This is a genomic window from Acinetobacter sp. GW821-FHT09D10 (genome assembly GCF_059416285.1).
On sequence record NZ_JBWKOW010000003.1, the window covers coordinates 230,686 to 288,356 of the forward strand.

Below are 57,671 nucleotides of genomic sequence, written 5' to 3' on the forward strand. Positions count from 1 at the left end.
TACCTTGTTGTTTGAACCATTGTTGGAAGCATTCCGTGAATCATTCCCGAAAGGTGTGATCAATACCATCTATGCACCAGGCTCACTGGTGGTGCCGCATCTGTTGGCATCTGGAAAAATCAACGTATTGGCGCTGATTGGTTCTAGCAAAGTGGCCGATTACTTGAAAAAGCAACATCCTAAATCTCACCGTCTACGTGCGATTTTGGGGCTGGATGCGAAGAATGCTGCCATTATTCTGCCGGATGCCGACTTGGATCTGACAGTGAAAGAGTGTCTGCTGGGTGCATTGTCGTTTAATGGTCAGCGTTGTACTGCGCTCAAGATGCTGATGGTACATCGCTCGATAGCCGATGAATTTGTTAACCGCTTAACGGCTGAACTGGCCAAGCTGAAAGTGGGTATGCCGTGGGAAAAAGGTGTATTTATTACTCCGCTGCCAGGTATGCACCGTACGGCCTACATGACTGAAGTCATTGAAGATGCCGTGGCTAAAGGGGCAAAAGTGGTTAATGTAGAAGGTGGTGAGTTCTGCAAGACTATGTTCTATCCAGCCGTAGTTTATCCAGTGACTGAAGGCATGAGACTGTATCGTGAAGAACAGTTTGGTCCAGTGGTACCTGTCTCTGTTTATGATGACATTGAAACTGTGCTGGAATATGTCACTACTTCTGATCATGGTCAGCAGGTAAGTATTTTTGGTAGCGACCCTGAGCAAATTGGTCATTTGGTTGATCCGCTGGTCAATCAGGTTTGTCGTGTGAACATTAATTGTCAGTGCCAACGTGGTCCAGATGTGTTTCCATTCGGTGGTCGTAAAGATTCTGCGGAAGGTACACTGTCTGTGCATGATGCGCTGCGTGCATTCTCTATCCGTTCTATGATTGCTGCTAAACAGACTGATGACAGCAAAGGTATGCTGGCCTCTATGGTGTCTGAGCACTATTCTAAATTTGTGAATACCGACTTTATTTTCTAAGTGGCATGTAGTTAAAAAAAACCAGTCATCGGGCTGGTTTTTTAATGTTTGTAGAATTTGAATAATAAAATAAACAAAAACGCCTGATTAATATCAGGCGTTTTTGTTTGGAATAGTAGATCGATTATTGACGAATCTGACCGTCACCTAACACAATCCATTTTTGAGAAGTTAAACCTTCTAAACCAACCGGACCACGTGCATGGATTTTATCTGTAGAGATACCAATTTCTGCACCTAAGCCATATTCAAAACCATCAGCAAAACGAGTCGAAGCATTGACAACCACTGAACTCGAATCTACACGAGCCAAGAATTGACGCGCCAAACTATAATTTTCGGTCACAATCGCATCGGTGTGATGTGAACCATATTTGTTGATATGGTCAATTGCTTCGTCTAAACCACTAACAACCTTAATTGCAAGAATTGGCCCTAAATATTCGGTATACCAGTCTTCTTCTGTTGCAGGTTTTACAGATGCGCCCAAAATACGGCGTGTTTCTGGACACCCGCGTAGCTCAACTTGTTTTTCAGCATAAAGTTCAGCAATGCGTGGTAGGAAAACTTCTGCAATTTTTTCATCAACAAGCAGAGTTTCCATCGCATTACAAACACCATAGCGATGAGTTTTAGCATTCAATGTAATAGGTAAGGCTTTGTGAAGATCTGCTTGCGCTTCGACAAATACATGACAGTTACCATCAAGATGCTTAATAACAGGAATACGTGCTTCATTCGTCACACGCTCAATTAAGCTTTTACCACCACGTGGAACAATGACATCCACATATTCAGCCATAGTAATAAGGTGGCCGACTGCCGCACGATCAGGCGTATCAATTACTTGTACTGAATGTTCAGGTAAGCCTGCTACTTTTAAGCCATGCTTAATTGCTTCTGCAATTGCTTTATTTGACTCAAGCGCTTCTGAACCACCACGCAAAATAATGGCATTGCCCGATTTGATGGCTAAAGATGCTGCTTCTAGCGTGACATTTGGGCGCGATTCGTAAATCATCCCAACGACCCCTAGAGGTACGCGCATTTTGCCAATTTGAATACCTGTTGGGCGGTATGCAAGATCAGTAATTTCCCCAATAGGATCGACAAGCGCGATCACATCTTTTAAACCTTGCAACATTCCTTTAAAACGTGCGGGCGTAAGTTCAAGACGATCAAGCAATGCGCTATCGAGCTGATTGCTACGACCTTTATCCATGTCCACTTGATTTGCTGCCAAGATTGCTGCCTGATTATTTTCCAAAGCAGTATAAATAGCAGAGAGTGCATGATTTTTAAGCGAGGTAGAAGCACTTGTTAAGACGCGTGAGGCGTCACGTGCTTGTTGCCCGACTTTTTGCATATATTGTTCAATTGAATCTTGCATAGCCGTTTTTAATCGTTTACCAATGACTACGATAGTAGCAGTCAAATGCGGAACAATGAATGGCTTTTTTTGAAAAATGTGACCGCCATAAAAAAACATTTAAATATTTTGCAAACTATTAGCGACTTAAACAAGATGAGCGGTCATTTGAGCGATTGCGTATATTTCACACAATTGTTTAGAATGTTATTGTGCAATACAAACTAATACAAAATTTAAAGTTTTGTGCATAAAAGATTACGTGTTCAAGAAGGAACTCTTGCAGCATAAAAAAATTACAGCAAGGAGGAAGCAAGGATATGAATTCCATTATTCAAATGGATTCGGAGATCAACCAAGCTTATGCCGGTTTTGGCTTTTTCGATATCTACCATAGAGATAGTTTTAAACAACCTGCTCGTACAACCTGGATTGACGGCTGGAAGATTGAATATATGGCGATTGCCGATCCAAAAACGATTCACAATACGCCAATTGTGATTGTGGGCGGTGCTTTCCAGAATTTTAATTCTTATAAATATTGTGTTGAACAATTGTTTGAAAGCGGTCCGGTCATTTTAATTGATTTACCTTCTATGGGCGCAAATCAGCAAATTACCAATCGGGACACAGGAGTATCTGCGGGTACTTTAGAATTACCTGATTTATCTAAAATGTTGGGACGCTGGCTGGATATTGTTGGACTACAAAAAGTTTCTGTTATGGGAATGTCTTTGGGGTCAGTAATAGCATCTTGCTTTGCTTACCATCGTCCAGAATTAATGGATCGCATGATTTTGATGGGTGTCATGCAAAAGACCCGAAAAAGTTGGCGAATGATTTTGGAAGAGTCTCTTAAGCTCATGCAAGAAAACCGCATGGAAGAGTTTGGTCAAGCTGTGATTTTGTATTTGGTTAATCATGCCAAATTAGATAAAACTCGCATGTCACCTACAGCTAAAAAATTATTTTTTAGGCAAATGGCTGAGTTTACGGGCACAGAGCGAGAGCGTTATGAAATTAACTGTAATCGTCTTTTGCGTTTAACTGACGTGCCAATTCCAGCGTGTAAAACTCTCGTTGCTGCAGGGCAGTATGACAGTTTCACTTTGCCACATGAAAATGCAAATTTTGCTTTGCAATGTCCAGATATGGAATTTGCACTTATTGCAAATGCTGACCATGTACCTCAGTTGCAACGCCGTAAAGAAACTATGAGTTTGTTCACCACTTTCTTGAAGGGGGAATCTATCCAAAATCTGGATGGTATTATTCCCATGACACGTGAACAAATGCAAAAGATGGAACGCCGTGGTGAAGAACGGGTTCGGGTTTTACAGCCAAAAACTCAAATTACTCACCGAGAGTTTGATGTACGGGTACCGGTGACGATCGTTGATGTCACATTCTTTGGTATGTATTTAAAAATGGATGATGTTTCGAAGCTTGATTTTGTAAATGAACATCCACGCGATTTGGCACTGCATTTAAAAGATGAAGAAGGTACTTTTTCAATTGAATGTTTAATTTTTGAAAGTACAGAGCAGGGGATTCGAGCTTTATTTAAGCATGGTAGTTTTGAACTTGCTGATCGTTTAAGTCGTTTTATTGCTCGTCAAAAACAAACTGTTTAATCTATTCCTTATAGTTGGAAGCTCGTAATTTTCGAGCTTCCAATTTTTTATGCTTATTATTTTGTTTGGCTATGGATTATCCAGACCAGATCACCTAAATGTTGCTCATGATCATTGGAAGGAACTTGCCCAAAAAATATTTGTGGCTGTTCAACTGTGGCATGTTGAAACCCCGCATCTTTAAAAAAATCCTGCACTTCTTGAGGACTTTTAAAATGAAAACTAAAGGAACTGCGGGACATTAATTTAAGTAGCTTACTACTGTTCCAGATCAGGGTCGCCAGTTTGTTTTTAATTGGTTCAGGGTACAGATCCGTTAAATAGTGGAACGTTTTAAAAGCAGCTCCGTAGTGTGCGATCGATTGAATGAGTTGTTTTAATAAATCTTTATCAAAATAGTTAATTAAACCTTCACTAATCACAACTAGCGGACGTTTAGGATCAAATACCTCAAATGCTTGTGCAAAAGCTTCTGTAAATAAATCGACTGAGAGAATTTCGGGCGCATTTTGTTCAATTTGCTGAAGTGCATTTTGTTTGGTTTGTGCCATATCGGGTAAATCAAGCTCCCGATAGGTAATCGAAGGATAATGTTGTCTAAACCACCAGCCACGTGGAGATAATCCACATGCTATTTCAAGGACTTGTAGATCAGGATTTTCTTGAATTAACTTCTCTAAATGATGATCAAGCATGGTATGGCGTTGTTTGAGTGTGGTGCGCATGCTACCACCCACATATTTCTCTGCCCAAGATTCTATTGGGTGAACCAAGTACGCCAGTGATTTTCCTTTAGCTGTAGCAAGTGCTTCGTGAGAGATCCCCATTTGGTACCAGATATAGCCGGTATAGTGTGCAGTAAAAGAAATATGGCGGTGTTTAGAAAGTTGTTGTGTCATTCGTCCTGAACTCGGTTTATTGTTTTTCTGTGATCTTAATTGCCTGACTATAAGATCTTGTATTGAAATTATGTCATTTAAGCTTACTAGTACATCACGGCGGAGTTTTACTGTGTAAATGTTTCATTTCGGGAGTAACCTTCGGTTTTGCCTACTTTTGTTTTGGCAAAAGTAGGCAAAACCATTGTCATCTGCAAAACCTGTTAGATGCATCCATCTGTCTTATATATTGCAAATACAATACTTATTTAAGAACTACGCAGGTTGCAGATGACGCTTCCACGTATCCATAATTTAGAATGAATTTTTAAACTCTTCAATGGCTGTTTTGACAGCTTGCCACTCATCTCCTAGCGATAAGGTTTCACCAATCTGAATTTGTGGAATTTGACCGCGCATACGTTCTAAGCGTTCTTGGTTTGGCAGAGCAAGTTTTTCGATACCTTCTAGTGCTGTGCATGCCGCATCACGGTCGTTACACACAAGTCCCATATCACAACCCGCAGAAAGCGCGGCTTGAATACGTGCATCTGCATCACCTGCTACACATGCGGCCTGCATACTTAAATCGTCAGAGAAAAGTACACCATCAAACTTCAAACGATTGCGTAGAACTTCTTGAATCCAGAAAGGTGAGAAACCTGCCGGATTTGGGTCAATCTGATCATAAATCACATGTGCTGGCATGAGTGCATCAAGCTGAGGCATGAGCTTGATAAAGCTTTGCATATCATGATTATAGATTTCGTCATAGCTACGGCTGTCAATTGCGGCTGCAACATGTGAATCTGCTTTCACTGAACCGTGGCCAGGGAAGTGCTTGCCCGTATTTGCCATTCCTGCTTTTTTCATGCCTTGCATAAATGCGCCAGCAAGAGGTGCGATATCCTCAATATTTTTAGAGAAACCTCGGTCACCAATGACGTCGCTAATTGCATTAAGGTCTAAAACTGGTGCAAAACTGAAATCAATCCCTACAGCAAGGACCTCGGTTGCCATGAGCCAGCCACACTGTTCAGCTAGCTCAAGTGCTTTTTGAGGCTGGGTAATATAGAGTTCACCGAAACGGCCCATGGCCGGTAATAAGGTAAAACCAGATCTTAGGCGCTGAACTCGACCACCTTCTTGGTCGACAGCAATTAAAATATCTGGACGAATTTGACGCATGTGATCTGTTAAAGCACGCACTTGTTGCGGAGATTCAATATTTCGTGCAAATAAAATCATGCCACCGACTTGCGGAGCGCGTAATAGTTCAATATCTTCTTGAGTAAGTTCTGTGCCGGCGATATCCAGCATCAATGCGCCAATCATATTGGTTCCATTTGAATTTTGATTGAAAAACAATAAGCGAATTTTGCAATGTTTTGCTACATTTTGTCAGTACAGAATATGATAAAACTACACGGTATAAACAATTTAGTTGGTTAAGATTTTGAATCTGCTTAGTTCATATCGAAAACAGAGCATGTAAGATAGGAACACCCAAGGAAGTATTAAAAATTTATGAAACTTCAAACTATAGCTTGTGCAGTAGCGATCGCGACTGGCGGTTTATTCTTCTCTCATACGATGAATGAAGCGAGAGCAGCAACGAATACTGCTGTGGTTTCTCAATCGATCCAGCCAACGCAAGAGCAGGCTTTGGTAGCCCGCCAACTGGCAACTTTAGTTGATCGCCAACATTATTTGAATATGCGTCTGGATGCGACGACATCAAATCGTATTCTCGATATGTATTTAGATAACCTTGATCCAGATCACTCACTATTTTTAGACGCTGAAGTTCAAAATTATAAAAAACTATATGGTTCAAATTTTGGTGCTTCATTAAAAGCGGGGAACTTAACTGGACCATTTGCAATTCATCAGCAATATCGTGAACGCTTAAAACAATTTTATGAGTTCATGTTGGCTGAGTTAAAACAACAGCAAAATTTAAAACAGCCAAATAGCTATATTGAAGTTGATCGTGAAAAAGCACCGTATTTTAAAACGACGGCTGAGCAACAAAATCACTGGCGTAAAATGCTGGTTTCGCAGTTAATCAACTTAACCATTAGTCGTGAAGAAGAGCAGGCTAAACAAAAAGCGCTTAAAGAAAACCCTTCACTTGCTGATGGTCAAGACTTAACTGGCCCAGAAGATTTAACGCCAGCTCAGACCTTAACTAAACGTTATACACGTCAGCTTGAAAGAATTAGTCGTGTGAAAAGCGATGATGTGTTGGACAAAACATTAAACGCAATGTTGGCGACCTATGATCCCCATAGTAACTATTACCCGCCAATTGATGCGATAGAACTTAATCGCCAAACGACCTTGCAACTAGAAGGCATTGGGGTATCGATTCGTCCAGAGCGTGGCAATGAAGATTACACCAAGATTGAAACTATTGTAGAAGGCGGTCCTGCTAGTAAGTCTGGCCAAGTGAAATCAGGAGATCGAATCGTTGGTGTCGCCCAAGAAGGCGAGAAAATGATTGATGTGGTTGGTTGGTCAAGTTCTGAAATTGTTGGACTCATCCGTGGTAAACGCGGAACGAAAGTAACATTAAAACTTCTTGGTGCTGGTGCATCAATGAGTCAGGCGCGTAATGTGACCTTAGTGCGTGATGTGATTCAAGAAGAAGATGCTGGTGTTCGTTCACGCACAGTTGAAGTGACACGTGATGGTAAAAAGCACGTATTGGGCGTAATCGAAATTCCATCATTCTATTTTGACTATCGTTCACGTCGTGCTGGTCAACAGTATCGTTCAGTTTCGGAAGATACTGCAAATGCTTTTGAAGCCTTAAAAGCGAAGAAAGTAGAAGGTATTATCATTGACTTACGTAATGACCCAGGTGGTTCATTAGAAGAAGTTGCACGTATGTTGGGTCAAGTGATTAAGTCTGGTCCAGTGGTACAAATTCGTGATGGCAATGGCAACGTAAGTGTTTTTGAAGACAACGACGGTGGTCAACAAATTTACACTGGCCCTCTTGCTGTAATGGTGAACTTAGCTTCAGCGTCAGCTAGTGAGATTTACTCTGCTGCAATTCAAGATTATGAGCGCGGTATTATTATTGGTAGCACAACAACTGGTAAGGGTACTGCTCAGGTACAACTTGATACTCTGGCATACGGTCAAGCGACTTTAACTCAGCGTAAGTTCTACCGTATTACGGGTGGTAGTACACAAAATAAAGGTGTAGTGCCAGACATTAAACTCGTCGATATCTATAACGAAGAGTTTGGTGAACGTAAATCGAAGAATGCGTTGAAGTGGGATACGATTCCGACTGCACCGTTTAAGCGTGAAGGTTCTGTTCAGCCATATGTCGCGAAGTTGTCTCAGTCTTCTGAACAACGTGTTGCTGTCGATCCTCAGTTTAAATATTTAAATAAACGTACTGCGATTGCTAAGGTTACAAGTGAGCAAAAGCAAGTCGTACTTGATATTGATAAACGCCGTGCAGAATTGCTTGGTTTAGAGAAACAGACTCTAGATGCAGAAAATGAACGCCGTGCAGCAAGTGGCCAAAAGCCTTTTGCAAATTGGGAAAGCTATCAAGCTTCATTAGATGCTCTAGCTGAATCTCGCGCTAAAATGAAAGCATCGCAACGTCCTGCATTGCCAGAAGAAGAAACTTTTGTGACTGAAGCTGCAAATGTACTCATGGACTATGCAAAATTGCAAAATCGCTAAGTGTTATTAAGTTTTAAGAGAAAAGCATACTGTCATCAGTGTGCTTTTTTTATTTTTCATGTCAGTAAACTGTCATGCATTTATCATCAAAGTGTCAAAAAAACTGCTTAATCTTTAAGCATGAAAATAAATACATTGATGGATGGCGCTATGCAAAGCTCATACGCGACAGCACTATTAAAACAACAGCAACTTCCTGAAAGCTTCCAATTCTATTTTAAACAAAAGCAGCAGTTGTCTAATACTCACTCACTACATGAGTTGGTTCGCCCGCGTTTAAAAATTGCGATTGTTACCGAAACATGGCCACCTGAAATTAATGGTGTGGCACTTTCATTATTACAGTTATGCCAAGGCTTACAAAAGCAGGGGCATAAGATTTTACTGATTCGCCCAGAACAAAAAGCAAAATGTCATGACTTTACACCAGAGCAAGAATGTCTGGTCATGTCGCAAGCGATTCCAAAATATCCGACTTTACAGTTTGGCTGGCCACAATATTTAAAAGTATCGAAAGCTTTTGAAAAGTTTGTGCCAGATGTAGTCCACATTGTGACAGAAGGTCCTTTAGGTTTAACTGCCATGCAGGCCGCAAAAGCAAAAGCTATTCCGGTTTCTAGCGGCTTTCATTCACCCTTTCAAGATTTTAGCCGATTCTTTGATTTGGCTTTTTTAGTCAAACCGATTCAAAAATACCTGTGCTGGTTTCACAACAATACTCAAGTGACCTGTGTGCCGAGTAAAGATACACAAGAAGCATTACGAGGTTTCGGTATTACGTGTCCACTGGTTGTTGTTGGGCGCGGCGTAGATACGACAAGGTTTTCACCAAAGCACCGTTCTGAAAGTTTGCGAAAGCAATGGGACGCCGATGAGAATACTCGCGTTATGCTTTATGTGGGACGTTTGTCGCCTGAAAAAGAAGTGCAAGTGCTGATTGAAAGTTATGCCAACTTACAAACTGTTCAGCCACATAAAACTAAGTTAGTTATTGTGGGAGATGGCCCAGATTTTGCTCGCTTAAAGTCATTGCCTGAAGCGAAGGGCGTTATCTTTACCGGAAGTCTGAGAGGTCAAGATTTGGCGGCTGCCTATGCGAGTGCAGATGTATTCGTATTTGCGAGTCAAGTTGAAACGTTTGGTAACGTAGTTTTAGAGGCAATGGCAAGCGGTTTGCCAGTTATCGCGTATGATTATGCATGTGCACATCAATACTTAACCCATGGTGTGAATGGCTGGTTAAGCCCACTTGGACAAAAAAGCCACTTTATACAACAAATTTATCAGCTTCCTTCAGTACAACAACTTAGAGAAATGGGCGTACAAGCCTGTCATAAAGTACAGCAAAGCGGTTGGCAACTTCCGGTTCAGCAATTGGAGCAGGCATTTTATCAGGTAGTGAAGGAGCCCTCTGTGGACTTCACCTAAGTATCCTAAAATAGGAGAATGACCATGAAATTTAAGAATGCAAAAATAAAAATACTCGATTTAGATTTGAGAGGCTGTTTATATCTTAACAATTTCTCTCATTCACAACGTGTTGCCCTTTTTTTCAAAATCATCAGTCGTGTAGGTGATGGACCATTTTGGTATCTCATGCTGGCAATCGTATGGGGGATGCAAGGTATAACCTATAGCCTGCAAATCATCTATTTATTACTGGGTGGTTCTTTTGGGACGGCAATCTATAAATTCTTAAAACATAAAACAACGCGACCTCGCCCTTATCAGGTGCATCAGGTGATTGTGCTCGGTGAAAGACCACTCGATCATTTCAGCTTTCCATCTGGCCATACGCTTCATGCCGTGATGGTCACGATTGTCTTGGGCTATATCCAGCCAGTCCTGCTTGCTGCGATGTTTCCTTTTATGGTGCTCGTAGCATTGTCTCGAATGGTGCTTGGTCTTCACTACCCAAGCGATGTGATTGTAGGGGCTTTAATTGGCGCTGCTGTGGCAAGTTTGATTATTTTTATTGCTCCACTATTAAACATCGCTTTATAAGCATCGGTAATTTTTATCAGCTTAAGCTAACGATTAGGTTTGTGGATTTGCTAAAGTACACAGTTCTTGATTTAGCAGATTAAACAGATAGGAGCCGCTATGGGCTTACGTTGGACAGATACGATTGATATTGCCATTGAATTGTCAGAAGCACATCCAGAAGTTGATCCGCAATGGATTCGTTTTACCGATTTACATGCATGGGTATGTGCTTTACCAGATTTTAATGATGACCCAAATAAATCGACAGAAGGATTGCTAGAAGGGATCCAAATGGCCTGGATAGACGAAGTTCGCTAAAAACAGTAGAAAAAATCGCAACTTTTACACATACAAAGCTGATTATTGCCTATGACATCGGTATAATGCGGCAAATTTTTTAAAGTTTAAATCTTAAAATAAAGGAGCCACTCATGGCTATTGAACGTACTTTGTCTATCGTAAAACCTGATGCAGTGTCTAAAAACCACATCGGTGATATTTTTGCTCGTTTTGAAAAAGCGGGTTTAAAAATTGTTGCGACTAAAATGAAACACCTTTCTCAAGCTGATGCTGAAGGTTTCTATGCTGAGCATAAAGAACGTGGTTTCTTTGGTGACTTAGTTGCATTCATGACTTCTGGTCCAGTTGTTGTATCTGTTCTTGAAGGCGAAAATGCAGTTCTTGCACACCGTGAAATCTTAGGCGCTACAAACCCTAAAGAAGCAGCTCCTGGCACTATCCGTGCTGACTTTGCTGTAAGCATCGACGAAAACGCTGCTCACGGTTCTGACTCAGTTGCTTCTGCAGAGCGTGAAATTGCTTACTTCTTTGCTGACAACGAGATCTGCCCACGCACTCGTTAATCGAAAGCATTCAAACCAGATAAGTGGTATACTACTTATCTGGTTTTTTTATTCTCTTAAGAGAATATTGTTTGATTCTTGAACAATATCTTCAGTTTTTTGACATGGTTTAGGTAAATACACATGAGTTCTGCAGAGGTCGTTTCATCTGAAAATTTTGATGGACAGCAGCAATCTTCGTCCACGCTGGTAATCCCTGCTGCCGAAAATAAAGTGAATTTACTCGGCATGTCTCGTACTGAATTAGAAAAATTCTTTGAAGATATTGGTGAGAAAAAGTTTCGTGCCGGACAAGTCATGAAATGGATGCATCAATACTTCATTACTGATTTTGCTGAAATGACCAATATTTCAGGCAAATTACGTGAGAAGCTTGAACAGATTTGTGAAATTAAGGCACCTGAAGTTGTTCACCGTCATTATTCAAAAGATGGCACACGTAAGTGGGTTTTTCGCGTGGGTGATGGTGCAGGATCTTTGGTTGAAACTGTATTAATTCCTGCCGAAGATAAAACAGGCTTGCGCAAAACTTTGTGTATTTCGTCACAAGTAGGTTGTGCATTGGACTGTTCATTTTGTTCAACAGGTAAACAAGGTTTCCAACGTGATTTAACGCCAGATGAAATCATTGGACAACTTTGGATGGCAAACTATTCTTATATGGAAGAAGTGCCTGTTGCCGAGCGCGAGCGTTCAGTGACTAATGTCGTGATGATGGGTATGGGTGAGCCATTGCTCAACTATGATGCCGTATTAAGCTCAATGCAGATTATGCTTGATGACTTTGCCTATGGCATGTCAAAACGTCGTGTGACTTTATCAACGTCAGGTGTTGTACCAAAAATTGACCAACTTGCAAAAGACATTGATGTTGCTTTAGCAATTTCTTTACATGCGCCAAACGATGAATTACGTAACGAATTAGTGCCAATTAATAAAAAATATCCATTGGCTCAGTTAATTGCAGCATGTCAGCGTTATATTGCCAAAGATGGTAATGAAAGTTCGCGTAAACATGTGACTATTGAATATGTGATGTTAGAGGGCGTAAATGATCATCTTGAACATGCACAGCAAATGATTAAATTATTAAAAAACTTACCAAGTAAAATTAATTTAATTCCATTTAATCCGTTCCCGCATGCACCATATGGTCGTTCAAGCCGAAATCGAATTATCTCGTTCCAAAAAACTTTGTCTGATGCTGGATTTGTGTGTACGATTCGTCAAACACGTGGTGATGATATTGATGCTGCTTGTGGACAGTTAGTCGGTCAGGTGGCTGATAGAACTCGTCGTGCAGAACAGTGGCAGAAGAAAGTCACACAGCGTCAAGAGATTTTGCGGACACAAGGATAAATTGAGGGCAGGCTTTGAGTACTCCAAAGTTAAAAACGGTATTTTGTATGGGGGTTGCAGTTGCGCTTTTGGCAAGTGGTTGCCAGACAACGCATACGCAAAAAAAAGACCCAGAAAAAGCGGTAAAGGTGCGTACACAACTTGCTGCTGAACATATCCGTTCAGGTGACTTGGATTCGGCAAAGCGAGCTCTTGATCAAGCTTTAAGTGTAGATAGCCGTGATGCAACGGCAAATATGATGATGGGTATTTTACTACAGCAAGAAGGTAGTAAGCCGAACTTAGAAAAAGCAGAACATTATTTTAAACGAGCAATTTCATCTGAACCAGATAATGCTCAAGCACATAATAATTATGGTACTTATTTATACCAAATGGAACGCTATAATGATGCGATCGAGCAATTTCGTATTGCTGGCACAACATTAGGTTATGACCAACGCTATCAGGCGTTAGAAAATTTGGGGCGTATTTATTTAAAATTGGGTGATGTTGCGAATGCTGAAAAAACATTCAAGCAATCACTCCTTGCTAACCGCGACTCTTATATTTCAATGTTAGAGTTAGCGGAAATTTTTTATTTGCAGCAGCAGATTCCGGCTGCTACACAAATGTATGAGCAATATGTTCGTACAGTGGGGCAGAAAAATCAGGGTGCAAGAGCACTTTGGATTGGTGTAAGAGTGGCTCGAGCCAATGCGGATAAAATGGGAATGCAAGTGTTAGTAAACCAATTACGTGCCTTGTTCCCAGAAAGTCCAGAATATCAACGTTATTTGCAATTACAGTATAGTACTGAGGCCGTATGGAAATAAATCCTAATTCACAGCAGCCAACTGGCTCAAGCTTACCGACTTCTGCTTTAGGAAATATTCAACGTCCTGGTGAGTATTTACGTCAAATTCGAGTTGCTCAGAATAAAGAGTTAGGGCAAGTTTCTTCAGATTTAAACATGCCGGTCAAAACTCTAACCGCTTTAGAGCAAGATGATTATAAGTCATTGCCAGAAGCGACTTTTATCAAGGGTTATTACCGTTCATATGCAAAATATCTAAATACAGATGCGACGGCAATTATTCAGCGCTTTGATGAAATTTATGCAAATGATACCGGGCTTTTACCAAATCATGCCTTAAATAACTCACCGATTAAAATCATGGGTAAACTCCCTGGTTCTAATAGTGATCGTAATAAGAAATGGTTAAAGCGCGCACTGCTTGCAATTTTGGTTATTGCTTTTGTGTCATTGATTGTTATGGGTATTCAAAAGTGGACTTCAAAGAAAGAAGATGTTGATTTACCTAAAGTAAATCAATCTAATGTTGAAGTTTTACCTATGAAAGGAAATGCCACCTCAACAGTGGGTGATCAATTGGTGCTAAACTTTAACCGACCAACTTCTGTTCATATTGTTGATGCAACAGGTAAAGTTTTGGCGACAGGTCGTCAGTCATCAACTTTAAATTTAAATGGTGAGTCTCCATTTCAGATTCGTCTTGATGATGCAACTGCTGTGTCATTAAGTTTAAACCAAGAACAGATTTCATTGTCTCCATATACGGTAAACGGTAAAGCTGAATTCCGTTTATCCCGCTAATACCATGAGTTGAGCGATACAATGATAGAGAACCCAATTAAACGTCGACCAACACGTAAAATCCGTGTTGGGTCGGTGTATGTCGGTGGCGATGCACCTATTAGCGTGCAAAGTATGACAAACACTGAAACTTGCGATGTTGATGCAACCGTTGCTCAGATTGAACGTTGCGCTGAAGCAGGTGCTGATATTATGCGTGTTTCGGTCCCATCTATGGAGGCTGCTGAAGCATTTGGCGCAATTCGTAAGCGCGTTTCAGTACCATTAGTTGCCGATATTCATTTTGACCATAGAATTGCCTTAGCAGTTGCAGATTATGGTGCAGACTGTTTGCGTATTAATCCGGGGAATATCGGGTCCGACCAGAAAGTTCGTGAAGTCGTTGCTGCTGCACGTCATCATGGCATTTCAATGCGTATTGGCGTCAATGGTGGTTCTCTAGAAAAAGATTTACAAAAAAAGTATGGCGAACCTACAGGTGAAGCACTGCTTGAGTCTGCATTACGCCATATAGATATTTTAGATCGACTCAATTTCCATGAATTTAAAGTCAGTGTAAAAGCATCTAATGTATTTTTAACAATGGATGCTTATCGTTTACTTTCAAAACAAATTGATAATCCATTACATCTTGGTGTAACTGAAGCGGGTATTTACCGTACCGGTACTGTGAAATCCGCTATTGCGCTTGGTGGTTTGCTGATGGAAGGTATTGGCGATACGATGCGTATTTCGCTTGCTGCCGAACCAGAAGATGAAATCAAGATTGGTTTTGATATCTTAAAATCATTGGGACTTCGCTCTAACGGGATTAACTTTATTGCTTGTCCGAGTTGTTCGCGCCAAGAATTTAACGTTATTCAAGTGATGCAAGCTTTGGAAGAGCGTTTAGAAGATATTCGTACTCCAATGGATGTGTCAGTGATTGGTTGTAAGGTAAATGGCCCGGGTGAAGCAAAAGAAGCAGATATCGGGGTTGTCGGGGCTGCGCCTCGTTCACTGGTTTATCGTAATGGTGAGAAAAGCCATTTAATCGATACCGATCAATTGGTTGATGAAATCGAAACAATGGTTCGTCAACGTGTCCAAGAGCTTGAAGAAGCTAAATCTAAAGAAATTATTCGTAGTTCATCATGAGTTCAATTGTCGCAATCAAAGGTTTTAATGACATCTTACCAACGCAAACAGTAGCGTGGAGACGTCTCGAGCAACATTTAGCATCTTTAATGGATGCTTATGGTTATCAACAAATTCGTTTGCCGATCGTTGAACAAACGGGCTTGTTTAAACGTGCTATTGGTGATGCAACCGATATTGTTGAAAAAGAAATGTATACCTTTTTCGACAAAGGCAATCCACCAGAGTCATTAACCTTACGTCCTGAAGGTACAGCAGGTTGTGTTCGCGCGATGCTTGAACATAACTTGTTGCGCGGTGCTACACCGCGTGTGTGGTATATGGGACCTATGTTCCGTTATGAAAAGCCACAAAAAGGACGTTACCGCCAGTTCCACCAGTTTGGTGTTGAAACTTTCGGTGTTGCCACTCCTGATATTGAAGCTGAAGTTATCTTGATGACAGCTCGGTTATGGAAGCGTATGGGCGTTGATCACATGGTTCAACTTGAGTTGAATACTTTAGGTGAAAAAGATGAACGTACAGAATACCGTAATGCTTTAGTTGCGTTCTTAAATGAACATAAAGAAGCTTTGGATGAAGATTCACAGCGCCGTTTAACGACTAACCCATTACGTATTTTAGATTCTAAAATTGAATCTACTCAGAAAATTCTGGAAAATGCACCGAAATTATATGACTTTTTAAAAGAAGACAGTTTAAGTCACTTCCAACAATTGCAAGATTATTTGACAGCTGCGGGCGTTAAATTTGTAATTAACCAAAAATTGGTACGTGGTCTAGATTATTACAACAAGACCGTTTTTGAATGGACAACAACTGCACTTGGTTCGCAAGGTACTGTGTGTGGAGGTGGTCGTTATGATGGTCTTGTTGGTCAGCTAAAAGGTAAGCCAGATCAATCTGTACCTGCTGTTGGCTTTGGCATGGGAATAGAGCGTTTATTGCTTCTAGTTGAGCAAGTTGAACAGGTCGAAGTTATTCGTGATTGTGAAGTATTTCTGGTTGCAGAGCCTGCTTATCAAACCAATGCTTTGATTTTAGCGGAACAATTACGTGACCAGTTAGAAGCTGCAAATAGCAGTATTCGGATCAAAACAGGTTCGCAAGGTAGCATGAAAAGCCAGATGAAAAAAGCTGATCAGGCTGGAGCAATCTTTGCTTTGATTTTAGGGGAACGAGAGTGGGATGCACAGCAGCTTGCTATAAAAGAACTAGCAACAGCTGAACAGTCACAAGTCGCAATCGCTGACCTCGTACCATTTTTAATCCAAAAATTTACAAAATAAACTGAAACATCTGGAAAAGGACAATCACATGAGCGTAAGTGATGAAGAACAATTCGACAGCTTAAAGTCGTTCGCCAAAAAATATGGTTCTGCCATGATTAGCGGAATTCTCATTGCGTTGATTGCCTTTTTTGGGTGGACATACTGGCAAAAAAAGAATCTGGCAACTAGCCAAGTAGAAACTGCAAAAGTACAGCAGTTAATGGATGAGGCAAATGCAAGTGGCGATAATCCAAACGCCTTAAGTTCGGTAACTGCGTCGGCAGATAAAATTGTAAAAGATGATATCGATTCTGTTCAGGCAATACAGACTCAGTTTGTATTGGCAAAATTAGCCTATGAAAAACAGGACTATGCTGCTGCTGAAAAAGCATTAAAGAAAGTTGAAAATTCAAAAGTAAAAGATGAAGGTTTGATTCAGGTTGTAAAATTGCGTTTAGCAGATGCACAATTGGCGCAAAACAAATATGATGAAGCACTAAAAACCTTGTCTGGTAACGTCGATCCAGCATTTAAAGCAACGGTAGAAGAGTTACGTGGTGATATCTTTGTTGCTAAGAAAGATGTTGATTCTGCTAAAAAAGCGTATCAGGCAGCCTGGAATTCGTTACTAGAACGTAAACAAGAGCGACAAATTTTACAAATTAAACTCGAAAGTGTTGGCGTTTTAGTTGAAGATCCACAGATTGAGCGCCCAATTTTGGAAACACAGGTGGAAGAGTCTTAATGAATCAGAAATTCAAACTGCCTTTGGCAATTGCAATCGCATCGGCTGTACTGGTGGGATGTTCGAGTAATAAAGTAAAAGAAGTCAAACCTAATCCGCTACCGAAATTGACCGAGTCGAAAAAGACCTTAACGCCAGTGTTTTCGCGTAGTGTTTCTTCTACTGATAAGGCTGATCCATTACGTTTGCAACTTGATGCAAGCGACGGTGTGGTTTTCACTCTTGATCCAAAAGGCGAAGTAGCTGCATATCGTGGTAAACAACGCATTTGGGAGAAAAAAGTCAGTAAATTAGGCTTGAGCTCTGGTGTTGAAGCTGCTGAAGGACTTGTTGTTGTTGGTAATAGTAAAGGGCAACTTTTTGCACTAGATCAGGCAACAGGCGAACAGAAGTGGACTGCACAGTTATCTGGCGCATTGTTAAGCCCGTCATTGGTTCAATCTGGACGCGTTATTACCGTTGCGAATGATGGTACTGTATTTGCGCATGATGCTACTTCGGGCCAACAAGTTTGGGCTTATAAATTACCCAATGTACAATTTAGTTTGCGTGGTCAGGCATCACCGGTGAGCCTTGATCCTCGTACTGTATTAATTGCATCTGCGAATGCGTATGTTTATGCAATTGATACGATTAGTGGTATTCCACGTTTCCAACGTCGTGTTGCAGTAAGCGAAGGTCGTTCTGATATTCAACGTTTAATCGATATCGAGGGCGATCCTACTGTAGCTGGACAGTTTATGGTAACGACTAGTTTCCAAGGTCAAGTGACTGTAACCGATCTTGCTTCTCAACGTGTAGTTTGGAGTGAAGATTCGAGCAGTACTAAACGTCCAGAAGTTTATGACAACAAAGTATTTGTCTCTTCAACAGATGGTAAGTTAACAGCTTATGATTTAGCATCTGGTGAAAAAATCTGGGAAAATGATAGTTTGTTAAACCGTCATTTAAGTAATCCGGTTGTGCTAGGACAAGATCTTGTTGTTGGCGATTTAGATGGTGTATTACATCTTGTTGAACCAGCAACAGGTAAATTAATTGGTCGTTCAAAAACAAGTGGTGAAGTTAATACATTACGTGTTATCGAGAACCAACTTTATGTTTCGACCAGAAAAGGTGATTTAAGTATTTGGCAGAATCGTTAATTTCGTTCGCTTGTGCTAAAATAAGCGCTTAACAAATTACGCTGTTAAAAATATCGGGGTGTTTGAATTAAATCAGTTCAAAGCCCCGTCTTTTATTATGGTCATCTCTGACCTTAAAATATATCTCCTGTACTGTTTTTAATGCTCATGCCATGAGATATGGCTGGTCTTGAATTAAGGTTATTGTATGAAACCCGTTATTGCGCTCATTGGTCGTCCGAATGTCGGAAAATCAACGTTATTTAACCAGATTACCAAGAGTCGTGATGCACTTGTAGCCGACTTCGCGGGCCTGACTCGTGACCGTAAATATGGTGATGCGACTTATCAGAATAAGTCTTTCATTGTTGTTGATACTGGCGGTATTGGTGAAAATGAAGGCGGTATTGATAACTACATGGCTGAGCAGTCAAAAACAGCGATCCATGAAGCAGATATCATTATTTTCGTGGTTGATGCGCGTGCTGGCTTGTTGGCTTCTGATGAGCAAATTGCACGGGAATTGCGTACGCTAGGTAAAAAAGTTTACTTGGTTGCCAATAAAGTTGATGGTGTTCATGCAGAAGCTGCGTTGGTTGAGTTTTACAAACTTGGTATGGGTGAACCATTACAAGTTGCTGCCAGCCATGGACGTGGTGTACAGCAAATGCTTGAGGATGTCTTGGTAGACGTACCTGAAGATGAAAATCCAGAAGAGCATGACAAAGCAACAGGTTTACGTTTAGCGATTATTGGTCGTCCAAATGTTGGTAAATCTACCTTAGTCAATCGCTTGCTTGGCGAAGATCGTGTGGTGGCATTTGACCAACCTGGTACAACTCGCGATTCGATTTATATCCCATTTGAACGTGATGGTCGTCAATATACCCTCATTGATACAGCGGGTGTGCGTCGTAAAGGTAAAGTTGAAGAAATGATTGAGAAATTCTCAATCGTGAAAACACTACAAGCAATTAAAGATGCACATGTGATTGTAGTGGTTCTTGATGCTCGTGAAGGCGTAGTTGAACAAGATTTACATTTGATTGGTTACGCACTTGAAGCTGGTCGTGCCATGGTGATCGCCATTAACAAATGGGACAACATGACAGAATACGATCGTAAACAATGTAAGTTGGATGTTGATCGCCGTTTTGACTTTATTCCATGGGCAAAAGTCCATTTAATCTCGGCATTGCATGGCACTGGTGTAGGGGAAATGTACCCAACCATCCATCGTGCTTATGACTCATCACATTTAAAAGTTTCACCTGCGAAATTAACCCAAATTTTGAATGATGCTACAGATGCACATCAACCGCCAATGGTGGGTGGTAAACGTATTAAAATGCGTTATGCGCATATGGGTGGACAAAATCCACCAACGATCGTAATTCACGGTAATAAGGTCGATAAAACCCCAGCGGATTATCGTCGTTACCTTGAGAATGTGTTCCGCAAAGTTTACAAACTGGAAGGAACGCCAGTGCGTGTCGATTTTAAAACGTCGGAAAACCCATTTGAAGGACGTAAGTCACAAGTGGATGAGCGCGTTGCGGCACGTAAACGTCGTTATGTACAGAAATTCAAAAAAGCTGAGAAAAAGTTTAAACGTTAAGCTTTTTAAAGTTCAAAAACCCAAAGTCTTCTTTGGGTTTTTTATTGCAAATAAATGAGCATATGCCAAGAGTTATGAAAAAGTGTGAATGATAAACGTAATTTTTTGTAAATTTCATAACGAATGCTATAATCAGCATCTTTATAAAATAATTTATATTTCGACAGAATAATGCTGCTTAGGGTTCACTTTTAGCATGGTAACATTACATCTTGCTCAGCTCACATTTACGCATGCTCAGCCCTCATATACAGCCCTTGACTGTATTTCAGCTATGCAACGTAGACGGTTGTCGCCATTAGCTAAACTTGCTTTAAATAGTGCGCTTGGTGCATTAGATGGCAGTAAAGCTGATTATATTGTTTGGGTGTCACGATATGGTGATGAGTCTAAAACGTTGAATATCTTGCAAGATGTTTTAAGTGAGCAAACTCCATCACCTACACAATTCTCAACGTCTGTTCATAATGCAATTTCTGGGCTTTATTCTATTTTATGTCAGGATGACACTCCATCTACCAGCTTAAGCTGTTCATGGACTGAAAGTTTGATTGAGGCCTATGCTCTTTTAAAGTCAATGAAAGATATCCAGCGGGTATTGGTCATTGCCTATGATGAACCCTTACCCAAAATTTATACTGAGGCAGTCGATTTCCCTGCCTATGCGATGGCTGCTGTCGTTACTTTAGAGCAACCTAATTTACAAATTACTGCGTGGATGCATACAGATGAAGCAGATGCTCCTGCTTTTGCTCATTTTTGGCAGGATGCTGACCAGTTAACATCTGCATTTGGGTGGAACAAATGCTAAATCTTAAAAATCTCAAACAAAAGGGTAATTATTGCTGGCGTGTGGCTGCAACTGGTTTTAGTTTTGCCAGTTTTGGGCTGGGCGGTATGGCAATCGCCTCAGTTATCGCCCCAGTACTAAATGCCACAACCTCTGACTATGAAAAGCGTCAGCAGCGTGCACAAAATGTGATTAAGTATAGCTTTAAAGGCTTTACCGAAATGATGGTCAAACTGGGCATCATGACTTATTCGGTAGACGGTTTGGAAAAGCTACAGAATAGTCGCCAAGAGCTAGTCATCGCCAATCATCCGAGTTTGATTGATGTTGTAGTACTAATTGGTATGATGCAGCAGGCTAATTGTGTGGTGAAGCAGTCTCTTTGGTCGAACCCCTTTACCAAAGGACCTGTACAAAGCGCGGGTTATATTTTGAACGCAGGATCTCAGCAATTTGTTGAAGACTGTGTGACGCGTCTGAAAGAAAATAATGCGGCTTCTCTTTTAATTTTTCCGGAAGGAACTCGTACTGAAAAAGGGATGACCCTAAACGAATTTCAGCGCGGTGCAGCCAACATTGCCATTCGTGCAAATGTACCAATTCGCCCAGTAATTATTACCTGTACACCATCGACATTAACCAAGAATGAAAAATGGTACCACGTACCATCTCGACCATTTCATATCGAAGTGAAAGTACTCGATGCTGTACATGTATCAGATCTGTTAGATGATTTAACAGTAGGACCTAAACAAGTTCGTCAGTTAAGTCGTAGTTTTTATAAAATTTTTGATGAAGAGTTATCTTGAAATGAGCAATCTTGCTGATGAACTAAAGCAAATGATTATTGATGTTTTGGCACTAGAAGATATCACTATTGCGGATATTGATACAGAAGCTCCATTATTTGGAGAAGGTTTAGGATTAGACTCGATTGATGCACTGGAGTTGGGACTGGCTTTGAAAAAGCGTTACAACATTCATTTAAATGCGGAGTCGGATGAAACCAAACAGCATTTTAAATCAATCCAGAGTTTAGTTGCTTTAGTTGAAGCACAGCAGAAGTCATAAGGAGTGTGATGATGTTATCTCAAGAGCAAGTATTAACTAAACTCCGCGAATGGATGGAAGATTTGTTTGAAATTGAACCGGAGTCTGTTCAACTCGATTCAAACTTATATTCAGATCTTGATGTAGACAGTATTGATGCAGTTGATTTAGTTGTAAAAATTAAAGAGTTAACGGGTAAGCAAGTAAAACCTGAAGATTTTAAAAATGTGCGAACCGTACTTGATGTTGTGACGGTTATTCGGAATATGACAGCTGAATGAAGCTCGTGATTAAAGGGATGATTACAGCACTTTTTGTGTTGTATCCCTTTATTGTGGGTTGGAGTTTGACGCACGGTCAATTTGTTTGGGTGAGTGTGTTACTCATTGGATTAGGTGTGGTCAGACTTTTTAGTAAAGGCAACTCATTATTATGGCCTTTAACTGGTTTTGCCATTGTTTGTGGCAGTCTTAGCTTGCTGTCACATAATCATGCTTGGTTAAAGTTATATCCGGTTGGCATGAGTTTGGGTGCATTGGTTATTTTTGCACTGACACTGATAAAACCACCGTCTATGATTGAACGCTTTGCCCGACTCGTTGAACCTGATTTACCTCCTTCTGGTGTGCAGTGGACCAGACAGGTGACCAAGGTATGGTGCATTTTCTTTTTCTGTAATGCATTGATTGCTTTAGGCACCGTACTTTTTACATCGACTCAGATTTGGGTCATTTATAATGGCTTTATTTCGTATGTACTAATGGGCATTTTGTTCGTTGGTGAATTTATTTTGCGTAAGCGACATCAGCGTTTACATTCTTCAAATCATTAATTAAAAACTATGCACTGTCATTTTCAAAAATTCATCGGTTCAGCTCATCCACTTTGTATAGATGCTGCTCTACATTCGACCAGTTTTACTCAATTTTGGCAGGACGTTGCCTTACAAGCTGCTGCAATTGCTCAAATGGAAAATTTAACTTGGGCATTATGGGAGGCAGACAGCTATGAATTTCTGGTTTTATTCTTTGCCGCTTTGTTAGCGGAAAAACAGGTACTTTTACCACCAAATCGGGTACGCGAATTAGAACAGGATTTTGCAGCACAGCAGATTTATTTTTTAAAGCGTCAAGATGTTGAAAAAGTTGTTCCTTTATCTTTAATTTTGGATGATGACTTTTTAGAACATGCGCAACTGTATTTTTATACATCAGGTTCAACTGGCGAACCTAAAAAAATCCCAAGAACATTAAAACAATTATTAAATGAAGTTCAAGGATTAAGCCAGAGCTTTACTTTTGATGAGCATGCAATTGCGATCGCAACGGTCAGTCATCAGCATATTTATGGATTACTATTTAAATTATTGCTACCACTAGCGACGGGTCGAAGTTTTTATTCCCCTCAAATGGCATTCCCAGAAGATGTGGTACAAGCTCAAAAACAATTAGAAATGTTGAGATTAAGCAATTATTTGATCTCAAGTCCTGCATTATTAAAACGTTGGACAACCGATGTCGTTTTGCAACACTGTCAAATGGTCTTTAGTTCGGGTGGCAAGCTAGAAAGTGGTGTTCGCCCTTTTTTAAATCGTCCGATTATTGAAGTTTTGGGAAGTTCTGAAACAGGTGGTATTGCCCATCGTGCTAAAGATGAGGATGCTTGGACTGCTTTTAGCAATGTGGCTATTCGGATTGAAGACCAACAGCTCATGGTGAAGAGTAATCATGCCTATGAGGATGATTGGATTAGCACAGGTGATGGTGCAGCATGGCCAGATGCAATGAGTCAGACCTTTAAGCTGATGGGGCGTACAGATCGAATTATTAAACTTGAAGAAAAGCGTCTGAGTCTAGATGCGATCGAGCAAAGCATTCAAGCTTTAGATGCAGTACAGCAATGTCATGTATTGGTACTTGAACATGAGCATCGTCAAATATTGGGATGTATTGTTGTTTTAAAAGAAGATGCACGGGAACAGTTACAGCAACTAGGTAAGTCGGTTTTTGTTGGTCATTTAAAACAACAGTTGAAAGACCGCTTGGAAACTATAGAGATTCCACGTCAATGGCGTTTCCTAAGTCAGCTACCACAAAACTCTCAGTCTAAACTCAATAAAAGCTATTTGCAGACTCTATTTAAGTCTATGTTACAACCTGTGGTTTTGTCGCAGTCTCAAAGTTCAGATGACTATATTTTGAGCCTTGAGTTTCCACCAGAGTTAGCGTGTTTTAAAGGGCATTTCCCAACACAACCGATTTATCCTGGGGTCGGGCAAATAGGTTTTTTACAACATTTTGCTAAATCAATTTGGTCGGACTTAAATTGGTGTCAGGGTTATGAACAGCTAAAATTTCAAAATCTGATCCGTCCTTATGCAATTGTACAACTTAAGCTTTCTCGAAAAGAGCATAAAGTGGGTTTTGAGCTACGCGATTCAGAACAGATTTTGGCTTCTGGGCGTTTATTATTCGCTTTGCAAATGGAAGTAGAGGGTTAAAAATGCAGACCAACTATGGCTTTGTTATCCCAGTTTATAACCATCCCCATTATTTAGCTGATTTGATTGCCTATCTTGATCGCTTTCATTTGCCGATTGTATTGGTAAATGATGGAAGTGATGATGCTTGTAGCCAGATTTTACGGGCATTAGCCAATCAATATTCCCAAATTCATTTAATTGAACATGAAGTGAATAAGGGTAAAGGGCAAGCTGTGATTACAGGATTGCGTGCTGCACATGAGTTGGGTTTAAGCCATGCCTTACAACTTGATTCCGATGGTCAACACCACTGGGATGACATTCCTAAATTTATTGAGCAGTCTCAGCAACATCCCAAAGCTATGGTGATTGGTCAGCCGTACTTTGATGAATCTATTCCTAAAAAACGGTTGTATGGTCGTTACATTACTCATTTTTGGGTGTGGCTTAATAGTTTGTCTTTTGAAATTAAAGACAGTATGTGTGGGTTTAGAGTGTATCCACTCGAGAGCACTATTAAAGTTTTGAACAGCGCTAAGTTTCAGCCACGTATGGGCTTTGATAGCGAAATTTTGGTGCGTTTAAAATGGGAAAATACCTCATTTATTAATGTGCCGACACCTGTTGTTTATCCAGAGCAGGGCATCTCCCATTTTCATGCTTGGCGAGATAACTTGGGGCTGAGTAAAGCACACGCAACTTTGTTTATGGGCATGCTGATTCGCTTACCGAAGCTGTTAAAACAAAGGCTGCAAGGTTAATTATGTCAGATTCAGCTTCTCCAAAATGGAATGACATTAAAGAGCGAGGAGGCATGGTGCCCCTCATGCTTATGTTGTGGTTTTACCGTTTTGGTGGACGTTGGTTATGCAAGTTGGTGATGTACTTTGTCATTATGTGGTATTGGCTGTTTGCCGCCACAGCACGACAAGCTTCCTTAATTTATTTACAAAAACTGCATCATTTTGCTGGAACACAGTCTCCCTTTACCCACGAACCAACTTGGGCAAATAGCTATACGCATTTTATGCAATTTGGTGAATGTATTTTAGATAAGATTGAAGGTTGGCTAGGTCATATCTCAGAGCAAAATTTAGAAGTTTTTGGGCATGAAAACTTTTCTCGGCACTACCAAAAAGGGGCGCTGATTGTGGTTTCCCATTTTGGCAATATTGAATTGCTTCGGGCAATTAAGTCAGAACATCCCCAGAAAATTAATGTACTGGTTTATCAAAAACATGCGACCAAGTTTAATGAGTTTTTGAAAAAGCTAAATGATAAGGCCGATGTTTGCTTATTGCCCGTCGATGAATTGGGCATTGAAACCGCTATGATTTTACAAGACAAAATGCAACAGGGTGAGTGGGTGATTGTTGCTGCGGACCGTGTACCCGTGCAGTCAGATCGTGTACAGCATGTCGACTTTTTAGGGGAATTAGCAGCCTTTCCACAAGGTGCATGGATCTTGGCAAATTTACTGAAAGTACCTGTTATTGCAGTGTTTTGCTACCGTGTGCAACAACAGTTCCAAGTTCATATTCATTCAATTGCCGAGCAGGTAAATTTACCCCGCGCTAACCGTATTGAAAGTATGCAAACCATAACTAAAACGTATGTTGCTGTATTAGAACAGCATTGTCTGCGTGCCCCTTATCAATGGTTTAATTTTTATAATTTTTGGACGAAATAACATGCGTGTTTTAACCGTAGGTGAACAGCCACTGAGTATTGAAGATGTTGTTTCGGTCGCAAGAGGCGAATGTCAGGTCGCGTTACCTGCATCATCTTCATGGCGTGACCTAATTCAAAAAGGTGCTGATTTTCTCGATCAGTTACTTGAAGAAGAAGGTGTCATTTACGGTGTGACCACGGGTTATGGTGATTCATGTTTAGTTGAAGTGCCATTACATCAGGTCAATGAGTTGCCGCTACATCTTTCACGTTTTCATGGTTGTGGTTTAGGTGAAAATTTAGATGTCATCACTGCACGTGCAGTAGTCGTGACACGTTTATGTTCATTGGCTCGCGGTTATTCAGGCGTGTCGATAGCACTACTTGAGCGTTTGGTTTGGTTGTTGAATGAAAATGTGATTCCAGTCATCCCATCTGAAGGTTCGGTGGGGGCAAGCGGTGATTTAACGCCGTTGTCTTACATTGCTGGAACTTTAATCGGGGAGCGAGATGTCTATATTGATGGACAGATTACCCCTGTTGCTCAAGTCTATGTTGAAAAAGGTTTGCAACCATTAACACTCAGACCTAAAGAAGGTTTGGCGCTTATGAACGGCACTGCCGTGATGACGGCGATTGCTTGTTTAAATTATAAAAAAGCAGAGCAGATTGCACTAGCAAGTACTTTGATTACAGCTCTAAATGTGCTGGCCTTGGAAGGTAATCCAAGCCATTTCGATGAAGTACTGTTTGCACAAAAACCTCATCCAGGACAGCAGCAAATTGCCAAGCAATTACGTGATTGGCTCAACAGTGAAGTACAAACAGCGCATCAAAGCCCGCGTTTGCAAGATCGTTATTCATTGCGCTGTGCGCCGCATATTATTGGTGTATTTGAAGACTCAAAAGTATGGTTACGTCAGTTTATTGAAAATGAGCTGAACTCAAGTAATGACAATCCCTTGATTGATCCAGTAGGTATGCGTGTGTTGCATGGCGGTCATTTTTATGGTGGACATATTGCACAGGCGATGGATAGCTTAAAAATTATGATTGCCAATATTGCTGACTTGATGGATAGACAGATTGCACAGCTAGTCGATCATAAAATGAATCATGGTTTACCACGTAATTTAACGGGCGCAACGGCTGAACGTTTACCACTCAATCACGGCTTTAAAGCTGTGCAAATCGGGGTGTCGGCGTGGACAGCTGAAGCCTTAAAAAACACTTTGGCAGCGTCGATTTTTTCACGCTCAACCGAATGTCATAACCAAGACAAAGTTAGTATGGGTACCATTGCTGCACGAGATGCGAGCCGCGTGATCACCTTAACCCAGCAAGTAATTGCAGCACTTTGCTGCGCTAGTGTGCAGGCCATTCATTTAAAAGGTTTAACAGCACAGTTAAGCCCAACATTGCAGGGATTTATGCAATGGACCTTACAAAGCTTTGCATTTGTCGAAGAAGACCGACCATTACAAACCGAATTACAACAGATTGTTGATCGTTTAGACCAACTTGAATTGTTTAATCAACCAGAATTTATGGGATAAGGTGAGCCAATGCATGCAGATGTAATCATTGAAATTCCATTTCATGATGTCGATACCATGAATGTGGTTTGGCATGGACACTATTTAAAATACTTTGAGATTGCGCGCTGTAAATTGCTCGATCAATTTCATTACAACTATATGCAGATGAAAGAATCAGGCTATGCATGGCCTGTGATTGAAAGCCATGTTCGCTATGCATACGGTATTGAGTTTGAACAAAAGATTCGGGTTCGCGCCATTTTAAAAGAATGGGAAAACCGCTTAAAAATTGATTATCTAATTTTTGATGCTGAGTCTGGGAAACGCTTAACCAAAGGTTATACCACACAGGTGGCGGTGAATATTGAAGCCCGTGAAATGTGTTTTCAGTCGCCTCAGGTTTTGTTTGATCGTTTGAATGCGTGGTCTGAGTTTCAACCGAAGAGGAATGTATGATGACTAAATTCATCAAAACTTTAGGTTTAGGTATTGCTATCTGGATGGGTAGTTTAAGTGCTGTCTATGCAGCACCGGCACAGGTTACTCAAATTTTTCAGCAATTGTCACAGTCTCCTACCGTTCGTGCTGATTTTGAACAGCAAAAAAAACTGCCGTCGTTGAATAAAACCTTTGTGTCGAACGGCTCGTTATTGTTCGCAAAATCTTATGGCGTGGCATGGCAAATCAAACGCCCAGTACAAGCCGATTTGATCGTCACCCCAACAAAACTAGTGCAAAAAACGCAGCGTACATTTAGCCAAATTCAGGTGGATCAATCACCTTATAGCTCTGTAGCAACTTTATTTTTGCAGTTAATGTCAGGTAATGAACAAGCCTTGGCAAAGAATTTTAATGTGGTAAGTGCGAACTATAGTCCAGCGGGTTGGAGCATGAGCTTAACTCCGAAAAGTAGCCTATTTAAAAAGCTGTTTGTGCGTGTTGATGCGCAAGGGCAACAGTACGTTAACCAAATCGTGATTACCGAAAAAGCCAATAATTTGACGACCATTCGTTTTAGTCACCAGACTTCTCAACCGACGACTCTAACGGCTGCTGAGCATGCGCTTTTCCAACTGGCAAAATAAGTTCACCGCGCTTTGGTTAATTGCTCTGCTGCTCATTGCAGTGGGGCTTGGCGTGACGTGGTTGAATAAAGATATTCATATTCAAACCAATATTTTTGCGTTATTGCCTAAAGTTCAGCAAGACCCAGAACTTGCACGTACTCAGCAGTACATGAATGAGCAACTCAACAATAAAGTATTTGTGGTTGTAGATGCCAAAGATGAAGCTGCGATACAACAGGCTACCAGTTTTTTAACAGCGCAAGCTAAGCAAAGTGCGCTATGGCAGCCACTCAAACCACAGCTTGATTTTGATCAATTTGCAAAACGGTTGTATCAACATCGAGCAGGTTTGTTGAGTGCTCAAGATCAAGTCTTATTGCAAAAAAAGGATTATGCTGCGCTGACTGAACAAAGTCTGATGCAGATGATGAGTCCAGGCATGCCTGTCACTGCTGAGTCACTTAAGCAAGACCCGCTATTATTGTTCCCTCGTTATGCGATGCAGTTAGCGAATCCGTCACAACAAGATATTGAAATGGAGCAGGGCTTTGCCACCATTCATCATGAGCAAGGTCTCTCTCGGCTTTTCGTATTACAGTTAACGCAAAGCCCATACAATATTGATTATCAAGAACAGGTATCGAACTGGATTGATCAAACTAAGCAAAAGTTAGCGGCAATGGGATTAAATTCTCATTGGACTGGAACTATTTTATTTTCAAATTTTGGGACGCAATCAGCTAAACAGGAAATTTCAACCATTGGTGTTGGCTCTACATTGGGCTTAATTTTTCTGGTTTGGTTTGGCTTTCGTTCATTGCGACCTTTGGCGACCGAGTTTATTGCAGTTTCGACTGGAAGCTTTGTGGCGTTTGCGGTCACACATTGGGTGTTTGGTGAAATTCACCTGATGACATTAGTGTTTGGTGCAAGTCTGATAGGTGTCTGTGTCGACTTTTCATTTTATTTTATGGCGATGCAATCGCAGCATAGAAAGCTTGGTGGTTTTCAAATTTTAAAACCGCTATTACCAAGTTTGTTTATGGGCTTAATGACCACGTTGGTTGCTTACATCTTTTTGAGTTTTACTCCGTTTCCTGGGTTCAAGCAGATTGCAGTCTTTTCAATTGTGGGACTGACTGCGGCTTGGATTAGTAGTGTACTGCTATTGCCAAGATTACCTGCGCTAAATGCTCAGCCAGCAATAAAAGCACTGTCGTGGATTGGACAAGCACGGTTATGGTTTCAACAACGAGCTAAAATACGTTATGGCTTCATTGCAGCCATTTTAGCAGTGGGTACGGTGAGTCTTTTCTATCTCAAAAGTAACGATGATATCCGTAACTTACAAGGTATGGATGTGAGTCTGAAACAGCAGGATCAAGCCGTTCGTGAACAATTTGGCCAGCAACAAAGCAGTGATTATTTTGTAGTACGAGCAGCCTATGCAAATGAAATGCAGCAACAAGAGCAGCAACTGATTGGACATTTGCAACAGTTACAGTCACAAGGGAAAATCAGTGCATTTCAAGCTCTGGGACAATGGATTCCACCATTGGCAGAGCAGCAAAAGAATGTACAACTATTAAGAAATATTCCAAAAGCAACTTTGCAGCTATATGCCCAAAGCATGGGGCTAAATGTCACTGATGTTTTACATTGGCAACAGCAACTGGCGACACAACCGTTATTAGATTTTGCTGTATTTAAAGATCACCCTTTAGCTTTTTTACAACCTCAAGCCAATGAACGATTAGTGATGGTGACAGGGGTGAAACAACCTGAGGTGTTGAAGCAGCTTCAGAATGATCACATAAACTTCCAGCAACCGATTACTGCAATGTCGGAAATGTTTGCCGAACATCGAGTGCAGGCTCAGCATCTTCTCATTTATGCCTTAATTGGTCTGGCGGTTGGTTTAGCACTTATTTATGGTCTAAGTTCGATTGTGCCTTTGGTTCTGCCTGTAAGCTTGGCATTACTGAGCACTTTTGCTGTTCAGGCATGGTTAGGTGTCGAGATTAATCTGTTTAGTATTATGGCGACTTTCCTAATTATCGGGATTGGCGTTGACTATGCAATTTTCTACCGACATGGACATGATCATCCACAAGTGGTTGGAATGGCTCTGTTTTTATGTATGATGTCGACTTTACTTGGCTTTGGATTACTTTCGTTTAGCCATACTTACGCAATTCATTGTTTCGGTTTAACGGTTTTATTCGGGGTTATCTTCTCATTTATCTATGCGACTTTGTTAACCCCCGCAGATGAAAAACATATCGTGAATTTACAAGACCATTCATAATTTGAATAAATTAAAAAGGAAGTTGTGCTATGAGCACTATAGAAAAAATTGACGTCGTCATTATTGGGGCTGGACCATCAGGTAGTTCTGCTGCGGCACTTCTTCGAAAAAAGGGTTATACCGTTACGGTCATTGAAAAACAGCATTTCCCTCGTTTTTCGATTGGTGAGTCATTGCTACCGCAATCTATGGCGTTTTTAGAAGAGGCTGGTTTACTCGAAACGGTCCGTGAGCATGTTGATCAATATGCTTTTCAATTTAAAAATGGTGCGGCTTTTTTACGCGGTAAACAACGCAGTTTTTATAACTTTACAGAAAAATTTACTGATGGGCCGGGGACTACTTGGCAAGTTCGCCGTGCAGATTTTGATAATTTGCTTGCAACGCAAGCTCAAGCTTATGGCGCCGACATACGCTTCGGACATGAAGTCTTAGATGTTGATGTTGCATCTGAACAGCCCGTACTTACTGTGTTAGATGAAGAACAACAGCGTTATCAGATTCAAACCAAGTTTTTGTTAGATGCGAGTGGCTTTGGGCGAATTTTGCCAAAATTATTAGATCTAGAGAGCCCATCAAACTTTCCAGTACGTCGTGCACTGTTTACCCATATTGAAGATGGTATTACAGATGACCCTGAGTTTGACCGCAATAAAATTTTAATTACTGTGCATGAAAAAGATCATCGCGCATGGTATTGGCTTATTCCATTTGCAGACGGTCGTGCTTCTTTTGGTGTCGTTGCAGAACAAGATTTTTTTGACAAATACACAGTCGAAAATGCTGAAGATAATGAACCTGAAAAGATGCTTAAGCGTATTTTGGCCGATGAGCCAAGCTTGTCACATGTATTGCGCCTTGCAAGATTTGATACACCAGTACGCACCTTGGTGGGTTACTCAGCGAATGTAAAACACTTGGCAGGCAACAACTATGCACTATTGGGTAATGCCGGTGAGTTTCTCGATCCTGTCTTTTCATCGGGTGTGACGATCGCTTTAAAATCTTCCAGCTTAGCTGTACCTTTGGTTGAGCGTGTCTTGCAAGGTGAGCAGGTAGACTGGTTACAAGAATATGAAAAACCATTACGCCGTGGTATTCAGGTGTTTCGTGCCTATGTTGAGTCATGGTATGAAGGCGAGTTTCAAGATGTAGTGTTTTCACAAAATCAGAATGAAGGCATTCGCCGTATGATTTCTTCATTACTGGCTGGTTATGCATGGGATGAAAAAAATCCAATCCATAAAAATGCCAAACGTAGACTTACTACTTTGGCGGAATATTGTCGTGAGGGCTTGGCACAAGAACAGGCACTTGAGGGCTAATCATGCAACGCAAATGGGCAACGATATTACTCAGTAGCTTTTTATTTTTAAATGGTTGTCAGGTCATGCCACATGCCAAAGGGCTGCAAAGCCCACTATGGCAGGCACAAGCTTATCAACGACAAGATCAGGTTGAAGTTCAGTGGAAGCAGCAAAGTTTTAGCTTCTTGTTATACCAACAGCAAAAGGGTGCTGTACTGGATATGGTGGCTTTGAGCCTGACAGGCCAACAATTATTTAAGTTACAGTTTGATGGATATCGTATTCATGTTGAACAACGTATTGATCAAATGCGTTTATTGCCTTTTGAGTTTGTGGTACGTGACCTTTTGTTTGCGACATACCCTCAATTTTCGCATTTAGGGCAGCAAGCCGTAGAGATGAAACAACAAGCTGGCATGCAAGTTGTCTATATTGAAAAGCAGCCTGTATTACAGCTTAAACAGGGACAAGGAAGCATTGAATTGATTAATGAACAAGTCCCTTATACCATGACGCTGAGTTCGATTGAAAATACGTTGCAGACAGAAGAAAGTCCTACACCATGAAACATTTACCTTCAGAAAATGCAGCCACAATGGCAGTAGGCATACAATTAAGTGTCGGTTTATCTGCATTAGGTGGTGAACTTAATCAAATTAAACAGGCATTACAACAGCCACAGCAAACCTTAAGTTTGCGAGATGATTTAATTGCTGATCGTAATGTTTGGGTGGGGCAATATACACATCCATTATGCTCGAATGTACCAGACACCTTACAGTCTGTAGATTCACGTAATCTACGTTTTGCATTAACCGCATTATCTGAAATTGAAACAGCGTTAAAAACCTATACGGCATCCTTTGAAAATAAACGTTTGGCAATTGTGGTGGGCACATCCACTTCAGGTATTGCAGATAATGAATTATTACTTAAGCAATATTTTCAAGGGAAAACTGATCTTTCAATATCTCACTATCCACAAGAAATGAGCTGTTTAGCAAAAGCATTGCAGCAGTACTTAGGATGGGAAGGGCCTGCATATACTATTTCGACCGCTTGCTCTTCAAGCGCGAAAGCATTAGCTGCGGGGCAGCGTTTACTTCATGCAGATTTAGCCGATGTTGTATTGGTGGGTGGCGTCGATACCTTGTGTCAGTTGACACTAAATGGATTTAATAGCCTAGAAAGTTTATCTGAACAGACTTGCCAACCCTGCGGCGTGAAACGTGATGGCATTAATATTGGTGAAGCTGCTGCATTTTTTGTATTAAGTAAAGCCACTGCTCCTGTGATGTTAATGGGTGCTGGTGAATCGATGGATGCGTGGCATATTTCGGCTCCACATCCTGAAGGCAAAGGTGCAACTTTAGCTATGCAACGTGCACTAGATATGGCTCATATTTCAGCTCAAGAGATTGGTTATATCAACTTGCACGGCACGGCAACTCCACAAAATGATGCAATGGAAATTAAGGCAGTACGACAAGTTTTTGGTGATTATCAGGTTGCTTTAAGTAGTACCAAACACAAAACCGGACATTGCCTCGGTGCAGCTGGCGCTATAGAAGCTTTTATTTGTGAACAGATTCTAAAAGATCAAAGTTGGTTGCCAGTGCATCAAAATGTTGAGATTGATCCAGATTTGGCTGACCAAAACTATGTACGAGATGCCGAGCTAAAACAACCCATCCGCTATGTCATGAGTAATTCTTTCGCTTTTGGGGGAAGTAATATTAGTCTTGTTTTTGGAGTGAAGCCCTGATGAAACTTGATGCAATTCAATATATTCCTCATGAGCAGCCTATGGTTTTTATTGACCATTTAACAGCTGTTGCAGAAGGGCGCGCGCAAGCAGAGCTAACAATTACACCTAAGCTGATGTTCTGTGAAGCAGAAGGCTTGCCGACATGGGCAAGTATTGAAATTATGGCACAAACCATCAGCGCTTATTCAGGCTGGCAAGGTCAGCAGTCAAAACAAGCGCCAAAAGTCGGTTTTTTATTGGGAACACGTAAGTTAAATTTACCGATCCCTTATTTCGCTTTAGGTTCACGATTGATCATTCAAATAGAACAACAATATTTTCATGAAGGACTTGGGCAATTTTCCTGTGAAATCCAATATGCTGAACATCGCATTCAGGCAACGTTAAGTGTATTTGAGCCAACAGAAACACCATTTGAATAACCACAAAGAATTAGGAATACATTGTGACAAGACGAATTTTAGTAACGGGTTCAAGTCGAGGAATTGGGAAAGCGATTGCATTACAATTGGCAAAGGCTGGTTTTGATGTAACTGTGCACGCACGTTCGCGTCAGGCAGACGCTGAACAAGTTGTACAAGAGATTCAAGCGTTAGGACAAAATAGCCATTATTTAATGTTTGATGTCACTGAACGCCAGACGGTTCAGCAAATTTTAGAACAAGATGTAGAGCAGCATGGTGGATTCTATGGTGTTGTATTGAATGCAGGTCTTACCCATGATGGTGCTTTCCCAGCTTTAACAGATCAAGATTGGGATGAAGTTATTTCGACTTCCTTAGATGGTTTTTATAACGTATTAAAACCATTAGTTATGCCAATGATCCATTTGCGTAAAGGTGGTCGTATTGTCACGTTATCTTCGGTTTCTGGCATTATGGGTAACCGTGGACAGGTCAACTACAGTGCTGCAAAAGCAGGGTTGATTGGTGCGACCAAGGCCTTAGCACTCGAATTGGCCAAGCGAAAAATTACCGTGAACTGTGTAGCGCCTGGTCTGATTGAGACGGAAATGGTGACAGATGAAGTCAAAGAACATGCACTTAAAATGATTCCGTTACAACGCATGGGACAGGTCGATGAAGTTGCTAGCGTGGTGAAATTCTTGTGTTCAGATGAAGCTTCTTATGTGACCCGACAGGTTATCTCTGTGAATGGGGGACTCATCTGATGAAACGTGTTGTTGTAACCGGAATGGCTGGGATTACCTCTTTAGGTGAAACCTCTGATGAGATTTTTGCCCAATTTGAAGCCGCTAAAAGTGGTATTCGCTACATGCCGGAGTGGGAGCAATATGTTGACCTTCGGACCAAGCTTGCTGGACCTGTTGAAACTTTTAATATTCCAAAACATTTTAACCGTAAAGTCACCCGTGGTATGGGCCGTGTTGCGCTCATGTCTGTGGTCTGTGCCGAAACTGCTTTGCAAAATGCTGGCTTGCTTGGACACGAAATTTTGTCTAGTGGTGAAACGGGTGTTGCCTTTGGTTCTTCTGCGGGTAGCGTAGAGGCCGTGGGTGAGTTTGCAAGCATGTTGCTTCATCAGAGCATGAGTAAGATCAATGCAACAACCTATATCCGCATGATGGCCCATACAAGTGCGGTGAACATGACCGTATATTTTGGTTTAAAAGGATTAACTTTACCGACATCAAGTGCATGTACCTCTGGTTCTATGGCCATTGGGCAGGCCTATGAAGCAATTAAATATGGCAAACAACAGGTCATGATTGCTGGTGGTGCAGAAGAACTCAGTGCAGCAGGTGCTGCGGTTTTTGATGTATTGTTCGCGACCAGTGTAATGAATGACCAACCAGAAAAAACACCACGCCCATTTGATGCTAAGCGAGATGGATTGGTGATTGGTGAAGGAGCTGGCTGTTTAATTTTAGAAGAATACGAACATGCTAAAGCTCGAGGTGCCCATATCTATGCCGAAGTGATTGGCTACGGTAGCAATACTGATGGTCAACATGTCACTCGCCCCGAGTCAGAAATGATGGGTCGCTGTATGCAATTGGCACTTAAAGATGCATCTGTAGAAGCTAAAGACATTGCTTATGTAAATGCGCATGGCACCTCAACTGATCAGGGCGATGTAGCAGAAAGTCAGGCGACAGCAGCAGTTTTGGGACGTAAGCCGATCAGCTCTTTAAAAAGTTACTTTGGACATACGCTGGGGGCGTGTGGAGCTATTGAAGCTTGGCTGAGCATTGAAATGATGAATCGTAGTCGCTTTATTCCAACTTTAAATCTAGATGAAATTGATCCACTGTGCGGCGATCTGGATTATATCGTTCAGCAGCCAAGAACTTTGGATGCTGACATTATTATGAGCAATAACTTTGCTTTTGGCGGAATTAATACTTCGCTTATTTTTAAACGTGTTAAACAATAAGGAACACAACAATGTTAAATAAAAAACTTTTATTTGTAGCAATGCTAAGTGCGGGTTTTACTGCCACTGTTCAGGCTGGAGATGAAGTACATCAGTTAAATTTTAAAGAAGCTGTAGACCGTGCAGTTGCAGATGGCACTTTAGATGGTTCAGTAAAGTTTTATTTAAAGGGTACAAAGTCTGGTGGTAAAGTCATTCAAAAAGATGCGGTGACTAATAAAAAGACCAATGGTTTTGGTAAGTCAGCAGCAACGTCTTGTGATTGGGTTTTACGTTCAGCACTCATCCAAATGCAAAACAATGCTAAAGCACAAGGTGCAAACGCGGTTACCAATATTGTGAGCTATTTTAAAGCCAATGAAACCACAAGTACGACAACTTACGATTGCTATAAAGGTGCCATGATGGCGGGGGTTACCTTAAAAGGCGACGTGGTTAAATTCTAATTAATTTTAAATAAGGTAGGGATAATGTCTAAGCGTAATATTGAAGTCTACACACAGACATTGTCCCGGCTTCTTTTAAAATCTAAACAAGATTTTCCTGACTTTCGTACATTTAATCATTATAAAAAACAGCAAATACATAACATTAGAAACGAGCTGATAGCACAGAAATTACAAATTACAATAACGGATTTAGAGTTTGCAAAGCATGAGCATGGCAAGCCATATTTATTGAATCATGATTTAGATTTCAATCACTCTCATAGCCAACAGTATTATGCTTTAGCAATGAGCCCCCATGTTAAAGATATCGGTGTAGATGTTGAAGAACTAGACCGTAAAGTTCGTTTGGAAGCTTTAGCCCAGCATGCATTTCACCCTGACGAATATGAAACGTGGTTAAGCTTAGAGCAAGACAGAGAATACTGGTTTAAAGTTTGGACGACTAAAGAAGCTGTTCTAAAAGCCTCGGGCCTCGGCATACGGCTAGATTTAAATACTTTAAATACTCAAGCACATCCTACAGACAATGGCGGAATATGTTCTCATCCACTTATCGGGACATTTGCTTATCAAAACTTCGTTCTGGGCAATATGATGCTAACAGTGGCATGGCGTTCGGAATTATCTTGCCGCGGTTTTCAGTTTCCTACTATTCAGCTTCATTCACTTGATCCTTAATAAGTAAAATAGCAGACATAAAAAAACCGCGAATTACGCGGTTTTTTTACTAAAGGAGAAGCTAAAAATTAAGCTTGACCTTCAACAGCTTGAGCACGTTGCATATTTGCTTCGAACTCTGCATCAAAGTTGATTGGAGTAAGAAGTAACTGTGGGAAGCTACCTTTAGTCACTAAATCATTTACCGCTTCACGTAAGAACGGGAACAAAATATTTGGGCAATAAGCGCCTAAAATATACGGTAAGCGATCTTCTTCAATATTATCAATCAAGAAAATACCTGATTGAGTGATATCTACAATGAACGCTGTTTCGTTGTCGTTATCGGCTTGTACCACAACTTTTAAAGAAACTTCAAAATGAGTTGGATCAATTTTTTCTGCAGCAGAAGAAAGATTGATATTGAGTTCAGGTTGCCATTGTTTAGTAAAAACCTGCGCCCCTGGAACCTCAAAAGAAATATCTTTTGTATAAATACGCTCTAAAGCTAATTGTGGTTGAACTTGTTGTTCTTCGCTCATTGTTTTTTCCTTAATATGGATGCGATGTTAAGCCAATAATTCGTCGAGTTTACCTTCACGCTCTAAAGCATAAAGTTGGTCAAAACCGCCAATAAACTGATCGTTAATAAAAATTTGTGGGACAGTACGATGATTCGTGCGTTGCATTAATTCAACACGTACTTCCGGTGCTTCAACAGAAAGATTTACTTCTTTGTAAGCAATACCTTTACGCTCAAGTAACTGTTTAGCACGAACGCAATACGGGCATACAGAAGTTGAGTAAACAATGACATTTGCAGTCATAATAATTCTCCTTAAGCTTTTGGTTTGCTTTTTACAAGAGGTAAGCCTTGTGCTTTCCAGTTACTAATACCACCATCAAGACGATAGCTGTCATGGTGAGCAACTTTTTGCAAAGCACTCCCAGCAACTTGCCCGAGGTTGCAAATAAATACTAATGGGCGCTCACTTGCTTTTAATTCATCAGCATGACTTGCAATTTGGCTGAAAGGAATATTGCGGCTGCCACTAATATGACCTTCACGGAAGTCTTTACTATCGCGCAAGTCGATCAGTATGGCATTTTTCGCTTTCACTAAAATACCAAGCGACTGTGGTGAAATTTTACGACCGTTACGTTGACCTTCAAAAATGAAGAACAACACGACCAAGACTCCGAGCGTACCAAACAAAATGGGGTGATTCCCCATAAACTCTAACCAGCGTTCCACAAGTCACCTAAAAAAATTAAAAACAAAATTGACCTAGAGTATAGCGTATATAGATGGTGATCAAAATCACCACTTCAAGTGCAAAGCGGACAGAAAATTAGTTTTTTTGCTGTGCTTCTTGAATCTCATCATTTAAACGCAAAAAGCTATCTAGGCGCCGTGGTAAAATTTCACCAGATTCTACAGCGTGTTTTAACCCACAGTTCTTTTCATGAGTATGGGTACAATTACGGAATTGGCAAGAACCCAAATGTGCTTCAATTTCTGGAAAGCCCATACGAATTTTTTCTAAATCAAGATGCCAAAGCCCAAATTCACGAATTCCTGGTGAGTCGATTAATGCGCCATTTTTACCGAAATTCATTAAACGTGTAGAGGTTGTTGTGTGCTGACCAAGTGCAGAGTTTTCAGAAATAATATTTGTTTTTTGCTCTGCATCTGGAATTAATACATTAATTAAAGAACTTTTCCCTACACCCGATTGACCAACGAAAGCTACCGTTTCGCCATCTAAACGTTCAGATAAAACAGAGATATCTCCCTTTTTAGACTGACAAATCATCACCTCATAACCCAAAGTTTTATATTCTTCTAATAGCGTGAGAATTGGGTCATTTTCAGTGAGTAAATCTGATTTATTTAAAACTAAAAGTGCAGGAATGTTAGCGTCTGCGCAAGCCACTAAATAACGATCGATTAATGTCGGAGCTGGCTCAGGAAGGGGAGAAAATACAATTACAATCAAACTGATATTTGCTGCAACTGGTTTAACCTTGTGATAACGGTCTGGGCGGGTAAGTAATGAGTTGCGTGGATGAATGGCAGTAATAATGCCTAAACCCGTGTTCGGGTCTGCTTGCCATTTAACCCGGTCGCCAGTCACAAGTAACTCAAGGTTAGTTCGAGTGTGACAGCGCCATACGCTTTTGAGCTCGATAGGTTTCCAGAATGGTTCTGGCTCTCCTTCGGCAACTTGAGGTTTTTCTGGGTGATGCTCAGGTATAGAGAGTGCCTGTACTTCGAGTTGGCGGCCATAATGTTGTACAACGAGTCCGTCCAGATCTTGTGAAGTATCGGCCTCTTCTTGGCGAGTTTTGTGCTGTTTTTCAATACGACGTTGCTGCTGTTCAGTTAAACGACGCTTACGAATTAAAGCCATTCATATCCCAAAAAAACCACTGTTTGAAGATGGCAAAAATAGCATGAAGCGGCTATAGAATTACAGCGCAGATGCAAGAAATTTGCTACTATTGATGTTTTTACGGCATTTTAGAACGTACATACATGAGCAGTACTTTAAATACACGATTAATTTGGATTGATCTGGAAATGACCGGTTTAGATACCGATAATGACCAAATTATTGAAATCGCAACAATTATTACAGATGATAATTTAAATGTACTTGCCGAAGGTCCGGTCTTGGCTGTCCATCAACCTGATCGTATTTTAAATGCAATGGATGAGTGGAATACCCGCCAACATGGACAATCTGGGTTAGTTGAGCGAGTTCGTCGTAGCAAATTGACAGCTCGTGATGCTGAGCTACAGACTTTAGAATTCCTAAAAAAATGGGTCAACCCAAAAGTTTCACCGATGTGCGGTAACTCGATTTGTCAGGATCGCCGCTTCTTACATCGTCTTATGCCTGAGCTAGAGCAGTATTTCCATTATCGTAATCTTGATGTGTCTACCGTAAAAGAACTTTCAAAACGCTGGCGCCCTGAAATTATGAGTGGTCTGAAAAAGAATGCATCGCATTTGGCAATGGATGATATTCGTGACTCAATTTCTGAGTTGAAATATTACCGTGAATACTTCTTTATTATGAATACTGATGGTAAAGATTGATTACGTTGTATACGTAATATGAAAGGGGCTGTTGCCCCTTTTTTTATTATTTAAAGGACATTGTTACAATAATGCCGAGAGCCTGATTTGGCTTTCATATTCATTTTGCTTAAAATGATGTTTTAAATTTTTATTATAAAAAGAGAGCATTTATGCAAAGTAATAACCCGATACTGACCCGTGTTGAAACGGTCAGTGACTATAGTCAACCAATGACTGTGCAAGGTGCGATTCAAAAATCTGTTATGTTGACGGTCATTGCAGCGGCTGTGGGCATTGCTTTATTTTTTTACGCAGCTTTTACTGCAAATGTTGGTATTGCCTATGCGGGTGCTATTGTTGGTGCAATTGGTGGCCTGGTTTTAGCTTTGATTGCCACATTTAAACCGACGACTGCACCAACCTTAGCAATTCCATATGCTTTATTTGAAGGTGCATTTTTAGGCGGTATTTCTTTTACTTTTCAAATGAAGTACCCGGGTGTGCCTTTACAAGCATTACTTGCCACGTTCGTGACAACATTGGTGATGTTTGGTCTATATAAATTTCACATTGTACGTGCAACAGAAAAATTTAAGTCAGTTGTGATATCTGCATCTCTGGCTATTTTTCTTGTGTTTATCGTGCAGATGATCATGCGCTTAGCCTTTGGTTCAAGCATTCCTTATATTTTTGAAAGTAATTGGTTAGGAATTGGCTTTGCTGCATTTATTGCTGTGATTGCGTCACTTAACCTGATTTTAGATTTCGATTTAATTGAAACCAACGCAGCTTACCGTGCTCCAAAATTTATGGAGTGGTTATGTGGAATTGCATTACTCTCAACTTTAGTTTGGATGTATATCTCTTTTTTACGTTTGATTGGTTTGTTATCTGACGACTAAAATTATATTCATTTAGAAGTCGCTCCTCATGAGGGGCGATTTTTTTTCGTGCGATTTTTGAAAAAAGATGCATTATGCAATTTCGAAAACCGTTGAATATTGGCATTATGCTTTAAATTGTTTTGAGTGAGATCGGCATGACACAAGGACTTTTAGCAGGTAAACGCTTTTTGATTGCAGGCGTTGCTAGTAAATTATCAATTGCTTTTGGTATTGCCCAAGCATTACACCGCGAAGGTGCAGAGCTTGCGTTTACTTATCCAAACGAAAAATTAAAAAAACGTGTGGATGAATTTGCTGAGCAATTCGGTTCTAAGCTTGTGTTCCCATGTGATGTTGCAGTTGATAGCGAAATTGACAATGCATTTGCAGAACTTGCAAAACATTGGGATGGTCTAGATGGCGTAGTTCACTCTATCGGCTTTGCTCCTGCACATACACTTGATGGTGATTTTACTGACGTGACTGATCGTGACGGTTTTAAAGTTGCTCATGACATCAGTGCATACAGCTTTATTGCGATGGCACGTGCTGCAAAACCATTACTACAAGCTCGCCAAGGCTGTTTATTGACTTTGACTTACCAAGGCTCTGAGCGCGTTATGCCTAACTACAACGTTATGGGCATGGCAAAAGCTTCTTTAGAAGCTGGTGTTCGTTACTTGGCATCAAGCTTAGGTGTTGACGGTATTCGTGTAAACGCGATTTCTGCGGGTCCAATTCGTACATTGGCTGCTTCTGGTATTAAATCTTTCCGTAAAATGTTAGATGCCAATGAAAAAGTTGCGCCATTAAAGCGTAATGTAACCATTGACGAAGTGGGTAATGCAGCATTATTCCTTTGCTCACCATGGGCTTCAGGTATCACTGGTGAAATTCTATATGTAGATGCTGGTTTCAATACTGTAGGTATGAGCCAATCTATGATGGATGATGAATAAGTTTTAAAATTTATTCAGACATAAAAAAAGCCGTAGTTGAAGGACTACGGCTTTTTTACTGGGCGCAAGTTATTGAGGAAGTTCTTTTACAGGTGAACCACCTAAAGCTTGCATGAGGGTGACATACGCGTTGTATTGGCTTTGTTTAGTTTCAACAAGGCTTAAGCGTGCAGTACGTCTAGTTTGCTGAGCATCAAGAAGTGTTTTTAATGCGACAGCACCATAACGATAACGAACTTCAGTTAAACGTTCGGTCTTTTCTGCAAGTTCAACATTACGTTCTTGTAACGCTACTTGTTTGTCGAGTTCTGTACGACTTGATAAAGCATTTTCTACATCAGCAAAAGCCTGATAAAGGGTCTGGCGATATTGAATAATCGCTTTTTCATAATCAAGATTGCTAATCGCAATATCTTTCTTCATATCGTTATATTGCAAAAACGGTAAGCTTAAACTTGCACCTAAAGTTAGGGCAGGGTTACGTAACAGTTCTGTCAACGATGTACTGCTTGAGCCCAAACTACTGGTTAAACTAATCGAAGGATAGTAGCTCGCCTTAGTTGCATCTTTAGTCGCGAGCGCCTTTTTCAAACGAAGCTCAGAGGCTTGTAAATCGGGACGGCGCGATAAAATATCGGCAGGTAAGCCTGCACCAATTGTTGGTAGTGCATTGCGAGGTAAACGCTTTGGCTCTTGAATGTTTAATTGTTGCAATGGTTCATGTAAGAGCACAGCAATGGCAGTACGTGTTTCAACCAGTTGTTGCTCAATCTGACTTAAGCTCGCTTTTTGGCTTTGTACCGATTGTTCTGCTTGAGTAAGATCTACTCCTGAAACAGCACCAGCTTTATACTGAATCTGTACCAGTTGATAAAGCTTTTGTGAGGTTGCTAGACTCTGCTGAGCAGTCGCATAACGTTCATTTAAATAACCGAGTTGCCAATATAATTTAGCCGTGGTTGCAATTAAACTCTGTCCAGTGGCTTGTAGATCTTGTTCTGTCGCTAAAGCTTCCCATTTGCTTGCTTCAGTTTGGCGAGCAAGCTTACCAAACAAATCAATTTCATAGCTTACGCCAGCACTCATTGATAGACCTTTAGCGCTGTCATCTCCTGAGTTCAAATCAAAAGAATGTCCCGTTGAAACACTAGAGCTTGTACGTAAGCCTTGCTTATTTGCTGTTAGGTCAGCTTGTAAACGTGCTTGTTTTAAGGTAATCCCTGCAACAGCTAAGTCACTATTACGTTCTAATACATTGTTTACGAGTTGATTAAGCTGTGCATCACCAAAAAGTGTCCACCAACGGTCAGAATATTGATCGGCAGATATGGTTTTTGCTTTTGTGGCGTCATACTGAAAACTACCCGGAACTTGTACCGCAGGTGTTTCATAAGGTGTTTTTACTACAGCAGCACATCCAACAAGAGAGCTTGTGAGGAGAAGTGCTGTGCTGAGTTTAGTCATAGAGAAAGACATGCAATTTTCCTTATTCTCGTGATAGTGCTGCAACTGGGTCGAGTTTTGCCGCATTCTTGGCTGGTAAGAAACCAAAAACGACACCAATCAGTGTTGAACACACAAATGCTGCAATAATAGAAGTGCTTGAATAAGCCACGCTAAAGTTACCGCCAGCAAATTTATTAATAAGTTGTCCAAGGCCAAGTGACAGTAAGACACCAAGCACACCACCAATTAAACAGACTAAAATTGCTTCAATAAGAAATTGCTGCAAAATATCACTTTGACGTGCGCCTACAGCCATACGTACGCCAATTTCCTGAGTACGCTCAGTCACAGAAACCAGCATAATATTCATTACCCCAATACCACCAACGACCAGTGAAATTACAGCAATTGCTGAAACCAGAAGTGTCATCGTGCTGGTTGTTTTCTCAATGGTTTGACGGATACTGTCACTGTTCATAGTGAAAATATCTTGTGCACCATGGCGCTGGGTTAATAAGTTTACAATCGCATTTTCTGCGGCTGTAGTAGAATATTTGTCATTAATACGAACCACGATATTGCGGACATTAGACTGGCCTAGCATACGGCTCATTACAGTTGTATAAGGCATATACACGTTTAACGTGTCGTCTGAGCCCATGCCGCTTGTTTGCGGTTCTACAACGCCAATAATACGGGCAGGTACACTACCGAGTAACACCACTTGGCCAATTGGATTGCTACCATCGCCAAAGAATTGTTTTTGCGTATTGGTATCAATCACCACATCTTGTGAGCGATCACGCACACTACGTTGATCAAAAGTTTGCCCATCTTTAAAGACCAAACCTTTTACATCGAAATAATCATTACTCACACCATTAATGGTGGCGTTTGCTTCATTCTGTTGATAGCGCATAGTCTTGGATGTACTGACCATCGGACTGACTGCACTCACATAAGGTTGAGTCATTAACGCATCAGCATCGGCAGGAACCAAGGTTTTAAAGCTCGCGGTTTTAGAATTGTCACCAAACCCACGGCCCTGAAATACGGTAATCGTATTGGTTCCTAGACTGCTAATATTGCTTAAAATTTGTTGTTGAGAACCTTTACCTAGAGCCACAACAGTAACAACAGAGGCAATACCAATAATGATCCCAAGCATGGTTAAAAAAGTGCGCATGCGATGGGCATTCATAGACAGTAAAGCCATTTGGAAGGCTTCAGATAAACGGTCTAAAGTTGAACGCCATGCGGAAATACTTTTACCTTTCTTCTGTTTACCTTGTAAGGCAGGAGCGGCATCAGGATCAGACTTGATTGGTTCGGCTGCTTGATCTGGAACATTAGAACGGTCACTAATAATTTCTCCGTCACTAATCTCGATAATACGAGTCGCATTTTTTGCAACTTGCATATCGTGTGTCACCAAAATAATAGTGTGACCAGCAGCATTGAGTTCACGCAAAATACGCATAACTTCAACGCCACTATGTGAGTCGAGTGCTCCTGTTGGTTCATCCGCAAGGATAACATCACCACCATTCATTAGGGCACGAGCAATAGAAACACGTTGCTGCTGACCACCAGAAAGCTGACTTGGTCTATTAAGTGTTTTAGTGCCTAACCCTAACTCGGTAAGTAGAGCTGTTGCCCGTTGTTTACGCTCAGAAGGGGTAACACCTGCATAAACTGCTGGAACCTCAACGTTACCCTCAGCAGATAAGTCACCTAGTAAATGATAGCGCTGGAAAATAAAACCAAAATATTCACGGCGTAATCGAGCGAGCTGATCTGGCTCTAACTTACCAGTCTCTTGCCCACTAACTTTGTAACTACCACTAGTAGGGCGGTCTAAGCAGCCCAAAATGTTCATGAGCGTTGACTTACCTGAACCAGACTGGCCGACAATGGCAACCAGTTCGCCTTCGTAAATGGTAAGGTCAATCCCTTTTAAAATTTGTATTGTGCTTTCGCCAGCAGGGAATTCCCGGACCAGATTGCTGACTTCAAGCAAAGCTTGTTTTGTCATGCTTACATTCCCATTGGGCCACTACGGCGACGGTTATTACTACTATTTGCTGATGCAGCAGAAGTATCTGCACTATCGGCAATCACAACTTGATCACCTTGTTTTAAGCCCGCAAGAACTTGTGCATTTACCCGGTTGTTGATGCCAACCAAAATTTGAGTTGGTTTAGTTGTGCCATCTGCTTGTAATATGCGTACAACACTTAAAGTTAATTTACCTTGTTCAATTAACTGTTTTTGCTCAGCAGTTAGGTTAAGACGCTCTAAACGAGCTCCATTTCCTTGAGGCTTTTTAGCAGCTTCAGGTGTTGAGCTTGCTTTATCAGATGATTGACCTGATTTTCTTTGACCTGAAAATTGTTTAGAGCTAAGTGCTGATGAAGGAACGAGCAGGGCATTTTTAGCTGAGTTTAAAACAATATAAACTTGTGCAGTCATATCAATACGCAATTTGCCATCGGTATTTGGCACATCGAATAGGGCATTATAGTAAACGGCTGAGCTTGTAGTTGAACTGGTGGTATTTGTTGATTCGCTAGAAATTGAATCTGGAGCAGGCTCAATTTGACGTAAGGTTGCGTAACGCTTAGTGTCTTCACCTAAGGTAGTGAAATAAACCTGTTGGCCTTTCTCAACTTTCATAATGTCAGCTTCACTGACTTGCGCCTTAATCGTCATATTTTGTAATTTTGCAATTTTGACAATTGTTGGCGCACTTTGGTTTGCGTTTACCGTTTGACCTTCTTCGGTCACAATTGCGACAACCGTACCATCAGTTGGAGCAAGAATACGGGTATAACCAATATTGGTTTGCGCCGTAGATCTAGTCACTTTTGCAGATTCGATTTGCGCATCTAATGCTTTGATTTGTGCTTGAGCTGTTTTATAGCTTGCTTCTGCCGATTCTAGATCTGCGCGTGGTGTTGCATCTTGCGCATACATTTGTTGCTGACGGCGGTATTCAAGTTGCTTTTCATTCAAAGATGCAACTTGTTGAAGACGCTGTGCTTCTAAATTTTTAATATTCGCATCAGAGGTTTTTAAACTATTTTCTTGTGTGGTTGAATCAATTTGCGCAATAAGTTGACCTTGCTTAACCTGATCGCCTAGTTGTACATACATCTTTTTAACCTGACCAGATACCTGTGCACCGACACTAATCAGTTTGGTTGCATCCAGTGTACCCGTTGCAAGTACATTATTTTCAATATCCCCGCGCGTTACCTCGGCAGTAATATATTGTGGCTGCTGCTGTTTTGGCTTGAAAAACTTCCAGGCTAATACAGCAATAATGACTATACAGACGATGATAATAACAAGTTTGATTGGCTTTATTTTTGGCATGGCGAGAGGTCGAAAAGTTTAAAATTTAATTTAGTATAAAAGCGAAATGAGGATAAAACGTGAATTTTTATGATATTTCAGGAATGAAGAAAAATGATTCAGCCGAATTATTGTATAAATAGTGTTTTTCCACATAATTCAGCAATCGCTTGCTGCATTAAATGTTCTGCATTTTCGTTCGACATTCCTTTAATTGCTGCATCAATTTGCAATAGAAGGGTAGACCAGCCTAGAAACTGTTGCGGATTTAGCCTTCTTAAAGCTTGTTGATATAAACCCACCTTTGTTTTCCATATACCAAGTTGTAGGGCATTATGAGGTTGTTCAAACAATTGCATCAACAAGCGCATTTCTTTACTTAAAGTCCATAAAATCAGACTATCTGGTTCGCCTGCTGCAATTAAATATTGAAAAATCTTAATAGATTGGCCAAGGTTGCCTTCTAATAAGGCATCACTTAAATCATAGGTGGTATAGCGTGATTGATCTTGTAAACAAGCATATAAATGCTCAATCAAAATCAGTTTTTGGTCTGGAAAGGTATCCCGTACACGCATCAAGCTGTTTTTAGCAGCTAATAAGTTGTGCTCATGATGTTGCATTAACCACTGCCAAGCATCATTGTCGAGCTGGATCTCAAGCTTTTCTGCTTCTACGTTTAAAATACGTTGACGGTCTTGTGGGTAATTTGCCGTTAGAGCAACTACAACCCCATTTGCTTCAACAACTTGAAAAAAAGCAGATTTTAAGCTGCTACTATCTTGTTTGGGTAAAACAATTAATAACAGGTTATGTTCATTATGTTGTATATAGCTTTTAAGTTGTTTTAAGCCATTTGCATCAGGTTTTATATTGCCATGTACTTCAATAGCAAGCTGTTGAGAAAATAAAGATAAGCTATTAAGTGCGTTAAAGACATTTTTCCAGTCGCTCACGCTACTAATATCATAGCGCTGTCTTTCAACTTCTTGTTGTTGCCAGCTTTTGCGAAAGGCATCTAATAAATTTTGTTCTAATAAGGGCTCTTGCCCATGCAAAATCCACGCACCCCGAGCTTCCGGAGTACGTTTTAAGGCTTGTAAATAGTCAATTTTCATTGCAGGCAAAAATACAGATTAAGGCTGAGCTTTTGGTAAACGATTTGCTGAAATCTGACGAGTAATTTGCTGTGCAATATCATCAATCACAATATGTTGTAAGTAAGTTTCTTGCTGATTTTCAGTGTTGACTGTTGCCAAGTCATATTGATAACTACGAGATGCAGTTAATGAGCGTGGTTCAGTAATTTTATTACCCTGACGATCTTCAATCTGGAAGGTTACGGTTAGGCGTAATAATACTTCTGTCAGTTTTCCATTTAAAAGCTGACGACGTGGTGTGTATTCCAAAACACGAAGTACATAGGCATCACTATCATTACTGAATTGAACACCATTGGCAGCCAAATACACTTTTAACTGCGTTTCCAAATCATCAGTTTTAGCTGGTAACTCAAGGCTTAACTTTTTATAAACAAGCGGAGTCGCAGTCGGGTTGGTTCCTTTTAAATGAAATCCACACCCGACTAAGCCTGCACTAAGGCCTAAGGTTAAAACAACAGCGGCTAAACGTTTGGCTAAGTGCATGCTTGATCCTCTCATTAATAACTTTAATTAAACCACGAGGTTAACTAGTTTATTTGGAACCACAATTTCTTTTTTTGTTGGTCCGGTTAAGAATTGTTGAACTTCTGGTAGAGCTTTAGCTTGAGCTAATAGATCTTCTTTAGAAATATCAACAGAAACTTCAAGTTTACCGCGAAGTTTACCGTTAACCTGTACAACAATCGTTTGCGTATTACGTGTTAACGCAGAAGCATCCACTTCAGGGAACGTTGCTGCTGTAACATCTGTGCCAAATTGAGCCAATAAAGTTTGGCTTAAATGTGGTGCAAACGGTTCGAGCAAAGTTAAAAGTGTAGTGATCGCTTCACGTTCTACAGCAATGTCGTTGTCATCTTTTGCTTCAAACTTGTTGCTCGCATTTAATAACTCCATTAAAGCAGCAATAGCAGTATTGAATGCATGACGACGTTCAATATCATCACTTACCTTTTGAATGGTTTCGTGTGTTTTACGACGTAAATCTTGAGCATCTTTAGACAAGTTTGCAGTATCGATTGTAGAAGTTGAGTTTCCTTTTTCAAGGAAGCCTGCTACAAGACGCCATACACGTTTCAAGAAACGGTTTGCACCTTCAACACCTGCATCAGACCATTCTAAAGATTGATCTGGTGGTGCAGCAAACATCATGAATACACGAGCAGTATCTGCACCGTATTGATCAATAATCGCTTGCGGGTCGATACCGTTGTTTTTCGACTTAGACATTTTTTCTTGTCCGCCGATGACAACTTCTTGACCATCACCTGAATATTTTGCAGAAAGAATACGACCTTTTTCATCGCGCTCTAACTCAATATCAGCTGGGTTAAACCAAGTTTTCTTACCATTTTCGGCTTCACGGTAGAACGTGTCTGCAAGCACCATGCCTTGAGTTAACAAGTTGGTAAATGGTTCATTACCTTGTACAACGCCTTCATCACGCATTAATTTATGGAAGAAGCGTGCATAAAGTAAGTGAAGAATTGCGTGCTCAACACCACCGATGTATTGGTTCACAGGAAGCCAGTTTTGAGCAGCTTCAGGTTTAACCATACCACCAGTAAAGTCTGGAGAAGCATAACGTGCATAGTACCAAGATGACTCTACGAAAGTATCTAAAGTATCTGTTTCACGACGTGCATCGCCGCCACAACAAGGACATTTAGTTTCATAGAATTCAGGCATTTTATTAAGAGGGTTGCCTGAACCATCTGGTACAACGTCAGTTGGTAATACAACAGGAAGTTGATCTTCAGGCACTGTGACTTGACCACAAGTGTCACAGTTAATCATTGGAATTGGACAACCCCAGTAACGTTGACGAGATACACCCCAGTCACGTAAACGGAATTGAACTTTAGAATTTGCTAAATTTTGTGGTTCTAATTTTGCAAGGAATGCATCAAAAGCAGCTTGGAATTCTAAACCGTCAAACTCGCCAGAGTTAACCAGTTTACCTTCTTTAGAACCGTACCATTCTTGCCACTCAGTTGCAGAGTAGTCTGCATCGTCAGCGCCTTTAGCATCAATCACTTGCTTGATTGATAAATTAAACTTGTTTGCAAACTCAAAATCACGTTCGTCATGTGCAGGCACAGCCATAACAGCGCCAGAACCATAAGACATTAATACGTAGTTTGCGATCCAGACAGGAAGCTCTTCACCAGTTACAGGATGTTTTACAAACAAGCCTGTAGCCATGCCTTTTTTCTCGGCTGTTGCCAAGTCCGCTTCTGCAACCGAACCCATGCGGCATTCTTCAATAAATGCAGCCAATTCAGGGTTAGTTTCAGCAGCTTTAAGCGCAAGAGGGTGTTCTGCTGCAACGGCCACATAAGTCACACCCATTAGAGTGTCGGCACGAGTTGTATAAACAGTTAAACCGTCAGCATAAATTTCTGTATTGGCAGATGGGAACGTAATTTCCATGCCAGTAGAGCGACCGATCCAGTTACGTTGCATGGTCAACACTTGTTGAGGCCAGCCATCTTGTAGGGTGTCAAGATCGTCTAATAATTCTTGTGCATAATCCGTAATACGGAAGTAGTACATTGGAATATCGCGTTTTTCAACCAATGCACCTGAGCGCCAGCCACGACCATTTTCAACTTGTTCGTTTGCCAAAACTGTTTGGTCAACCGGATCCCAGTTTACTGTTGAAAGTTTACGGTAGATCAGGCCTTTTTTATAAAGCTGAACAAATAACCATTGTTCCCAGTGATAATACTCTGGTGTACAAGTTGCGAATTCGCGATCCCAGTCTACAGATAGACCTAATTTTTTTAATTGGTCACGCATGTAGGCAATGTTTTCAAATGTCCATTTTGCCGGAGCAACTTTATGGGCAATTGCTGCGTTTTCAGCAGGTAAACCGAATGCATCCCAACCCATAGGTTGTAGCACAGTTTCACCTTTTAAACGGTAAAAACGGCTAATAACATCGCCAATTGTATAGTTACGCACATGCCCCATATGCAGCTTGCCGCTTGGGTAAGGAAACATTGACAGGATGTAGCGATGTTTACCTTCGACAGTGTCGGCAACTTTAAAGACTTTACGATTTTCCCAATCTTGTTGAACTGATGGTTCAATCGTGTTTGCTTGATATTCGGGGTCAATGTGAGAAATAGTCATAGACGTAAGCTATACAACGAAAATTGAAATGAAAGATTGCTGCACAGCATAGCGCAAAATAAGGGGAAATGTCAGTTTTTAGATCAGGATTTTATCTTTTAATATGAGCAATAAACATTTCTCAATCTATTCTTCTTTATTTTAAATAATAGAAGAGTAGTGAAAATATTCACCACTCTCATTTTGGTTATCGTGCTGCTGCGGATGGGGCGGGCGGAACTGGTACAGCGGGTACACCTTTTTCCGGTACTACGTTAGCTGTTTCTTGCACTACTTTATCTGTTTTTTCCTGAGATTGTTGTTCTGAGGTGGGTGTCGAATTTTTTACGGATGGTTGGCTGCCGTAAGTTGAAACTTTGTTCAAATGTTTTGCACTCTTAGGTGGCGGAGTCGTGGTGTAATGTGTAGAGCCACTTTTATCCATCCATTTATAATATTGCTGTGCCTGACTTTGACTTGAGCAAATTAAAATTACTGTTGTTACTGCTGTATATAAGCTTGTTTTTAAATAAGATAAATTCATATCAGATCTTCCCCAAAAAGCTGACTATATTTAAATAAAGTTTATAAATAAGCAATTTACAATGTATGGTTTTATATAAAAAAGAATAATTATTTTTAATAAATAGGGATTGGAACTACCAAATTTACGATTTAATTTTAGATTAAAAAAGAAGCAGCTAAAAATTTTTATGGAAAAACCTTTTCTTTAATCTTGACTTTAGTGAATTAAACAACAAAAATGCTTCCTTTAGTTTTATATGCGATTATTTGATCACCCTTCGAATAACCGTCATGTTTTGTAATAGACATTCTCTCTAGCCGAGAGATTGATTTTACTTAAAGTATGTATATCCAGACATGCTTTATTAATGTTAAAAAAGCTTATACGGCTGAAAAACAGAAATTTTTCTATTGCAACGAAAACTAGACAATATGTGTGCTATAACAGTGCAGACAATTCAATGAATGAAACACTATTTGTGCCTTCCATAAATAGTGATAAAGATTTTAGGGTGAATCACGTTGGAACTTTTATCTGGTGGTGAAATGCTCGTTCGTGCTCTTGCGGACGAAGGCGTTGAACATGTTTTTGGTTATCCAGGCGGCGCTGTATTACATATTTATGATGCGCTATTTCAACAAGACAAAATTAATCATTACCTCGTACGTCATGAACAAGCTGCTGGTCATATGGCAGATGCTTACTCGCGTGCTACAGGTAAGACTGGCGTAGTACTGGTCACTTCTGGACCTGGCGCAACTAATACTGTGACTCCAATTGCAACAGCTTATATGGACTCAATCCCAATGGTGATTTTGTCTGGCCAGGTTGCATCACATCTTATTGGTGAAGACGCTTTCCAGGAAACGGATATGGTGGGTATTTCACGTCCTATCGTGAAACACAGCTTCCAAGTTCGTCACGCAAGTGAAATTCCTGCAATCATCAAAAAAGCATTTTATATTGCATCAAGTGGCCGTCCTGGCCCAGTTGTAGTCGATATTCCGAAAGATGCGACAAATCCTGCAGAAAAATTTGCGTACGAATATCCTGAAAAAGTGAAGATGCGTTCTTATCAGCCGCCTTCACGTGGTCATTCTGGTCAAATTCGCAAAGCGATTGATGAGCTTTTAAGTGCTAAACGCCCTGTAATTTATACTGGTGGCGGTGTTGTTCAAGGTAATGCATCTGCATTATTGACTGAGTTGGCTCATTTGTTGGGCTACCCAGTGACAAATACACTTATGGGTCTTGGTGGCTTCCCTGGCGATGATCCACAGTTTGTGGGCATGTTGGGTATGCACGGTACTTATGAAGCAAACATGGCGATGCATAATGCTGATGTCATTCTTGCAATTGGTGCACGTTTTGATGACCGAGTAACCAATAACCCTGCAAAATTCTGTGTGAATGCCAAAGTTATTCATATTGATATTGATCCGGCGAGCATTTCAAAAACGATCATGGCGCATATTCCGATTGTAGGGGCAGTTGAGCCTGTACTTCAGGAAATGTTGACGCAATTGAAACAATTGAATGTGTCAAAGCCAAATCCTGAAGCAATTGCTGCATGGTGGGATCAAATTAATGAATGGCGTAAAGTTCATGGCTTGAAGTATGAAACACTGGCTGATGGCACAATGAAGCCACAGCAAGTTGTTGAAGCTTTATATAAAGCGACTAATGGTGATGCCATCATTACTTCGGATGTGGGTCAACACCAAATGTTTGGTGCGTTGTATTACAAGTACAAACGTCCACGTCAATGGATTAACTCAGGCGGATTGGGCACCATGGGCGTAGGTTTACCTTATGCAATGGCAGCCAAGTTAGCTTTCCCAGATCAACAAGTCGTTTGTATTACCGGTGAAGCTTCAATTCAGATGTGTATTCAAGAGCTTTCAACTTGTAAGCAATACGGTATGAATGTGAAGATCTTGTGCTTGAATAACCGTGCTTTAGGTATGGTTAAACAGTGGCAAGATATGAACTATGAAGGCCGTCACTCAAGCTCATATGTTGAATCATTACCTGATTTTGGCAAGTTAATGGAAGCCTATGGTCATGTTGGTATCCAAATTGATCATGCTGATGAACTAGAGTCGAAGCTTGCTGAGGCAATGGCAATTAATGATAAATGTGTATTCATTAATGTCATGGTTGATCGTACAGAACATGTTTATCCAATGCTGATCGCAGGTCAGTCAATGAAGGATATGTGGTTAGGTAAAGGGGAGCGTACATAATGAGACATATTATTTCTGTACTCGTTGAAAACGAAGCTGGTGCGCTTTCTCGTTTGGTGGGTTTATTCAGTCAACGTAACTACAACATTGAAACGTTGAATGTAGCTCCAACCGAAGACCCAACTTTATCACGTCTGACGTTAACTACTTATGGCGATGACCATAAGATTGAACAGATTACAAAGCAGCTCAACAAACTTGTTGAAGTTGTAAAAGTAGTAGATTTATCAGAAGGTTCACACATTGAGCGTGAACTGATGTTGATTAAAGTAAAAGCTTTAGGTGCTTCACGTGCTGAAATTAAGCGAACAGCGGATATTTTCCGTGCGCAAATTGTAGACGTGACACCAACTACCTATACCATTCAAATAGCAGGGACAACTGAAAAATTAGATGGTTTTATCGATGCGCTTGCAGAAAACACTATTCTAGAAGTCGTTCGTTCAGGTGTATCTGGTATCGCCCGTGGCGAAAAAGTATTAGCCATTTAATTTTTTAAAAGTATTTTAGCGGAGAACACAAATGCAAATTTTTTACGATAAAGACTGTGACTTATCAATCATCCAAGGCAAGAAAGTAGCGATTGTTGGTTACGGCTCTCAAGGTCATGCTCATGCACTTAACCTTAAAGACTCAGGCGTAGACGTAACTGTAGGTTTACGTGCAGATTCAGCTTCTTGGAAGAAAGCTGAAAATGCTGGTCTTAAAGTTGCAGAAGTTCCTGCTGCTGTTAAGCAAGCTGACCTCGTAATGATTTTGACTCCAGATGAATTCCAATCACAACTTTACCGTGACGTGATTGAGCCAAACATCAAAGAAGGCGCAACTTTAGCATTTGCTCATGGTTTCTCAATTCTTTATAACCAAGTTGTTCCACGTAAAGACTTAGACGTAATCATGGTTGCTCCGAAAGCACCTGGTCACACAGTTCGTTCAGAATACCAACGTGGTTCAGGTGTTCCTGACTTAATCGCAATTCACCAAGATGCTTCTGGTAATGCACGTAACGTTGCTCTTTCTTATGCTTCAGGTGTAGGTGGCGGCCGTACTGGTATTATCGAAACTTCATTCCGTGAAGAAACTGAAACTGATTTGTTCGGTGAGCAAGCAGTTCTTTGTGGTGGTGCGGTTGAACTCGTGAAAATGGGCTTCGAAACTTTAGTTGAAGCTGGTTATGCACCAGAAATGGCTTACTTCGAATGTTTACACGAACTTAAATTGATCGTTGACTTGATGTTCGAAGGCGGTATCGCTGACATGAACTATTCAGTATCTAACAATGCTGAGTATGGTGAATATGTAACTGGTACTGAAGTAATTAACGAACAGTCTCGTGAAGCAATGCGTAATGCATTGAAACGTATTCAATCTGGCGAATACGCGAAGATGTTCATTCAAGAGGGTGCATTAAACTACCCATCTATGACTGCTCGTCGTCGTCAAAATGCTGCGCATGGTATTGAAGTAACTGGTAATAAGTTACGTTCAATGATGCCATGGATTCAAGCAAACAAAATCGTAGACAAAGAAAAGAACTAATTTTCTTTTTCTAAAAAAGCTTTAAAAGAACCCTGCATTAAGCAGGGTTCTTCTTTTATACTGTTTTTATTTGCAGATGAAAAAGAGCCATTGAGTCAACTTGGCTGGATTAAATAAATTCTATATTTTTCATATAATTGGCTGCTTATTTTTTATTTAGTCTATTGATTTATAAAGTAAAAAATACTTGACCAAAAGATAGATAATGTTATTGTTTATAACTGACTGAATAAGTCAAATTTACTAAAATTTCTTTAACATGTTTAATTGTATTTTGGGCAATGAGTTGAACAAAATAAAAAAAAGTATTGAATAATCATGGAAGTCCATTATGGGTCATGTTGATTACGATAGCACATTGATCGTCGGCTCTTTTATTGCAGCTGGCCTCATTTGCTATCTCGTGATTTCCATGGAGCAATTAATATTCAAGCAAGTCTATAAAAAATTTGAGTTTTTAATTTTATTTATCAATGGATTATTGCTGGCATCAGCAATTAGCATTGTTCATATTATTGGTATACAAGCTTATCATCTGTTTGAAACAGTCAACTCGAATATTCCTTTAATTACCGTTTCATTTGCCATTAGTGCATTGCTATCGTGCATTGCCATGTGGTTGACTTCACGTTTTACGCTACCTTTATTCCGGCTCATTTTAAGTTCTATTATTATGGGAATCGGAATTTCAGCTTCATATTACATTAGTATGTTGGGCTGGAATATTAATATCTATAAAAAAGATTACACCTCTTTCTTGCTATTATTTTCTGTATTAATTGCGATGAGCGGTTCAGGGCTGGCATTTTTATTAGCTTATAAATTAAAAGATACCGAACGCCATCGCTTAACTTTAAAAATTGCCTTTTCGGTTATGATGACCTTAAGTATTATGGGAATGCACTATACGGCGCTCATTGCGACGAATATTACTGATAAATTTATTAGCCAATATCAGGCTGAACATGACCTATTATTATTTACGATTATCTTGGTCACATGTTTGGTACTGGTCGCAAGTTTTATTGTCGCGATGTTGGAACAGCGGCTTACTCAACAAAATTTAGAGTTGCGTAAGGCAAATAAAGAATTAGCTAATCTTTCTATACAAGACAATTTAACTAAACTGCCAAACCGTCTTTACTTAGTTGATTATGCAGAAGTATTGCTTTCAGATCATCGCTATAAAGACCAGAAAATTGCTTTTTTATATATTGATTTAGATCGATTTAAATCGGTCAACGATGCTTTTGGGCATCATATCGGTGATCAATTACTCATTCAAATGGCGAACCGTTTGCATTGGCAACTCAATGAAAAATGTAAGCTGCTTAGAATTGGTGGTGATGAGTTTTTGCTTATTGCAGAAAATACAAATGCAGACGAAGCGGTTGTTTTAGCCGAGAAGGTTTTACAACTGATTCAGGAAAGCTATCAAATTTCTGGCAAGGAAATTAATATTTCTGCAAGTTTGGGTGTGGCACTCTTTCCTGAGCATGGACAGAATGTTCAGGACTTACTCATGAATGCTGATGCCGCCATGCTCATGTCTAAGGAACAAGGCCGAAATACGTATACCATCTTTAGTTACTCA

General features: G+C 40.5%; 56 protein-coding genes (2 of these 56 only partly in view). 42 read left to right on the forward strand and 14 right to left on the reverse strand.

Features of this window, described 5'->3' with window-relative positions:
* On the forward strand, positions 1 to 979 hold the 3' portion of the coding sequence (locus AC07M3_RS10115) for an NADP-dependent glyceraldehyde-3-phosphate dehydrogenase (RefSeq protein WP_205469912.1). 650 nt of this gene lie to the left of the window's left edge; 979 of the gene's 1,629 nt are visible here — the last part of the coding sequence; its start codon lies off the left edge, out of view; the stop codon is at positions 977 to 979.
* Positions 980 to 1,103: 124 nt separating this feature from the next.
* Here the strand turns inward: AC07M3_RS10115 and AC07M3_RS10120 are convergent, their stop codons facing one another.
* The gene (locus AC07M3_RS10120; RefSeq protein ID WP_199990115.1) at positions 1,104 to 2,369 is read right to left on the reverse strand and encodes a glutamate-5-semialdehyde dehydrogenase; all 1,266 of its coding nucleotides are present in this window, start codon (positions 2,367 to 2,369) and stop codon (positions 1,104 to 1,106) included.
* Positions 2,370 to 2,668: 299 nt separating this feature from the next.
* On the opposite strand from AC07M3_RS10120, the gene AC07M3_RS10125 reads away from it, so the two are divergent.
* Positions 2,669 to 3,982 (forward strand): alpha/beta fold hydrolase, encoded by a 1,314-nt coding sequence (locus AC07M3_RS10125; RefSeq protein WP_494567202.1) that lies wholly within the window; start codon positions 2,669 to 2,671, stop codon positions 3,980 to 3,982.
* Between the two features lie 56 nt (positions 3,983 to 4,038).
* Here AC07M3_RS10125 and AC07M3_RS10130 read toward each other — a convergent pair whose 3' ends face one another.
* Together AC07M3_RS10130 and nagZ are read right to left on the reverse strand one after the other, a co-directional pair.
* Positions 4,039 to 4,881, reverse strand: a complete 843-nt coding sequence (locus AC07M3_RS10130; protein WP_494567203.1) for a class I SAM-dependent methyltransferase — start codon at positions 4,879 to 4,881, stop codon at positions 4,039 to 4,041.
* Positions 4,882 to 5,175: 294 nt separating this feature from the next.
* Positions 5,176 to 6,195 carry a beta-N-acetylhexosaminidase gene (gene nagZ, locus AC07M3_RS10135; protein ID WP_494567204.1) on the reverse strand — a complete coding sequence of 340 codons (1,020 nt, stop codon included), beginning with the start codon at positions 6,193 to 6,195 and terminating at the stop codon, positions 5,176 to 5,178.
* Between the two features lie 192 nt (positions 6,196 to 6,387).
* On the opposite strand from nagZ, the gene AC07M3_RS10140 reads away from it, so the two are divergent.
* The 33 genes from AC07M3_RS10140 (at position 6,388) to AC07M3_RS10300 (ending at position 37,776) form a co-directional block, all read left to right on the forward strand.
* Positions 6,388 to 8,571, forward strand: coding sequence for a carboxy terminal-processing peptidase (locus AC07M3_RS10140; RefSeq protein WP_133747619.1), 2,184 nt, complete (start codon positions 6,388 to 6,390; stop codon positions 8,569 to 8,571).
* 138 nt (positions 8,572 to 8,709) lie between these two features.
* On the forward strand, positions 8,710 to 9,999 hold the full coding sequence (locus AC07M3_RS10145; protein WP_209734793.1) for a glycosyltransferase family 4 protein: 1,290 nt from the start codon (positions 8,710 to 8,712) through the stop codon (positions 9,997 to 9,999).
* Positions 10,000 to 10,023: 24 nt separating this feature from the next.
* The gene (locus tag AC07M3_RS10150) at positions 10,024 to 10,575 is read left to right on the forward strand and encodes a phosphatase PAP2 family protein (protein WP_494567205.1); all 552 of its coding nucleotides are present in this window, start codon (positions 10,024 to 10,026) and stop codon (positions 10,573 to 10,575) included.
* 99 nt (positions 10,576 to 10,674) lie between these two features.
* On the forward strand, positions 10,675 to 10,875 hold the full coding sequence (gene iscX / locus AC07M3_RS10155) for a Fe-S cluster assembly protein IscX (RefSeq protein ID WP_003654869.1): 201 nt from the start codon (positions 10,675 to 10,677) through the stop codon (positions 10,873 to 10,875).
* Positions 10,876 to 10,988: 113 nt separating this feature from the next.
* Positions 10,989 to 11,420, forward strand: a complete 432-nt coding sequence (ndk, locus tag AC07M3_RS10160) for a nucleoside-diphosphate kinase (protein WP_003654870.1) — start codon at positions 10,989 to 10,991, stop codon at positions 11,418 to 11,420.
* Between the two features lie 123 nt (positions 11,421 to 11,543).
* Positions 11,544 to 12,779, forward strand: a complete 1,236-nt coding sequence (rlmN, locus tag AC07M3_RS10165) for a dual-specificity RNA methyltransferase RlmN (protein ID WP_494567206.1) — start codon at positions 11,544 to 11,546, stop codon at positions 12,777 to 12,779.
* Between the two features lie 14 nt (positions 12,780 to 12,793).
* Positions 12,794 to 13,594, forward strand: coding sequence for a type IV pilus biogenesis/stability protein PilW (gene pilW / locus AC07M3_RS10170; RefSeq protein ID WP_003654874.1), 801 nt, complete (start codon positions 12,794 to 12,796; stop codon positions 13,592 to 13,594).
* A complete protein-coding gene (locus tag AC07M3_RS10175; protein ID WP_494567207.1) occupies positions 13,585 to 14,376 on the forward strand; it encodes a helix-turn-helix domain-containing protein in 792 nt (263 codons plus the stop codon). Before pilW ends, AC07M3_RS10175 begins: the two co-directional genes overlap by 10 nt.
* A gap of 21 nt (positions 14,377 to 14,397) precedes the next feature.
* A complete protein-coding gene (gene ispG / locus AC07M3_RS10180; RefSeq protein ID WP_004641112.1) occupies positions 14,398 to 15,513 on the forward strand; it encodes a flavodoxin-dependent (E)-4-hydroxy-3-methylbut-2-enyl-diphosphate synthase in 1,116 nt (371 codons plus the stop codon).
* Positions 15,510 to 16,802 carry a histidine--tRNA ligase gene (gene hisS, locus AC07M3_RS10185; RefSeq protein WP_133747622.1) on the forward strand — a complete coding sequence of 431 codons (1,293 nt, stop codon included), beginning with the start codon at positions 15,510 to 15,512 and terminating at the stop codon, positions 16,800 to 16,802. Before ispG ends, hisS begins: the two co-directional genes overlap by 4 nt.
* Before the next feature lie 28 nt (positions 16,803 to 16,830).
* Complete coding sequence (locus tag AC07M3_RS10190) at positions 16,831 to 17,529, forward strand: YfgM family protein (protein ID WP_494567208.1); 699 nt, start codon at positions 16,831 to 16,833, stop codon at positions 17,527 to 17,529.
* On the forward strand, positions 17,529 to 18,674 hold the full coding sequence (gene bamB, locus AC07M3_RS10195; protein ID WP_494567209.1) for an outer membrane protein assembly factor BamB: 1,146 nt from the start codon (positions 17,529 to 17,531) through the stop codon (positions 18,672 to 18,674). Before AC07M3_RS10190 ends, bamB begins: the two co-directional genes overlap by 1 nt.
* Before the next feature lie 187 nt (positions 18,675 to 18,861).
* Positions 18,862 to 20,271: a ribosome biogenesis GTPase Der gene (der, locus tag AC07M3_RS10200; RefSeq protein WP_199965891.1), complete on the forward strand. Its 1,410-nt coding sequence runs from the start codon at positions 18,862 to 18,864 to the stop codon at positions 20,269 to 20,271.
* A 196-nt stretch (positions 20,272 to 20,467) separates the two neighbouring features.
* On the forward strand, positions 20,468 to 21,082 hold the full coding sequence (locus AC07M3_RS10205) for a beta-ketoacyl synthase chain length factor (protein ID WP_494567210.1): 615 nt from the start codon (positions 20,468 to 20,470) through the stop codon (positions 21,080 to 21,082).
* The gene (locus AC07M3_RS10210; RefSeq protein WP_494567211.1) at positions 21,067 to 21,870 is read left to right on the forward strand and encodes a lysophospholipid acyltransferase family protein; all 804 of its coding nucleotides are present in this window, start codon (positions 21,067 to 21,069) and stop codon (positions 21,868 to 21,870) included. Before AC07M3_RS10205 ends, AC07M3_RS10210 begins: the two co-directional genes overlap by 16 nt.
* 1 nt (position 21,871) lies before the next feature.
* The gene (locus AC07M3_RS10215) at positions 21,872 to 22,132 is read left to right on the forward strand and encodes a phosphopantetheine-binding protein (protein WP_000067033.1); all 261 of its coding nucleotides are present in this window, start codon (positions 21,872 to 21,874) and stop codon (positions 22,130 to 22,132) included.
* 5 nt (positions 22,133 to 22,137) lie between these two features.
* A complete protein-coding gene (locus AC07M3_RS10220; RefSeq protein ID WP_080592314.1) occupies positions 22,138 to 22,392 on the forward strand; it encodes an acyl carrier protein in 255 nt (84 codons plus the stop codon).
* Positions 22,389 to 22,943, forward strand: a complete 555-nt coding sequence (locus AC07M3_RS10225) for a COG4648 family protein (RefSeq protein WP_494567212.1) — start codon at positions 22,389 to 22,391, stop codon at positions 22,941 to 22,943. Before AC07M3_RS10220 ends, AC07M3_RS10225 begins: the two co-directional genes overlap by 4 nt.
* Before the next feature lie 9 nt (positions 22,944 to 22,952).
* On the forward strand, positions 22,953 to 24,611 hold the full coding sequence (locus AC07M3_RS10230; protein ID WP_494567213.1) for an ApeI family dehydratase: 1,659 nt from the start codon (positions 22,953 to 22,955) through the stop codon (positions 24,609 to 24,611).
* 2 nt (positions 24,612 to 24,613) lie between these two features.
* The gene (locus AC07M3_RS10235; protein WP_494567214.1) at positions 24,614 to 25,354 is read left to right on the forward strand and encodes a glycosyltransferase family 2 protein; all 741 of its coding nucleotides are present in this window, start codon (positions 24,614 to 24,616) and stop codon (positions 25,352 to 25,354) included.
* Positions 25,355 to 25,356: 2 nt separating this feature from the next.
* A complete protein-coding gene (locus AC07M3_RS10240) occupies positions 25,357 to 26,283 on the forward strand; it encodes a lysophospholipid acyltransferase family protein (protein WP_494567215.1) in 927 nt (308 codons plus the stop codon).
* Position 26,284: 1 nt separating this feature from the next.
* Positions 26,285 to 27,820, forward strand: a complete 1,536-nt coding sequence (locus AC07M3_RS10245) for an HAL/PAL/TAL family ammonia-lyase (RefSeq protein ID WP_494567216.1) — start codon at positions 26,285 to 26,287, stop codon at positions 27,818 to 27,820.
* Positions 27,821 to 27,829: 9 nt separating this feature from the next.
* Positions 27,830 to 28,258, forward strand: a complete 429-nt coding sequence (locus tag AC07M3_RS10250; protein WP_101664115.1) for an acyl-CoA thioesterase — start codon at positions 27,830 to 27,832, stop codon at positions 28,256 to 28,258.
* Positions 28,258 to 28,887, forward strand: a complete 630-nt coding sequence (locus tag AC07M3_RS10255; protein WP_494567270.1) for a LolA family protein — start codon at positions 28,258 to 28,260, stop codon at positions 28,885 to 28,887. Before AC07M3_RS10250 ends, AC07M3_RS10255 begins: the two co-directional genes overlap by 1 nt.
* A complete protein-coding gene (locus AC07M3_RS10260) occupies positions 28,862 to 31,177 on the forward strand; it encodes an MMPL family transporter (RefSeq protein ID WP_494567217.1) in 2,316 nt (771 codons plus the stop codon). The genes AC07M3_RS10255 and AC07M3_RS10260 overlap by 26 nt, the downstream gene beginning before the upstream one ends.
* 29 nt (positions 31,178 to 31,206) lie before the next feature.
* Entirely contained in the window at positions 31,207 to 32,502 is a 1,296-nt protein-coding gene (locus AC07M3_RS10265) for an NAD(P)/FAD-dependent oxidoreductase (protein WP_494567218.1), read from the forward strand.
* 2 nt (positions 32,503 to 32,504) lie between these two features.
* Positions 32,505 to 33,050 carry a DUF3261 domain-containing protein gene (locus AC07M3_RS10270; protein ID WP_494567219.1) on the forward strand — a complete coding sequence of 182 codons (546 nt, stop codon included), beginning with the start codon at positions 32,505 to 32,507 and terminating at the stop codon, positions 33,048 to 33,050.
* A complete protein-coding gene (locus AC07M3_RS10275) occupies positions 33,047 to 34,249 on the forward strand; it encodes a beta-ketoacyl-[acyl-carrier-protein] synthase family protein (RefSeq protein WP_494567220.1) in 1,203 nt (400 codons plus the stop codon). Before AC07M3_RS10270 ends, AC07M3_RS10275 begins: the two co-directional genes overlap by 4 nt.
* Positions 34,249 to 34,674, forward strand: a complete 426-nt coding sequence (locus tag AC07M3_RS10280) for a hotdog family protein (protein WP_494567221.1) — start codon at positions 34,249 to 34,251, stop codon at positions 34,672 to 34,674. Before AC07M3_RS10275 ends, AC07M3_RS10280 begins: the two co-directional genes overlap by 1 nt.
* Positions 34,675 to 34,697: 23 nt before the next feature.
* A complete protein-coding gene (locus AC07M3_RS10285; RefSeq protein WP_005044822.1) occupies positions 34,698 to 35,423 on the forward strand; it encodes a 3-ketoacyl-ACP reductase FabG2 in 726 nt (241 codons plus the stop codon).
* Complete coding sequence (locus AC07M3_RS10290) at positions 35,423 to 36,649, forward strand: beta-ketoacyl-ACP synthase (protein WP_494567222.1); 1,227 nt, start codon at positions 35,423 to 35,425, stop codon at positions 36,647 to 36,649. Before AC07M3_RS10285 ends, AC07M3_RS10290 begins: the two co-directional genes overlap by 1 nt.
* A gap of 11 nt (positions 36,650 to 36,660) precedes the next feature.
* Positions 36,661 to 37,095 (forward strand): hypothetical protein, encoded by a 435-nt coding sequence (locus AC07M3_RS10295; protein ID WP_005036894.1) that lies wholly within the window; start codon positions 36,661 to 36,663, stop codon positions 37,093 to 37,095.
* A 24-nt stretch (positions 37,096 to 37,119) separates the two neighbouring features.
* A complete protein-coding gene (locus tag AC07M3_RS10300; protein ID WP_494567223.1) occupies positions 37,120 to 37,776 on the forward strand; it encodes a 4'-phosphopantetheinyl transferase family protein in 657 nt (218 codons plus the stop codon).
* A 68-nt stretch (positions 37,777 to 37,844) separates the two neighbouring features.
* Here the strand turns inward: AC07M3_RS10300 and secB are convergent, their stop codons facing one another.
* The 4 genes from secB to rsgA form a co-directional block, all read right to left on the reverse strand.
* Positions 37,845 to 38,297 carry a protein-export chaperone SecB gene (secB, locus tag AC07M3_RS10305; protein ID WP_003654925.1) on the reverse strand — a complete coding sequence of 151 codons (453 nt, stop codon included), beginning with the start codon at positions 38,295 to 38,297 and terminating at the stop codon, positions 37,845 to 37,847.
* Between the two features lie 27 nt (positions 38,298 to 38,324).
* Positions 38,325 to 38,582 carry a glutaredoxin 3 gene (gene grxC / locus AC07M3_RS10310; protein WP_003654926.1) on the reverse strand — a complete coding sequence of 86 codons (258 nt, stop codon included), beginning with the start codon at positions 38,580 to 38,582 and terminating at the stop codon, positions 38,325 to 38,327.
* A gap of 11 nt (positions 38,583 to 38,593) precedes the next feature.
* Complete coding sequence (locus AC07M3_RS10315) at positions 38,594 to 39,010, reverse strand: rhodanese-like domain-containing protein (RefSeq protein WP_003654928.1); 417 nt, start codon at positions 39,008 to 39,010, stop codon at positions 38,594 to 38,596.
* Positions 39,011 to 39,107: 97 nt separating this feature from the next.
* Positions 39,108 to 40,169, reverse strand: coding sequence for a ribosome small subunit-dependent GTPase A (gene rsgA / locus AC07M3_RS10320; RefSeq protein ID WP_494567224.1), 1,062 nt, complete (start codon positions 40,167 to 40,169; stop codon positions 39,108 to 39,110).
* Between the two features lie 125 nt (positions 40,170 to 40,294).
* Between rsgA and orn the strand changes: the two genes are divergently transcribed.
* From orn to AC07M3_RS10335, 3 genes are all read left to right on the forward strand, one after another.
* Positions 40,295 to 40,861, forward strand: coding sequence for an oligoribonuclease (orn, locus tag AC07M3_RS10325; protein WP_003654932.1), 567 nt, complete (start codon positions 40,295 to 40,297; stop codon positions 40,859 to 40,861).
* A gap of 152 nt (positions 40,862 to 41,013) precedes the next feature.
* The gene (locus AC07M3_RS10330) at positions 41,014 to 41,745 is read left to right on the forward strand and encodes a Bax inhibitor-1/YccA family protein (RefSeq protein WP_198496519.1); all 732 of its coding nucleotides are present in this window, start codon (positions 41,014 to 41,016) and stop codon (positions 41,743 to 41,745) included.
* A gap of 137 nt (positions 41,746 to 41,882) precedes the next feature.
* Complete coding sequence (locus tag AC07M3_RS10335; protein ID WP_003654938.1) at positions 41,883 to 42,686, forward strand: enoyl-ACP reductase FabI; 804 nt, start codon at positions 41,883 to 41,885, stop codon at positions 42,684 to 42,686.
* Between the two features lie 69 nt (positions 42,687 to 42,755).
* On the opposite strand, the gene AC07M3_RS10340 is transcribed toward AC07M3_RS10335, so the two are convergent.
* From AC07M3_RS10340 to AC07M3_RS10370, 7 genes are all read right to left on the reverse strand, one after another.
* Positions 42,756 to 44,150: an efflux transporter outer membrane subunit gene (locus tag AC07M3_RS10340; protein ID WP_494567271.1), complete on the reverse strand. Its 1,395-nt coding sequence runs from the start codon at positions 44,148 to 44,150 to the stop codon at positions 42,756 to 42,758.
* 22 nt (positions 44,151 to 44,172) lie between these two features.
* The gene (locus tag AC07M3_RS10345) at positions 44,173 to 46,167 is read right to left on the reverse strand and encodes a MacB family efflux pump subunit (RefSeq protein ID WP_494567225.1); all 1,995 of its coding nucleotides are present in this window, start codon (positions 46,165 to 46,167) and stop codon (positions 44,173 to 44,175) included.
* A gap of 2 nt (positions 46,168 to 46,169) precedes the next feature.
* On the reverse strand, positions 46,170 to 47,510 hold the full coding sequence (locus tag AC07M3_RS10350) for a MacA family efflux pump subunit (RefSeq protein ID WP_494567226.1): 1,341 nt from the start codon (positions 47,508 to 47,510) through the stop codon (positions 46,170 to 46,172).
* A gap of 107 nt (positions 47,511 to 47,617) precedes the next feature.
* Entirely contained in the window at positions 47,618 to 48,607 is a 990-nt protein-coding gene (holA, locus tag AC07M3_RS10355) for a DNA polymerase III subunit delta (protein ID WP_017391267.1), read from the reverse strand.
* 18 nt (positions 48,608 to 48,625) lie between these two features.
* Complete coding sequence (locus tag AC07M3_RS10360) at positions 48,626 to 49,135, reverse strand: LPS-assembly lipoprotein LptE (protein ID WP_092707358.1); 510 nt, start codon at positions 49,133 to 49,135, stop codon at positions 48,626 to 48,628.
* A 27-nt stretch (positions 49,136 to 49,162) separates the two neighbouring features.
* Positions 49,163 to 51,787 carry a leucine--tRNA ligase gene (leuS, locus tag AC07M3_RS10365; protein ID WP_494567227.1) on the reverse strand — a complete coding sequence of 875 codons (2,625 nt, stop codon included), beginning with the start codon at positions 51,785 to 51,787 and terminating at the stop codon, positions 49,163 to 49,165.
* Positions 51,788 to 51,974: 187 nt separating this feature from the next.
* Positions 51,975 to 52,310, reverse strand: coding sequence for a DUF4124 domain-containing protein (locus AC07M3_RS10370; RefSeq protein ID WP_199990075.1), 336 nt, complete (start codon positions 52,308 to 52,310; stop codon positions 51,975 to 51,977).
* Positions 52,311 to 52,813: 503 nt separating this feature from the next.
* On the opposite strand from AC07M3_RS10370, the gene AC07M3_RS10375 reads away from it, so the two are divergent.
* From AC07M3_RS10375 to AC07M3_RS10390, 4 genes are all read left to right on the forward strand, one after another.
* Entirely contained in the window at positions 52,814 to 54,538 is a 1,725-nt protein-coding gene (locus AC07M3_RS10375; protein ID WP_003654952.1) for an acetolactate synthase 3 large subunit, read from the forward strand.
* Entirely contained in the window at positions 54,538 to 55,029 is a 492-nt protein-coding gene (ilvN, locus tag AC07M3_RS10380; RefSeq protein WP_001215920.1) for an acetolactate synthase small subunit, read from the forward strand. Before AC07M3_RS10375 ends, ilvN begins: the two co-directional genes overlap by 1 nt.
* A 31-nt stretch (positions 55,030 to 55,060) precedes the next feature.
* A complete protein-coding gene (gene ilvC / locus AC07M3_RS10385; RefSeq protein WP_004641176.1) occupies positions 55,061 to 56,077 on the forward strand; it encodes a ketol-acid reductoisomerase in 1,017 nt (338 codons plus the stop codon).
* Between the two features lie 331 nt (positions 56,078 to 56,408).
* Positions 56,409 to 57,671 carry the 5' portion of a bifunctional diguanylate cyclase/phosphodiesterase gene (locus AC07M3_RS10390; protein WP_199990076.1) on the forward strand. It continues 792 nt past the right edge of the window, so only the first 1,263 of its 2,055 coding nucleotides appear in the window; its start codon is at positions 56,409 to 56,411; its stop codon lies beyond the right edge, outside the window.

Bases quoted from the DNA above. Each gene is read 5' to 3' on its own strand.
- AC07M3_RS10120 (WP_199990115.1), bottom strand. From the start codon at position 2,369: ATGCAAGATTCAATTGAACAATATATGCAAAAAGTCGGGCAACAAGCA.
- AC07M3_RS10125 (WP_494567202.1), top strand. From the start codon at position 2,669: ATGAATTCCATTATTCAAATGGATTCGGAGATCAACCAAGCTTATGCC.
- AC07M3_RS10130 (WP_494567203.1), bottom strand. From the start codon at position 4,881: ATGACACAACAACTTTCTAAACACCGCCATATTTCTTTTACTGCACAC.
- nagZ (WP_494567204.1), bottom strand. From the start codon at position 6,195: ATGATTGGCGCATTGATGCTGGATATCGCCGGCACAGAACTTACTCAA.
- AC07M3_RS10140 (WP_133747619.1), top strand. From the start codon at position 6,388: ATGAAACTTCAAACTATAGCTTGTGCAGTAGCGATCGCGACTGGCGGT.
- AC07M3_RS10145 (WP_209734793.1), top strand. From the start codon at position 8,710: ATGGATGGCGCTATGCAAAGCTCATACGCGACAGCACTATTAAAACAA.
- AC07M3_RS10150 (WP_494567205.1), top strand. From the start codon at position 10,024: ATGAAATTTAAGAATGCAAAAATAAAAATACTCGATTTAGATTTGAGA.
- iscX (WP_003654869.1), top strand. From the start codon at position 10,675: ATGGGCTTACGTTGGACAGATACGATTGATATTGCCATTGAATTGTCA.
- ndk (WP_003654870.1), top strand. From the start codon at position 10,989: ATGGCTATTGAACGTACTTTGTCTATCGTAAAACCTGATGCAGTGTCT.
- rlmN (WP_494567206.1), top strand. From the start codon at position 11,544: ATGAGTTCTGCAGAGGTCGTTTCATCTGAAAATTTTGATGGACAGCAG.
- AC07M3_RS10175 (WP_494567207.1), top strand. From the start codon at position 13,585: ATGGAAATAAATCCTAATTCACAGCAGCCAACTGGCTCAAGCTTACCG.
- ispG (WP_004641112.1), top strand. From the start codon at position 14,398: ATGATAGAGAACCCAATTAAACGTCGACCAACACGTAAAATCCGTGTT.
- hisS (WP_133747622.1), top strand. From the start codon at position 15,510: ATGAGTTCAATTGTCGCAATCAAAGGTTTTAATGACATCTTACCAACG.
- AC07M3_RS10190 (WP_494567208.1), top strand. From the start codon at position 16,831: ATGAGCGTAAGTGATGAAGAACAATTCGACAGCTTAAAGTCGTTCGCC.
- bamB (WP_494567209.1), top strand. From the start codon at position 17,529: ATGAATCAGAAATTCAAACTGCCTTTGGCAATTGCAATCGCATCGGCT.
- der (WP_199965891.1), top strand. From the start codon at position 18,862: ATGAAACCCGTTATTGCGCTCATTGGTCGTCCGAATGTCGGAAAATCA.
- AC07M3_RS10205 (WP_494567210.1), top strand. From the start codon at position 20,468: ATGGTAACATTACATCTTGCTCAGCTCACATTTACGCATGCTCAGCCC.
- AC07M3_RS10215 (WP_000067033.1), top strand. From the start codon at position 21,872: ATGAGCAATCTTGCTGATGAACTAAAGCAAATGATTATTGATGTTTTG.
- AC07M3_RS10225 (WP_494567212.1), top strand. From the start codon at position 22,389: ATGAAGCTCGTGATTAAAGGGATGATTACAGCACTTTTTGTGTTGTAT.
- AC07M3_RS10230 (WP_494567213.1), top strand. From the start codon at position 22,953: ATGCACTGTCATTTTCAAAAATTCATCGGTTCAGCTCATCCACTTTGT.
- AC07M3_RS10235 (WP_494567214.1), top strand. From the start codon at position 24,614: ATGCAGACCAACTATGGCTTTGTTATCCCAGTTTATAACCATCCCCAT.
- AC07M3_RS10240 (WP_494567215.1), top strand. From the start codon at position 25,357: ATGTCAGATTCAGCTTCTCCAAAATGGAATGACATTAAAGAGCGAGGA.
- AC07M3_RS10245 (WP_494567216.1), top strand. From the start codon at position 26,285: ATGCGTGTTTTAACCGTAGGTGAACAGCCACTGAGTATTGAAGATGTT.
- AC07M3_RS10250 (WP_101664115.1), top strand. From the start codon at position 27,830: ATGCATGCAGATGTAATCATTGAAATTCCATTTCATGATGTCGATACC.
- AC07M3_RS10255 (WP_494567270.1), top strand. From the start codon at position 28,258: ATGACTAAATTCATCAAAACTTTAGGTTTAGGTATTGCTATCTGGATG.
- AC07M3_RS10260 (WP_494567217.1), top strand. From the start codon at position 28,862: ATGCGCTTTTCCAACTGGCAAAATAAGTTCACCGCGCTTTGGTTAATT.
- AC07M3_RS10265 (WP_494567218.1), top strand. From the start codon at position 31,207: ATGAGCACTATAGAAAAAATTGACGTCGTCATTATTGGGGCTGGACCA.
- AC07M3_RS10270 (WP_494567219.1), top strand. From the start codon at position 32,505: ATGCAACGCAAATGGGCAACGATATTACTCAGTAGCTTTTTATTTTTA.
- AC07M3_RS10275 (WP_494567220.1), top strand. From the start codon at position 33,047: ATGAAACATTTACCTTCAGAAAATGCAGCCACAATGGCAGTAGGCATA.
- AC07M3_RS10280 (WP_494567221.1), top strand. From the start codon at position 34,249: ATGAAACTTGATGCAATTCAATATATTCCTCATGAGCAGCCTATGGTT.
- AC07M3_RS10290 (WP_494567222.1), top strand. From the start codon at position 35,423: ATGAAACGTGTTGTTGTAACCGGAATGGCTGGGATTACCTCTTTAGGT.
- AC07M3_RS10295 (WP_005036894.1), top strand. From the start codon at position 36,661: ATGTTAAATAAAAAACTTTTATTTGTAGCAATGCTAAGTGCGGGTTTT.
- AC07M3_RS10300 (WP_494567223.1), top strand. From the start codon at position 37,120: ATGTCTAAGCGTAATATTGAAGTCTACACACAGACATTGTCCCGGCTT.
- secB (WP_003654925.1), bottom strand. From the start codon at position 38,297: ATGAGCGAAGAACAACAAGTTCAACCACAATTAGCTTTAGAGCGTATT.
- grxC (WP_003654926.1), bottom strand. From the start codon at position 38,582: ATGACTGCAAATGTCATTGTTTACTCAACTTCTGTATGCCCGTATTGC.
- rsgA (WP_494567224.1), bottom strand. From the start codon at position 40,169: ATGGCTTTAATTCGTAAGCGTCGTTTAACTGAACAGCAGCAACGTCGT.
- orn (WP_003654932.1), top strand. From the start codon at position 40,295: ATGAGCAGTACTTTAAATACACGATTAATTTGGATTGATCTGGAAATG.
- AC07M3_RS10330 (WP_198496519.1), top strand. From the start codon at position 41,014: ATGCAAAGTAATAACCCGATACTGACCCGTGTTGAAACGGTCAGTGAC.
- AC07M3_RS10335 (WP_003654938.1), top strand. From the start codon at position 41,883: ATGACACAAGGACTTTTAGCAGGTAAACGCTTTTTGATTGCAGGCGTT.
- AC07M3_RS10340 (WP_494567271.1), bottom strand. From the start codon at position 44,150: ATGACTAAACTCAGCACAGCACTTCTCCTCACAAGCTCTCTTGTTGGA.
- AC07M3_RS10345 (WP_494567225.1), bottom strand. From the start codon at position 46,167: ATGACAAAACAAGCTTTGCTTGAAGTCAGCAATCTGGTCCGGGAATTC.
- AC07M3_RS10350 (WP_494567226.1), bottom strand. From the start codon at position 47,510: ATGCCAAAAATAAAGCCAATCAAACTTGTTATTATCATCGTCTGTATA.
- holA (WP_017391267.1), bottom strand. From the start codon at position 48,607: ATGAAAATTGACTATTTACAAGCCTTAAAACGTACTCCGGAAGCTCGG.
- AC07M3_RS10360 (WP_092707358.1), bottom strand. From the start codon at position 49,135: ATGCACTTAGCCAAACGTTTAGCCGCTGTTGTTTTAACCTTAGGCCTT.
- leuS (WP_494567227.1), bottom strand. From the start codon at position 51,787: ATGACTATTTCTCACATTGACCCCGAATATCAAGCAAACACGATTGAA.
- AC07M3_RS10370 (WP_199990075.1), bottom strand. From the start codon at position 52,310: ATGAATTTATCTTATTTAAAAACAAGCTTATATACAGCAGTAACAACA.
- ilvN (WP_001215920.1), top strand. From the start codon at position 54,538: ATGAGACATATTATTTCTGTACTCGTTGAAAACGAAGCTGGTGCGCTT.
- ilvC (WP_004641176.1), top strand. From the start codon at position 55,061: ATGCAAATTTTTTACGATAAAGACTGTGACTTATCAATCATCCAAGGC.